Below are 57,671 nucleotides of genomic sequence, written 5' to 3' on the forward strand. Positions count from 1 at the left end.
GCTTACTGATAAGCCCGTAAGAAGCCGGCCATTATAACCTACTCACTTAACTTGTCAACGTCCTTGCTGGCTTTATTTCCTACCAAGCATCCTGCCCGCCCTTCCAAAGCTTCATACCCGGAAGAGCTGCGTATTATACAACTACAGCCAATATGGTCAAGAAGTTATTATACCTGTTAAACAGTGCGACTGATGTATCAACACTTTTCCGGGCGCGCAGCTAAAAGCGTGATGTATCAATTATGGCGTATAGCAAGCACTTAACACATCACATGCAGTGCTGAATTGTTGATGAAACCAATCACCTGAAAAATGGATTTCATAGAAAAAAATGCATTCGCCTGAATAATACGGGTCATGACTGTAAAAGCTTTCTCGAATATTTGTGGCCCGCCATAACTCCATTTCCATGTGCGCGCTCAACATCCAACTTGGCAAGACGAGCAGTTTTCTAGCCTTCCCAGCGTTGCCCTTCCGTTTTGTTTTTTTCCGGTTCGCCCATCTTTAAGGTCTATAAGGAAATAGACTATGTAACGATTTAATTGAGAGTGCTTTTCAATAGCCGTCTGAAATGATTCGGTAAATTGACATATTTTTTAGAATCGAAACAATCATGGAACTTTGCTTGCCAGCCGGTTTCAGTACAGTTTGCATTACGAAAAAATTAATCTCCATAAAAATGAGGTTCCCGCAATGTAAGCCGACAACACAATTCTTCAAAAGCAAAGTGTTAGCTATCATTGATGATGCACGTATTTTTAAAAAATCAGCAACATTCATTTCAAATTCACAACCAAGAGGTACAGCAGGCTAAAATGGACTAAATAAGAGAAACCGTAATTGCTTTCATCAAAACCAAAACTTACCTCGTTCATCCACAATTGCTCCGATCAGTATAGCCTACTTGGTTTGACTTCTTTTAAAATCTCATTTAATCACTATTATCCATTTACCCTTTAAAAATTAACATCCCAATAACTGAAGCATATAATAACCGCACCTGATTCATCGATGATGCTGTATCTATGACGCTACCCGATCAGACGCTTGCTATTGAAATCGACAACGGTGTTTTAAAACCGGTTCAGCGCGCCATACCCGTGCCGTCAGTCAACCAGGTATTAATTAAAGTCGCCGCCGCCGGTATCAACCGACCCGACGTAATGCAGCGCAAAGGCCTGTATCCGCCCCCGCCCGGCGCATCGGACATTCCGGGGCTCGAAGTTGCAGGAACAATTCAGGTATTGGGCGGCAACATTGGCCATCTAAATGTCGGCGATCGAGTCTGCGCACTGGTGGCCGGCGGCGGTTATGCCGAATATTGTCTAGCCTCGGCGGCGTTATGCCTGCCTGTCCCGGAAAATCTGTCTTTTACTCAGGCAGCCGCATTACCGGAAACTTTTTTCACGGTCTGGAGCAATGTCTTCGACCGCGCCCTGTTGCAGCCCGATGAAACACTGCTGGTGCATGGCGGCTCCAGCGGCATCGGCACGACGGCGATACAACTGGTCAAGGCATTTAACGCCAAGGTCATAGTCACCGCAGGCTCAGAAGCTAAATGCGAGTTCTGCCTGCACCTGGGCGCAGATGCCGCGATCAACTATAAGGAACAGAATTTTGTTGACGAGATCAAGCGGCTTACCAACGGCAAAGGCGTCGACGTTATCTTGGACATGATCGGCGGCGACTATTTCCCGCACAATCTAAAATGCATGAGCGATGATGCCCGACTGGTGCAAATCGCGATTCAAAGCGGCCCGAAAGCCGAAATAAACCTGTTGTCTGTCATGCTTAAACGGCTGACTATCACCGGTTCCACCTTAAGGACCAGGGACGATGACTTTAAAGCGGCCATTGCAAGCCAATTGCATGAAAAGGTCTGGCCTTTATTGGAATCCGGTAAAATCAAACCGGTTATACATTCAACTTTTGCGCTCACCGATGCCGCCTTAGCCCATCAACTCATGGAAAGCAGCCAACATATCGGCAAAATCATCTTAACGGTATAAAACTATGACCTACACCACCCTCATTTCCGCAGCCACACTCCACCAGCAACTTAACAACGCCAACTGGATTATCGTCGATTGCCGGTTTTCATTAGCGGATACCGAAGCGGGCGCCAAAGCCTACCGGCACGGACATATCCCGAACGCCCGCTACGCCCATCTGGACAAGGACTTGTCTTCAGCTATCACCGATTTTACCGGACGCCACCCTTTGCCGAACTTCGCCTTATTGGCAAAAAAACTGGGCGACTGGGGCATAAGCAACAACAGTCAGGTTGTGGCTTATGACGACGCGGGCGGCGCTTTTGCAGGCCGTTTATGGTGGCTGTTGCGTTGCATGGGCCATGACAAGGTTGCGGTATTGGACGGCGGCATCAAGCACTGGCAAAAACAGGGGCTGGCTGTCACCACAACCTTGCCCGCCGTTAAACCCGCCACATTCAGGCCGTACATGAACGATGGCGCATGGCTTAATGCGCTACAAGTGCAAAACAGCATGGCAAAAAAATCCATTTGCCTGATCGACGCCAGAACGCCCGAACGCTACCGCGGCGAACAAGAACCCATCGACCCGGTTGCAGGCCATATTCCCGGCGCGTTAAACCGAGCCTTTCAATTGAATCTCGACAGTAACGGCCTGTTTTTATCGGCAGAAAGATTACGCGAGCAATTTAAACGGCTTATCGGCGCTAGCGCCCCCGAACAAGTCGTTCATTATTGCGGCTCCGGCGTCACCGCCTGCCATAACTTACTGGCGATGGAACACGCCGGATTAACCGGTTCCAAGCTTTATGCCGGATCGTGGAGCGAGTGGATCAGGAATAAAAACCGGGCGGTTGCGAAAGGCTGATCGTTGATAGCGACGAAATCCCCACAATAACATTGCCAACCAAATCGCTGCCATCAGCATTTTGGTTGGCAATGATTGTTCCCGGTTTAAGCACCGGAAAAGCCTCTGAAATTTGCAAAGTTTTGTATGCCGGAAACTAACATACTGTGTTATGTTATTGGCCAATCGTACTATTCATGGAAAAATAATTTCCTTAACAGGATTATTGCTCCCTGTGTGTCCCATAAGGACACAATCGGCTAAACTCAGAATAAATGGGGGAATGATGAAAGTTACACAAAAACAAATCAACAATGATTCCAATCGCCGCTCAACCACCGAAGCCACTCAAAGTAGATGGCAGAACCAATTGGCCCAGATGGCCAATAACAGTACAGAAGCGGTAGCTCAGCGAGCTTTTATTGCCGGCATCAACAACAGTCCCCGCATGCTGGCGCAACGCCAACGCATTGAAAGCTATATTGATCCCGATCGACAACAAACGACAGCGCAGCGAGTGGAACAGAACGCCAACAACACCGGCCTGCCGGACCACCTTAAGTCCGGCATCGAGTCCTTGTCCGGCATGTCCATGGACAACGTCAAGGTCCATTACAACTCAGCCCAGCCCGCACAACTCAATGCCTTGGCTTATGCCCAGGGAACAGACATTCATATCGCACCGGGGCAGGAACGGCATTTGCCGCATGAGGCCTGGCATGTCGTGCAGCAAGCGCAGGGACGTGTGCTGCCGACGATGCAGATGAAGAATGGCGTCCCGGTCAACGACGATAAGGGGCTGGAGCAGGAGGCCGACGTCATGGGGATCAAAGCGGCCAACGCCGGACATTCGGAAGGCTTCGCCGATGCCAAGGCAGGGCTCTCGCATGAGACGGTACATGCGCTGGCATCATCGTCATCCATCGTGCAACGCGTAAACAAGAACGTCACCGCTCTGGCGGCGCGTCGGCTCAACAAAGCGCGGGACGCAATCAACTACACCAAGGCAACCATTCCGCGTGCCGGCAATCAGACGACCGCACTGACGGCCGGAAACATTAATCCCTACTTTCGCCTGAAAGTCATGCGCAACGAACAGCCGCCGGCAAGGTACGGCCATGTTTATCCCGCCCCGCCCTACTGGGACTTCACCAGCGATGCGGCCAGAACCTTGGCCAGAAACAATCCCGCCGACTACGTCAAGGCGAAAGCCCGTCTCGCCCACGGAGGCAATTGCGGCGAACACGCCGACGTTGCGTATAGCTATCTGCGGGTCAATGCCGTAGGCGAAAAAATCGCCAAATGTTCCATAGATGGGCTTGATCATGCGTTCGTCCTGATCGGCGATCTCCGTACCTGGATCGGCGATTCAGACAGCGAGATAGCCGTGGCAGATCCCTGGCCCACACAGGCGAAAGCGACGCTATGGGAAGATCATTTTGCATATACGTCTTGGCACATGGATATTAACCAGAACAGGTCAATGGTCGCGGACGGGCAGGACGTGGAGCCGCTGATCAGCGCCGGTCTTCAGCTCACCCCGGAAGGCCAACAGGTTATCGCGGAAACTTTGTCTCCGGTGGACACCGCCCATTTCGTCGGCAACGTAGGTCATCTCTGGACGCACCCGCGCGCTTCCGCGGCCGGCAAAGAGTACGATCACCTGGATCCTGCCGGTGCGGCTGCCGGCAATTGAAATAATGATGGCAATAAAAGGTAAGCCGCAATGCTAGGCTGGAAGCGAGCAACCGAACCCGTGAAAATGATCGAAGGTCCGTCGATCCAACCATCGGAGCCCCTGCTGGAGTGGTTAAACAGCAATGCACGCTCCGTTTCCGGGCAGCAGAGGCTCTTTCGGCTCCCCGTGGTGATTAGCTTCGAGGATGAATTTCGCCTTGAACTCGGAAATGCCTTCATTGGGGTTTCCGAAGAACGGCTGGCGGAGGACGCAATCGGGCTCTCTCTCGATACGGCGGCGATGGGAATATCCCTTTGGTCCCTGCTGAACGAGCGTTGCCCGAAAGCGTCGACTTCCTGCGCCGTCTGGCTCGACGGATATTGGGGCTCATCGATTGAGCTTGACCAGCCTCAAACGCGCAAAGCCGGGGAGAAGTGGCCCTTCGCCGTCGTGCGCCTTCATGGGCTGATCGATGCGCGCACCCAACGCTCGAAGACTGTTCAGGCGCTTCTCCTTGAGGCGGATCACTGAAAACGGCGCCATACGAAGTGAACATGTCCAGCGTTTTATTTAACCGGGATGAGAAAAGCCTCTCGATCCATCTTTCATCCCAGCTGTGGGGCAGTTTTCCGGTACTCGGCTTTCCGGTTAAGAATCTCCCCACCGAAATATGACAAGTTGAACTCAGACTGCAAGGGTGAACGATGAAAGCCGCACCAAAACAAGCCAACCCCGATTCAAGCCACTCAACAACCGAAGCCACTCAAGACAGCTGGCAGAAACAATTAGCGCAAACCGAGAACAACAGCAAGGAAGCAACGGCGCAACGCTCTTTTTTGGCCGGTATCTCTGACAGCCCGCGTATGACGGCGCAGCGTCAGCGTATTGAAAGCTACATGGGTACAAATCAGCAAACAGCTGTTCCCAGTCCTCAAACAAATCAACAGCAAAACATTCAGCGTTTAAAAAAACGTGATGCGACAGGAGACAAAGCAATACAGATGATGGATGGGGCGGACACACGGCCGGCCCCTGTTACAAAAATGACGGAATCCTTTTTACAAAAGAAATGCAGCCGATGCGAAGCCGAGGAAAACATACAAAAAAAGCCCTTTCCTGAATTGATCCAGGCAAAGGACGTTAAGGACGCGGTACCGAATCCAATCAATTTTGAAGCCCACGAAAACAGCAGCCATTCACATTCCACCGCTATTCAATTCAAGCTGAAAATAGGCGCACCGAATGACATCTATGAGCAAGAAGCCGATTCAGTAGCCGACAAGGTTGTTAAGCTTCACGAAAGCGACGTACAGTCTTCTGTCCCCGCCATTATCCAAACAAAATGCGCCGCTTGCGAAGCCGAAGACAAAGAAGCCATCCAACGCAAAGAATTGCCTTCCGATCCTTCGAAAATATCCGAAGGAATCAGGCAAAACACCCTGACTCAAAACCCTTTATCACCTTCAGAACCCATATCAACAATTACACCGGCTCCCAAAGCAAGCCTGTTGCGGTTGCCGAATGCTAATGACGAAGAGTTGCAACTTAAAGAAGAAAAAGAGGAGGAATTAAGCGAAATCAGCATGAAATCCTTCGGCGGCGATGCACCGCAAGCCCCCGAAGGCATTGAAAGCAGTCTCAGTCAATCTAAAGGGGCCGGAAGTTATCTCCCCAAAAACATACGTGCTTTTATGGAACAATCCATCGGAGCCGATTTTAGCGCGGTAAAAATCCATAACGACAGTAACGCCGTGCAAATGAGCAAAAATCTCAATGCACAGGCATTCACTCATGGCAGCGATATTTATTTTAACAGCGGCAAATACAATCCCGCTTCGTCCGAAGGCAAACACCTGTTGGCGCATGAACTCACCCACGTCGTTCAGCAGAATCAAGGGGTGCAGAAAAAAGTTATCCAGCGGGCGCCTGTTGACGAGCTCAAAAAGAATTCTGTAATCGATTACGACAAAGCCAAATCGGACAACCTCAAATCCTGGTATGAGCAGTATAAATTTTACAATCTGTTCAAGGAAATAGACGTATATCCCGGCAGTACGCCGATTGCTTACGCCAATCACGTCTACGAACTGCAAATAAAGCTGGAAGAAGCTTTTCCTGGCAAATGGACAGCGAAAGAAGCCGGTATATTGGAACCGGTCATCACCGCCGATAGCGTTTTATACAAGTTACTCGACACAGCCATTCATTATCACAGCGACCCCGCGGCCCATAATGGCTTTAACACTAAACTTTTGGAACGCCTTTATCAGTATTTTAATGAATTTGAAAGTTCGCCGCCCCCGCTCATATCGGAATATTTCGCCGGTGTTCGCCAATTGGAAATGGTCAACCGGAACAAGCGCTTTTATATTCAATTTGATGACCGCGGCGATTATGTAAGACAGTTGCAGGCGGCATTGTTGGCGATGAACTACGACATTGGCGCCGACCTGAAACAAGACAAGAAAACACAGGCAAAAGAGCCCAGCGGGGTATTTGGTAAAGGCACCAAACAGGCGGTCATAGAGTTCCAGAAAGATTCCGGCTTTGAAGGAAAGGATGTGGACGGCATTGTCGGGCAAATGACCTTGCGCCTGCTGGATAAACGTATTGGCGCGCCTGCGTTTAAATCGCCTTCGGTTTCGGCGGGTACCGCATTTGCATTCCATGTCCCCCTGTCGGCTTCGGATTTACTGATAGCTAAAGACGCCCTCAAAGCGGACTTATTAAAACGTACCCTCAAAGTAGCGTTCCCGGTCACCGAAGACCAGATAGACGTATTGGCGCGCTCCGGTTGGCACTGGACAATATACAAAGAACCGACACAAGCCGATGTCGACGTAGGATATATGCAAGTCACCATTAGAAAGTCTTCCTATCAAAGCGTGATGGGCAAGATAGACGAAACCGCAAGCGGCAAATCGGGCGAGCCTGTACAGGAAAAGCTCGAAAAGCAAACCCTCGACCTGCTTAAAACAGGAAACCTATACTCGCTCAACCAGAAAATTAAAAGCCTGGAGTCTGTGATCGCCTCGGAAAGAAAAGGCGACCCGGACATGCACGGACGGGATATAAACTGGGATGAAGTCAGAAAAGATGAAGCCCGCCTGGAAGCGTTGAAAGAACAGCGGCAGGAGGAATTAAACCGCCTGGGTATAACGCTGGACGATTATGAAAAGTTACAGACTGACTTTATCGGCAATTTCGAAAAATTCGCCGTGCTTATTGCATTCCGCATGTTGTCAGACAACGAGATGCAGGCCAATATTGAAGCCCAGCATTATGCCAAAGCGGAAGAAGTGGCCGCCATCAAAGCCGTGCTCGGCGATTTATCAAATAAATATAACGACTCGAAAAAGTTATGGTGGGAAGCCGTAAGCCTGGAAGATACGGCGGGGAAAGATAAGAGTTATTACAGTAGCGGCGCTGATTACAGCTCAAAAAATCAATCTTCACATGGCGATATCGATGTCGATACCTCCGACCCCACCCGCTACTACAATGATGAAAATGCAGCGGCCATGTATAAGGCTCAGGAACAAAAGCCTTCGCCCTATTTTGCACCGTGGCAGGAAAAAGAGAAAACAGTCGTCGCCTCCCTTCAGGACTCGGTTAAAAAATTCCCGATCCTTGCGCACCCCAAGCTTGAACTGCGCAGGAACGCCGGTAAAGACGCCGCAATGACCGACGATGCGGTACAAAAATTACTGCTCGCCATTATCAACGGAACAGACGACGAAAAAGGCATCAAACAAAACATTGAAGACACCCGTAAAGCGTTGGCGGAACATCGCGAAAAGATCTGGGAGCTTCCTGTGGTCATTCTCAAGGCCCAATATGCATTAGGTGTCATAGAGGGCGTCCCCGCCACCCTGATCAAAGCCAAGCAAGAGGCCGTGGCAAACAAAGCTTTCTGGGAAAGCGTCGGCCTTGCCGTGCTCGGCATTAGCCTTGGCTTGCTCGCTCTTGCGTCCGGCCCCGCCGGCTGGCTCGCACTCGCCGCCAGCATAGGCGTTGGCGCCTACGATGCCGCGCGCACCTACAGCGACATTACTTTCAAAAAAACAACGGCCAATACCGCCCTGGACCCGGTTTTGGCTTTGGGTACGGACGATCCGTCTTATTTCTGGTTTTGGGTCAGCCTGGTCAGCATAGGCCTGGATGTCGTCCAGGCTGCCAAATTGCTCAAATCCATCGCCAAAGGCATCGATTTGGCTGAAGGCGTCACCAAGGGCCTCAGCGAGGCAAAAGCCGCCAAGGAGCTGGAGCTGTTGAAAGCCGGCGGCAGCTCGACCAGCAAAGGCAAAGCAATACTCAAGGAGATAGAAGAAATAGACCAAGCGCTATCAAAAATAAGTTCCACTGAATTTGCCGAAAATATCAAACTGCTTGAACCGCTCAAATCCAATCCGATGGCCGTCGTGGTCATGGGCGAAGCGCTTAAGGACAAAAAAATCGTCAAGGCCGTTACGGCCCTAGGCAAGCTGGTCGAAAAAGAGATGTTCGAAAGCAGCCTCAAATTTTATGCGGGCGTGGGAAGAAACTCACTCGATGAGTTGCCGGAGCTGATGCGCTTGATAAAAGAAGGCGGTTTAGGTGCTAACAAGCGCTTGATGACCGAATTACTGTCGGACCCGCGCACTCAACGAGTGCTGCTCGACACGCAGGATCCTGCGTTTGTGCTCGGCCAATTCGAAGCATGGAACAAAGCCATCGGAGCGGGAAAATCGCAAAGTTTCGTCAACTTCCTGGAAGCCGAAAATCAAATCACCAAATTAGCCACCGATACCAAACTGGTGGATATGTTTGGCGAGTCGTTCGCCACGTTATCCAATGTGGTGAAGAACACTTATATCATGCGTACCGTAGAGCCCCGCCTGCTCCACGCATTCCACACCGGCGGCCTTTCGCCCGAACTGAAAAAGGCGCTGGAGGTATTGCTTAATTCCGACGTGCTGGCTCAATCAACCCGGCTGTCTTCGGCGCAGCAAAGAATGCTGCGCGAAATCAGGGTATTGGGCAGCGTGATCGAAACCCAAAGCGACTTCTCGAAAGTGGTGAGTCTGCTCGACAACCCCGCATCCCGGCGCGCTTTATGGGAAGGCGCATCCCAGCTGGCCGGAAAAGACAAATACGTCGAACTGATCCTTAAAGCAAACGCCGGAAAGCAACCGGCTGCGGATGTTCTCGATGACCTGATCCGCATCGGGCCGATGACCGATGAAGGAACTATCCAATCGCTGCTCGCCCCGGCCGGACAAAAGCTTCGTCAAGCGCTTGCGGCAAGCCCTGAGGCTGTAGCGGTGCTCAAAAAATGCGCATCGCCTTGCCTGCCGACCTTTGTCACCGCCGAGCAGGTTAATCAGGTCGCCCTGATTATGTCGGGCAAGTCGAAAGACGATTTGCTGCGTATCCGGGAATTCCTCTATGCCAATCGCGGCTCGGAAGACGGTTTCAAGTCGGCTCTTGGCAGCTTGGAGACCAATTTTGCCGACGCCCTCAAAGATGTAAAACTCCCGGTACTGACAAAACCGGTCGGCTTTGCAGCTTCCGACGAAGCCTTGCGCGCCATCCTTAATCTTGGCTTGCCGGTGTCGGAACTCAATAAAATCATGGCCAAAGCGGCCGCTGCCAAAGGGGGATCGGAAATCATCACCGACCTGCTGCGGGTACTTCAGTTTGAAAGAAATGTTTCTCTTAGCCATTTCGATAAACTCATTAAAGGCCTCGCGGAAGGCAGCGACATTGAGTTCAGAGCAGCCCGCCATCTATTGGATGAAGCGGAACGATTTGCCAACGCCTCCGCCGCAGGGCTAAAGAAATTCAAATACAGCGGCCTGGAAAAAGCCGATATATTGCTGGGCCGCTTCAGCTTAACCGAACTGAACACGCTGATGAATGCCCGCTGGTCGGAAAGTTTTGTCAATAGCCTTTACGAAGTAGCCGATAAAATGCCGACGCTTAAATTTGACGAAATCAAAGCCCTGGTCACCCAGGCAGGCGGCGGTAAAGCGCCAGGCGACCTGGGCCGATTGCGGGAAATTTTATCAACCGTCAAAGCGCCTTCTACTTCTTACGACGAAGCCGTTAAAATCATTCAAGCCGCCGATTCCTTTGCCGCCGACGTAGCCAAGGCGATGAAAGATCCCGCGACCGGTTACGATGCGATGGTGAAACTGATTTGGGGAGAAACGGTCGCCGTGGAAGGCGGCACGATTAAAGTCACGGAAGCATTAGGCAAGAGCGGCTCGGATGCATACCAAACCGTATTCCAGTTGGGCAAGGGAGAATCCTTAGCAAAAAACATGGTATCGGGAGGCGCACTCAGCAAAGACAAGTGGAAAGTATTCAGGAAAGTGATTGATGATTCCAATGTAGCGACTTCGATTAAAAACAACATCATCGGGGAAATGTGGACCCGGGTAAACGCCGAAGCATACCGGGAGCTTGGCTATAAAGTTTACCGCGAAGTCGGCATCAGCAACGGCACAACTCTCGCCAAAGCCGACATCATCCTGGAAAAAGGCAACGAAATTATTGTATTGGAATGCAAGAGCGGCGGCGCCACTTACTCTAAAGGCCAAGACATTATTTACCCCTTATTGCAGGACGGCAAATTCAAAAGCGTGATGCTCAGCGGCGATGAAGCGCTGGCAAAAAAATTCGCCGACCCTGCGTCAAAGATCAAATTTATAACGGCCAGGGAATCGGAAATTATTAAATGATAAAATCAAATCTCAATTGAGTATAAGGATAATCGCAATGAGCTGGAAATTTGCCGGGATTATATTTAAAAAGAACTATAAAACCGCCTACCCTGAGCTATTGAAACAGCTGGACGTTAAATACAGCCAATCTGCGGAAGGCTTTACCTTTGCCGACGCCATCAGCCGCGAAAACCAAGCGACCGCTTTGGGTCAGGTGAATGGCAACACCCTGTTGCTTCATCACTTTCTTCCTTACGACTGCTCCTATGAGCCCGGCGCTGAGGGACGGCTGGACGAGCTACTGATGCCGCTTTCTATCGGAAGCGATATCATGAACTATATTGTTGACGGCGTTTCGGGAACCTATTGCTTTTCCCTGTTCAGCGACGGAAAGCGCATTCGCCGTTGGGCTGCCGAACCCGGCAAGGTCTGGTGCAACGAGGGTAATCCGGTGGAACATGAAATATCTTCCGTTTTTAAAAATGATTCCTTCCCTGATATTTTTTCGATGACCGAAGACGAAGCCCGCCTGTTTGCGGTATGGGAGGCATTCGCTGGAATACCCTTCCAGAAACTTGTGCAAGATGACGCGCCTTTATTTCATTTTTTTCTCTAACGACAAGGACGGGCCCAAATTCAAGATTCGCCGGGAATTGAAAGGTAAACTCCATCAGTAAAAATGATGGAAGGCCCAATAATCTCCAATAATCTAACGGCGCAAATCACTCTTGCGTCAACACCTCAATTTCGCTATTCTCCTATCCGGGACACTCAGGCTGAATCATCCGTGCGTAGAAAGATCACGGCAACAGCGAAAGAGAGGATACGCAGCTTCATGGGGTTTATACGAAGTACTCTCGCCCATGGATAGGCGATGCCGGTTGTGGAATAGAGAGTGGAATAATGGACATTACACCGAAACAAGCCAACAAATCTTCCAGCCTCATCAAGGCAACTGATAATAGCCGGGAGACTCAAATTGCTTTTATAGGTGTATGACTGCTTTGATCTTGCCGGGTATGGGCGATCTCTCGATACGGAAACGATGGATATATCGCTTTGGCCGGTTGAACGTGCGTTCCTCGAAACGGATCGCTGAAACGCGAGAAAAAAACACCATCTGGAGATATTCCAATGCAAAAAAAAATCGTCCAAACCCAAGCTGGCCGTTCCAACGACACGGTTTCCCGCCAGACTAGCGATTCCGACCGTAACGGCGCTTCCGCAGCCCCGCCTGCCTACGGTATCGATTTTCTCGACCACCAAAAAGAACAATCAAACCCCACCGGCCTGCCCGACAAGCTTAAGGTCGGCATAGAAAATCTGTCCGGCTTGTCGATGAACGATGTGCGGGTTCATTACAACTCATCGAAACCCGTGCAGTTGCAGGCATTGGCCTATACCCAAGGAACCGATATTCACGTCGGGCCTGGGCAGGAACGACATGTGCCGCACGAGGCTTGGCACGTGGTGCAGCAAGCTCAAGGCCGGGTTCAGCCAACAATGCAGATGAAGGGTGAAGTTCCTGTCAACGACGACAGGAGCTTGGAGCATGAGGCAGATGTTATGGGAGAGAAGGCAGTGCAGATGACGGGAGTGATGCACAATGCAAAACCTGGCACCGTTGACCGTGGCGCTGCTCTCACACAATCTAAAAATGAAGGCTATCGCTCCCCTGCTTTGCAAATGCGCTCCAATCTTCCGAAAACCTTAGTGACAAAACCCGTTATTCAGCGATTACCGAAAACTTGGGGAGGTGAGTGGTTTGCTGATACCTATACAGAATACAGTAGCGGAACAGGAAGAGGCATAGATGATATGCATCTGAGATTCAAACCGGGACATGTGGTTGATGCCGAGTTAATCGGACTTACACAATCTGTCCGCACGATACATAATAAAGCCCCTTTCTACCCAAATAATGACCCATTCTATAAAGGGAGAGCCATAAAATCAGGGGACGCAATAACAGTAGACCCCGTTACAAAAGAAACAGACGAGGGCAATAGAATAGATCAATTAAAAACAGAAACAAATCCACTTTATGCTGTTAGTGGTTCAACAGCTAAGGACAAGACGCTTACAGATACACAAGATGATCCCTCTTATGGACAACATGGCTCTCATTATTATGATATTCACCATAGACTGGTTGAGAAGGACGCTAAGCTTAATGACGCTCCAAAAATAAGAAGTGTTGATGTGAGCAAAAGTTCCGGACAAATATTTGAAACAACAGCTTTGGCTATTAAAGGAAATCAAGCCGGTACCTACTACGGCTCCGTGCGTTGGGGATGGCGGACAGATGATGCAGGTAATTTTGCAAAACTGCCGCTTGTAGCAGTATCGCAAGGAGTACCCTCTTCTACCTTCATGAAATCCGCAGAAATGTGGAATGCCTCTAAAAGCTCCACCGGTGCCGATACCGTTGATTTACCGATAGTGAATGTAAAAATAACCACCGCCCCTATTACAGGACAATATCCACCGAACTTTATCGGCCCCCCTCTTCAAATTCCAGCAGGTACAAGGGTTCAAATAATACGAAACGCTACCCTTCCAAGTACAAATGGGCAAATAAAAGTGGTAGACGGTACTTTCACAGGAAGGGCACTGGAAGTCACTCCTGCTGACATGGCAAACTTAAGAGATGAAAGACCTTGACAGTGAGAGCTACCGTTTTCAACATCGCTTTTGTCATCTTTCTTATACTTTTTGTAATATCAGGCTGTTCACCAATAAACAGATCGAACATGAATAATAAAAACTCAATGGAAAACAAACTCGTAAATCAATTAAAAGAAGCAGGTTACAGTGGCCTGTTTCAATATGGTGAACGTAGTTTGGCTGATGCCGTTTGGCAAGAGGGGAAAAATGAAGATGCGTTACGGCAGATAGTCCTTCATTCTGAATATGAAGTTTATATTCGTTTGCTAGCCTCTGAAGTTTTGTACTCTAAAAACGCTGATTATCCTCCGGCTGATTGGAAAGATACCCTTGCTTATATTTATGCACAGGCCTTAGCGATTTCCGGGCATCAGGAAGGGATTTTAATAGCGGGAAACCAATGGGGATTCATGTATTTTTATGACAAGTCAGATATTGCCGACTATGGTAGCTTGGGCAGTCACCTTATCAATACCGGTAGGCCTGCAATCCCGTATTTAGTTGCATTGCTAAACAACGATAACAGTTTATTTTATGAAGGGAGCAAAGAAGCCACCCTCGGCAATAGCCTGAAATACCGCGTAAAGGACGCTGCCGCTTATTATATCGGCAAAATAACAGGCATCCCCGTTCAGTTTCACGAAAACCATGCTGATAGAGATACCGAAATAGAACGCCTCAAAGAACAGCTCAAATAAAGCCAATGGACACAACGACCACATCAAAAGAATTTATAGAATTAGAACGACAAACCGAGAAGGCCAGTCTTTTTACTCACACCGTACTGACCGAACAAATTACTCGTCAAAATCAAAGCGACGCTTTTTTATACGGACTGATTGATTACCTGACACAAAAAGGCATTGTTTTGCCCGATGAATTACAGGCAGTTGTCGCCTCGGTCAAAGAAGAAATAATTGAGAAAAAGGAATTTGCTTCCTTAGGCGTTGCCGTAAGAGTTGACGGAGAGAATGATGCGAGTGCTTTTGTTCCCGTCAATTGCAATGAGCGAATGCCTATATGCAAAGGGATGTGCTGCAAATTGTCTTTTGCATTAAGCGTTGAAGAAATTGAATCGGGGCTGCTTAAATGGGAACTTGGCAAACCCTACCATATTCGCCACCAATCAAATGGCTACTGTTGTCATATCAACAATGAACAGCATTGTTCGGTTTATGGGAGCCGCCCCTCGATATGCCGTAAGTATAGTTGCGCTAAGGATACCCGTATTTGGACCGATTTTGATAATATGATTTTGAATCAAGAATGGATAGATGCTCATTTGAGCATAGAAAAATTACAGTTGACCGAAGTCTATATGAAGCAATAAAACTCTGTCGCCGGCCGGGCAGGATAATTACGCCACGCATCAAACTTTATTAACCACTTTTGCCGGTTTTGGCATATTCCTTACGAATACCCAGCAACAATTCCTCCAAAACAATGGTATCGCTGTTACGGGCCAGCGCTTGCAGGGACGCGTAACGAACCGCATTTAAAATAGCGCCGCCGGCAAATTCATGGTCTTTGGCGATTTTATTCAGATCAATATCATCCGCCAATTTGGCCTTGCTGGAAAAACCCTGCCGCCATAAACGCAGCCGTTCTTCAGGGCGCGGCAACGGAAAATAAATCATCGATTCAAAACGTCTGGCGAACGCTTCGTCGAGATTATCTTTTAAATTGGATGCCAGTATGGCTATGCCGTCAAAACATTCCAGGCGTTGCAGCAAAAATGCGGTTTCCTGGTTCGCATAACGATCATGCGCGTCTTGTATTTCGCTGCGTTTGCCGAACAAGGCGTCGGCCTCATCAAAAAATAAAATCCAGTCGCGATGTTCAGCCTCGTCAAAGACTTTACCGAGATTTTTTTCGGTTTCACCGATGTATTTGGACACCACCAGCGATAAATCCACCTTGTACACATCGCGCCCCGTGACTTTGCCTAATATGCAGGCCGTCATGGTTTTACCGGTTCCGGGTGGGCCGTAAAACAGGCTGCGATAACCGGGACGCAGTTTGTGCTTCATGCCCCAATCCTGCATCAGGGTTGGGCCGTGCGCTATCCAGGTCTGAATTTCCTGGACCTGTTTGTGCGTACCGGGATGCAGCACCAAATCATCAAAGCCGAGTCCGGTTTCAATAAGCTGAGCCGGAAATTGGCTGCCGAAGCTGGGTCTATAGTGTTGCCCAGTCGTCAGCAAAGCCTGATATTCCTCGCTAAGCCTTAGCGGGCTGTGTAATAGCGGTTCGTTATCCAGTCTCTGAAGGTGCAGCATGTGTTGCCGAATAAAAGCATGATCCCGCTCAAACAGATCGTGTAGTGCCAAGCGCTGCGCAAGGCTGTTGTCGGCAAGAACAAATAGCAGGGTTTGCACGGTCGGTATAAAGCCGCTGCCGCTTCCGTTGTGCCCGCCAAATTCACTGAAGCGGCGATCGAACAGTTGGTTTTTGAGAAAAAACACATCCAGCAGTTCAGGATTAAGCACGGGAGCCAACGCCAGCGCTATGGTAATGCGTTCGGCAAAGCCGAATTTATTACGTTCAATGCATTGGGCGTAGCTGGAATTTTTTAACGTCGGCGGCTGAATTTCCTGCACGCTTTGATAGACGCATTCCTGGACAAAAAACAGTTTAAAACGGGTATCAATCACCTGGTTTAACCAGGCCATCTCGCTGTTTAAATCATCGGCATTGATTGTTAGCTGCATTACCATTCCACGCGAAAAGGATGTTCCATCCAGGGCAATTTGAACCATTGCCATGACCAGGGAAAACGCTCTAATACTACATCATAGGTTTTTCGTTCAACGCGCAGCAACCAGCTGCCTTCGCTGGCGCTGAGACTGCCTTCGCGCAATAAAAAGCTGCCGCGAAAACCGTTAACCGACATAGTGTTGAGTATCGGGGCGTTGTCGATCACCGCCGCCAGCAATTCGTCGCAGGCTTCGATGTGTGCAGTTGTTAAGGGACTATCAGAGTCGAATACTTCATCGATTTCCATCGCACACAACAGCTTATTGAACGGCAGCAAATATTCAGGCGGTTCCAAGTCCTCGGCGGCCAAGTAATGCAAAAGCCTGACTGCGTATTGCTTTGCCGCTTGATCATGAAACCGGCCATTCCGCACCAGCTCCAAGCGTTCGAAAAAGGGCGCAAGATACGGCCATAAGAGACAAAGCCCTGCATTATTAATATAAAGCGCATCGGTATCGCTAAAGGCCTGCCTACTGCCTATTGTCTCAATGTCCGCCTGTTCTTCGAGGCGAGCTGCTTTGTGTTCCGATTGTTTTATTGCAATATTCTCGGCAGCCGTCTCGTTTGCGGTTTTTTGTCCTTGTCGCGCGCCGTCGATCTTTTTTAGCAATGAGTGTCTGTTGCTGATTGCAGTAGATGCCAACCGGTGCCGATACACTACGCTATCCTCTGTCGTATCGGCGTTTACCTCGCCTTCAAGAACGCTGCCGTTTTTTGCTGACGGCGTTTTGGCTACCGGCGACTGAGCGAATTCATGTGCGAATGGCTTTGTTGTTAATGACGAGCGAACAGTCTTTTGCGCCTGTATTGCATAGTCGCCGCCCATTTTTTTAAGCAGAGGATACCTGTTGCCAATCGAGGTCAACCCACGTTGGTAATCCACGTTATCATAGGCCGTATCATTCTTTACCCACTCTTCTGAAAAGCCGCTTTTTTCTGTAACTTGTTGTGTTGCACTGCTTGCCAATGTCGGCTCATTGGTATTCTGTTGCGCATAGTTAGCATCGCCGCCGATTTTTTTTAACCGATGCCTGTAACCTAGTGGCTCTTTAACCTGAGTCTTAGAAGCGGCAATTAATGGGTCGCTCGGCGCGGGATGCAACATTAAAGAGCTGTTGCCGGTCGCCTCTTCGGCAATAAGAGACGCTACCTGCTCTATCGATGCCGATAGAGCAGCTGGACGCCATTCGTTATTCGTCACATTTTGGCTTGATGCCAGTTGCTGCACACAGTTGACTAATATCTGGTGAGACAAGCCTTGTAATCTGGCCCAACGCGCAATGACGGCTGTTAAAAATTCGGCATGCTGGGAAATAAGCGGATCGCCTGTTATAGCCACTTGCAGAAGACTTTGCCAGAGCGAGGCTCTTAAATACAGCCTAGAAACCCGGCTCGATTGCTGGAATTGTGCCTGCACGACCAGCAAGGTTTGCAGCAGCGAAGCAACCAACGTTTGGGGAACGGAACAGAGTAAAGCCGTCATGACGACTAAGTTGTTATCGTCAAAATAGCCGACTAAACGTTGCCGGCTACGCGGCTCCTGAATAAGTTTGGGCAATAAGCGTTTTAAAGCATGGGGGGCAGTCTCTATAAGAACTGCGAAACTTTTTTCGGGTAATTGGCGTTGACTGATTTCGGCCCACCACGGCAGATAACCTTCGCGGATAAAAAGATCAAGCAACTCCAAGTGCGCCGACACTGGATCGATTTGTTGCTTAGCGACTACCGGCACAGATTCTGACGGAGCTATCTGCTCACTGAGAGCTAGTCGCAAGGCCGCTTCAATTTTTTCCGATAATTCGGCTTCTAAACGATTGCCGTCAAGCTCCCCCAAATTCAGCTCCAGACGCTCGATCCGGTGCAGGCAATCGGAGCTGCTGGCCTCGGATAGGCAACGATCGAGCAGCGGCAACTGTTGCTGAAAAATGCGGCTCAACGTTTGTTGTATTTGCCATGCATTTTCTTGTTTTGCCAACGTTATTTCTACGGTCTGCCGTTTGATGACATGACGTTGTGCGTCCATAAGCGAGTTAATTAAGCCAGTAACTTGCTCACTGTGCGTTTAAAAATAACCTCAACGCGGGTTTGGGCCTTGATGGCGCGAATGGATAATTCCGCATCGCTTTTTATGCCGGCATCGGCGCTAAGTTCAGGCTGCTCGGGCGGTAAACCGGCCAAATTCGGATTAGCTTTTACTCTTTCCGGCAACAACGCAGGCGAGATAACCATATCGACACCGATTTGCAGCTGTCCTAAGCCTTTATTTTGCGTGTTATCGGCACGGTCTAATTGATGGAAGTAAACCGGCAATCCTTGAACTTTACCATCTCCGAGGGTCGTGAACTCATAAAATACGCCTGCCTGCCCTCCACTGACTTGAATCGGAGCCTGCAACAAGGAATCGGCGACACTTGCTTTAAACTGCAATGCCGGGTTGGCATCGGGGCGCACTAAAACAGCGGCCATTTGGGACACATTCACGGTTGAAGTTACCTGAGCGCCATTATTGTCCAGATGAGTTTTAGCGGCTTGAAGTGCGATAAAATTGTCTACCGTCAGATTGGGAGAAGTTAACACTAAATCTCCGCCCTTGCCTTGAACGGCGTCCGTTGCAACTGCAAAACCAGTCATTGAGGGTATAGGCAATACCACAGTTGGCTGCTTGGGTACGGCAATACTGAGTACAGGCCCGGCTACTGCGCCACGAATAAATTCATGATCGGCAATGCTGCGGGTTAGCACCTGATAACGGGTACTGGCCTGCGAGCTTTGAATTTTAATGCTTGCCGTGCCGGAATAATCGATGATGGGCTTAGCCACCAAAATGCCGACAGCCGGATTGGCTCTTACTTTGAGCGGTAATATCGTAGTAAGGAAATCGGTTTGAGTCGCTTTCTTTTCCGACTTCTCAAAAGTTTTCGTGGCGCGAATGCGAATATCGATGTCTTCAGTGACTACTGCCGTCGTTTCCAGCAATATGGTACCGCCGTTACCTCGCACACTGTCCGACAATTCGGCGTCATTCATGGTGCGCAGTTGGTAATCAACGCCTTCTTGCGCCTTTTCAACAGCGACTTGAATTTTTACCCCGTAATTAACAATCCTGGCCGCGTTTGCAGCTGGGGTATCGCTGGCTACCAGCAGCTCTCCATGTTGAATGCTCGCAACTAGGGTCACATCCAGCCCAACTTTAACGATTGGCGTTTGCAGCAAAAAGTTAAATAGGCCGCTGTTTAGTTTAGTTGCTTTAATGCTAAAACTGCGATCATTAATAATGGCAGGAGTAACCAGTTCCAAATCGCCGCCATTCCCATCAGCCAGCAACTTCATATCCGGCTGTTTAACATCTGAAGGTATGGGTTGTTGTTTGTCATCGCACAAACAATAGTTAACGCCTTGCTGACTATTGCTAATAACGATTCTAGCCCTCATGTTGTAGGCGACTGTGCTGACGTCGGCAATAGCCAAATCGCGTAAAGGATAGGTCGTAGCTATGCCCAACAGGTCGATCAGCCGATCCCGCGCATCACGCAAAGAAATGGCGGCTGACTGCGCTATCGAGCCGTTTAAAATGCCTTGATCGCTGAGTATTCGATAAGCCAAGTGTGTCTGTTGCCAATGTTTATAGGTCGCATCGAAATAGGCCGCATCCTTCAGATCCATGCGGATATAAACAATCAAATGGGCCGGCGTCTCATCCCGCACAATTTGCTCAACCAAGTGTTTAAAATCAGCGCTACGAAAATCGGCCGCAAAAAGAACCACGCTCAGTTGCAGCGAATAAGGATCGCTAGATCGGGCGTTGCTAAGGAGGGAGCTCTGTTGCGGGATGTCTCCGGTCATGGGGCGCAATAAGGCATGCTCGACGACGAACAATTTCTCATTACCGTCCTCTAAAATACCCAATTTAAGCCGCAAATTTTGCTCTAAGTTTGAACGATTATCCGCGCCGTAGGGCGCCAATACATTAAAACCGGTGCCCTTGCTGCTGATTTGATTATAACGGCGGAGTAGCGCTAGCTTATTAAGCTGTACTTGTGTCCTAAAACCCTCCTGTTCGTTAAGACGTTCTTCCGGGCTAAGCGGCTCTTGCTGGCCGGCGCCAGGAATAAAAAAACTGCTGTAATCGGTAAATTGTTCTGCAAAACGCGCCAACAAATGGTCGATAAAACGAGTTTTCCTCGGCCAATCGTCAGCTTGGGCTGCCGTATCGTCCACCAAATTAGCGGCGAAAATTTTTTGCAGGCTGTCTCCGCGAGATTTGTTATTTGGGTCTACCCACAAACCGCCTACATTGTCATCATCCAAACTGGCGACAAAATAACTGGCCGGTTGTTCAACCCGAAATGAAAATAAGTCTTTTACATGAGCTAATTGGCTAAAGCTATTAGCAAGCAGTTGCTCGAACAATAGCAAATAAGCCTTAAGCTGTTTGGCCTGCGCTCTGCGCTGCTCACTTGCGGTGCTTGGCAAACCTGCTGCACCAATTCCATAGACTTTAGGGAACTGGAGCAACAGCGAATAATAACGCTCGATGTGTCGATCACGCCCTTTGGGTCGCGGTAGGCTTGAACTGACAAGCTTACGCTGTAACGCGTTTTGTTGATTGCTAAAGTAGCGCTTAACCAGAGTTTCACTATTCAACTGAATCGGCAATTGCCTTTTTTTCAGAGTCACTTTGCTGTTATCAATATCCAGCTTTGGGGTTTTAGCGCTATCCAGCACAAAAGTTGCATCATTCAGCTTATCTCCGCTTTTAAAGACCACATATTCAACCATACGCACGCCAGTAACATCCATGATTTCCCGGATCAAATCCGAAGCATAGAGATTTTTTTTGCGTTTTAGACCGATAAGCTCCTGACTGTCGATAAAGCCGTGATCCAATAACGGGCCGTCAAAAATCTCCTCAATCGGCTTACCTTGAGCTAAACATTCTTCGAGGCTATAAAAGCATGGACTTGGCGACAGGTAAGCAGCAATTTTTCCTAGGATACCAAGGTAGACTTCTTCCGGGTCAGCCTGCGTATCAATTTCGATACTGGTTTGCAATTGAACATTCTGGTCGTCTAGGACTTGTATGGATTCAAAATCTATCGTCAAACTGCGTTGGGCGTGCAAACGTTCGGCAACATCGCGAACAATCGCGCCCCCGACCTTGTTGAGTGCTTCTGCTTCGGATTTTTCTATCAAAACCCGGTAAACTCCATGCAAAGCTAAAGGGCTGGCGCCCTCGTCAGGCTTTAAACCAATCACTTTCTCGCCGGCCTCAGAAGCTTGCTTTTCCCTGTAATACAAAGGCGGCGTGGGGTCGCAAACCGGTTCAATCCAGGCATTTTTAACGCCTTCCACATCAATGACCAGTTTACGCAAATCCAATAAAGTAACCGGCTTCGAAGTCAATATTTGCTGCGGGCTGTATAAACTGTCGTAAGTATCCTCGCCCTCCCGACTTAACAAATCCTCCATGTCATAGTTAATTCGATAAGAAAGGTCGGTGAGTGCGTAACAAACTTGCTCCAAAATAGTAATGCCAGGGTCATGGGCATTAAAATCAGTCCACTCGGGACCGGCAAGCTTTTCCAGCCAAGCAATCCCCTCCTTGCGCAAATTTTCGTAGTCAAGGGGCGGCACAGGTGTTGTATCAGTCGGTGAAAAGTTGGTTAACATAAGATTTACCACGGCTTGCGATACGATTAGTTCAGTTTAAAGGTACGTTGTGCGTATCTTACACGGCTGCAAGGTTAGCTTTTAACCGCCGCAAAAAGTTGCTGAATCTGATTTTGCTGTTCTTTGAGCGCTTCGATAAGAACGGCAACAAGGCCGGTATAATTGACGCCCATCATGCCATCGGGCCCTGTTTCCACTAATTCAGGGAATACAGTCTCAACCTCCTGAGCGATAAGGCCGATCTGCGTGCCCTCCACTTTCAAGTCCCTCCATTTAAAAGAGACTCCTTGCAACAATGAAAGCTTACTTAGCGAACTTTCCAATGGATTAATATCCTTTTTTAACCGCTTATCAGATCCACTAAGTGCACCAACAGCAGTCCACAGCCTACCCGCAGCAAAGCCGCCGTAATAACCGGAGTTATCCGCTTTCATCAAACGCAACCAGTCATCGTTGCCATCATGGTCGCCTACAGCTGAAAGCCGCCATTTATCCCCTAGTCGCAGAACACCGACTGTTAACATGCCTTTAATTTTGGTATTGCCAGTCCCGCCCTCGATACCCAATAAGGGAGTCCAGCCGGTTGAGAAAAATGTCCAATCGCGGCTTGAATGTAAATGAATACCAAAACCGGCACGTCCAAAAAACCCCCTATTAGAGGCGTGTTTAATAAGCCCTTCATCCCAATTATTAGGAGTATCCCGATACCAAGTGACTTTCGGCCACTCGTCTGCGTCGGCACCGGTAAAGCCGCCTAAGGCGACATTGCCGTCTAAAGTGATGTTGCCGGCGATATTAACGGGACTAACGCCCCAGCCCATATCCCGTCCGATAGTAATGCGGTTAGTTGCATCACCTTCAAAGTACATCAGGCTGGCCACCCGATTACCGGAATCATGCACGGCAATTTCGGTATTCGCCAGCGTTTCAAATAACAAGCCTGCGGTGCTGGCATTCCAACCCTTACCGCCGCCGTAATTGGCATTGGTGCCGCCTATAGTCAGCGAACCGCTGCTCATAAATTTGTTGTCGTTTGCATAGTCGTTACCGTTGGAAATATTGGCGGCGCCTAAAACGCGCATCACCCCCGTGCCCTTGGGTTTCAGTTGTAAATGCTGATCGGCGTTACTGCCTGAGGCATAGATTGTGTTATATCCAAAGCCGATGCCTTGGGTGGCATTGCTGTGGCGAAACTCAATGCCGTCCGCATCAGGCCCGAAATCTCCGGTAATATAGAGTCCTTTAACCGCCGCTGGATGTGCGCCGCTACGCGCAGCTTGAGCAATATCGAGTTTGGCAATGGGGGTGATTGTTAGGCCAATCCCGGCATTACCGGTGATGTTAGTGACATCCGCCACAAAGCTTAACTTGGGAACGCTCGCTGCGTTTTTACCGGTTAACAATAATTCAGCGGCGGAGCCCGCACCGTCTTTGCTGAAAGCTTCTAAATATATTCTATTGTCATCCTTGTTGTTGGCTAAAATTAATTGCCCGCCACCGTTGCCTTCCAAGCCCAATTTTATTCCTCTCGATGCTCTTACGTCTAAAGAATAACCGGGATTGTTGACTCCTATGCCAACATTGCCGGAAGGCATTAGGGCAATATGATCATCGGGATCGTTATTAATACCCAGCTCCAACGTCATGGACTCGCCGGCTCGGGCATAGTAACGCAACCAAGCCGCATCGCCACCGCCGCCACCTGGGTCTTTTGGAAACAGGATACCGTTAGTTTCGGTGGCTCCCGCGCTAGGCGTCATTACGCCCTTGACAATGAGGTTATTGGCGATAGTGACGGGCGTAACGCCCCAGCCCATATCGCGTCCAATCGTAATGCGGTTAGCCGCATCGCCTTCGTAATACATTAAACTGACGACACGCGTATTCGCGTCATTTACTGCGATTTCGGTATTGGCCAGTGTTTCCAGCAATAATGCGGCAGTATTAGCTGTCCAGTTACTCCCTCCGCCATAATTGGCAGTGATACCGCCTATTGTAAGTGAACCGCTCGCCATCTTGCCATTGGCATTGGCCCAACCATTACCATTGCTAATATTGGCTGTGCCGATGACCGTTAATCCTGCTGGGGGGGCGAGAGTACCTATACCCAGGTTGCCGGTTGCCTTATCAATAAACAAACGCGTCGCACCGCTGCCGTCGACCACACCAAGACCGGCTTTAGCTGTAGCCGCTACGTTAGGGTCGGTGCGTGGATTCAGTTGTAGCGACCAAGCCGGGTTGTTGTCTTGAAATTTTGCGTACAAATTGATGACTTTGAGCAATCCGGCCACATCACCGGCTGCTTCAATACTTAACGGGTCGCCCGGCAGTTTAACGATGCCGTCGTCTTTTTGGTTAAACCCCGCGTCAATAAGATCGGCAAAATTGCTTTCCGTCGGAACACTGTTTTTGACGAAATAGGATTTTAGATCGGAACGGTTTTTTTTGTTAATATCCATGATGATCTCTTATATTGAATGCAATGTTTTTTACAATTAGGTTAATCAGCTGACCACAAAATCAAGTTCCAGCTTCATATAATTAATACCTTTAAATGTTTGTCCGTCGACGTTAAGGTCTGTGATTAAATCAATATCATGTTCTCGGGCCGCAATCAGCACGGCATCTGGACGAGGGGCTTCGACAAAGTAACCCTCGCTACTGGATGTTAAAGGGGGTTTGATTATCAATTGATAATCAAGGCCGTTTTCAGCCCCCAAAAACATCTTAAAGTGCTCGACGTAATCGACATAAGCGCATCTTTCGATAAAATCGATGATGGCATTGGCGTATATTCTTCCGCCGATAACCACGTCTTTCCCTTGTTCATACGCCCAGGGTGATAAAAAATGATTCACGTCTTCGTTAAGCTTTTGTGTATAAAAACCAGCATCGACATCTGGCTGAAAACGCACCGCAAAGCGCAGCTTTACCGGGAGATAACAGGCGTTTTTAACTACAATATGCGCCCCCATAGGAGCGTGGGTGTTTAAAAAGTCGCCAATGTCATTGAGTAAACTGGCGGGAGCCTTAGGTGTAAAAGGGTTGAACGGTAGCCGATTGCGCACATCGGGAATCACCACCACGGTGACTTGCCCTAAATTTTCCAAAGATTGAGCCGGAATACATTTGGCTTTGTAAAGCTCGGGAAATTGTTCCAAAACCAATCGTTCATAGTCCCAAAGACCGACAGCACGCTGTTTGTGCCGTAAACGTTCGCTGACGCGAGTATTAAAATGGCTATCCAGCTCACTGGGTTTAGCTCCGAACGAGGTAAACGGCTGCTTAATTCCAGCAATGCCGGCAACGGGTTCTACCAATCCTTTGAGCGAATTGGCCGGCAGCGGCTGATTTAGATGATCCTCGCTATTATTTTGATCGATAAAACTTGCCGCCACCGCCTGAGAGTAAACGCCAATAGTGTCGCAAACGCTATCGCAACCCTCGCTAATCGCAACCCGAAGCCAAAACAAGTCGGGGGGCAACAAAGTACTCGGTTTCACTGCTTCCAACTGTAATGAAACGATGCCGGATTGCAATAAGCCATCACTGGCATCGGCCTGCAATTGTCCTTTGTCAAGACTATTCCAACGGTTATCGCTTAATACGCTCCATTGCACTTTGGCCACCGCTAGATCGGGGTTGGCAGTGCCTTCAGCCATTTGCAGCAACATCGATAAGGTTTGCGGGGCGTGCATACCACTTAAACCGATATATAACTCGCCTTCGTTGTGATAAGCGGGCAACAAGCTATAACCGCCGCTTTGGCTATCGATTTGTATTGGCGCATGACCAAAAGGATGCAGGTGGTAAAGCTGGTCGGCATCATCACTTTGCATCGCAGCCAGATTTATTTCTATTGCCGCGCTGTAATCAATGCTAAGACTTTTAAGTTTCGGCGTATAGGGTGGGTTGACTTTATAGTCATTGGCATTAACAGGAGTCTCTTTAGCATTAACAATAGCTGCCGCTAAGTCTACGGACTTGGCTGAGGCAATGCCAGGGTATGCGCTGTGTTGAAAATCACGTCCCGCCAATTCTAAGAACCAGTAACGCGGCCAATGGGTTACATCATCGTCATTAGCTTCGGCAAACAAGCGTTCATAACGGTAGCCCGCTCTATTTGCTTGAATGCGCACGGGAATATTGGCAATCGCCAAGCTAGTGGAGGCTTTGGCATCGTTTTTATTAAATAAGGGCAACAAAGCCGCCGAATCGTCTAACGGCAATTCAAGGCGTTGATCGACCATGCCGATTTTACATTTAAAGACGGTGTTGTCCGCTATAGTGGGGATAAAGCTAGTAACGTTCGTTTTAACACCCTGCGCGTCAGTCTTGCTTGTGACGCTTACCGTACCGTAATTTGCGTAGTACTCATCCATCTTAGCGGCAGGCACATTCATCCATTGCAGATTAAGATTAAGGCCAGTAAGCTTTTTTTGCATTAACTCGGAATAGCCGAAATTCAATCTGGCGCCAATGGCAGGGCTACTGCCGAATACTTCAAAGGGTTTGCTAGGCGTTAGCGTGTAGTCATCGTTTTGCAGTTTGAAATCCGCCAAACCTTCCACTGAGACATCAAGCAATGCTTTTTCCAGCGACAAATCTTGAAACAAAGGGTAGTCAGTCACATAGCGTTTACCTATATCATCCCAGCAAGGCTGCAACATTAACCTAAGTACCGGCCAGGAAGTTTTAATGTACGTGGCATCAGAGTCAGGTAAAGCGGTTATTGGTTCCGCGCTTTTTTCAAACGTTAGTGTCCAGCTAATACTTTTTAAAGCTTCGGCGGGTGGCTTGACTGGATAATCGCCCGCTTTCACATTCATACTATCTGCCGTTACCCAGCCCTTTGCCGAACTCAATTCGATAAGGAATGGATTTTTGCTTAACGCGGCGTTGATTTTTTCAGTATTAAATTGTTCCTGCTTAAATACTAAAGTCAGCGTCAAAACTCTTTTTCCCTGGGCCAAGCACAGCATCGGCGAACTGATGGCGAAACCGATGTTGCCGACTGGCGGCAGGCTTTGCTCGGTGTCGACAAGAGCCTGCCGCTGACCAAAAGTGTACCAGTAACTGGAATCGCTACTACTTGAAACTTTTGCTGTCGAGGTGTCCGCCCTGGCATTTAAGCTTAGCCAAGTGACTTTTTGCGCAACCGGTGTCGGGAGACGATTACGCCAAGCCTTTTCCAAGGTATTGACGACACTCTCCCAGTCACCGGCTGTTAGCTCGGCACCTGCCGCAGCAAAATCAAGTAACTTTACCTCCTTATCGGCTTGTTCCTGTTCAGGCAAGGATAAATTGGTTGCTAAGGGCAAATACGCCTTGACGCGATTCAATAAATCACTGTTGTCGGTAGCAGGAACGCCCAATACCAGTTGCATTACCGATTGGAAAGCTAATATCCGATCTTCTTCTGTTTGCCCAGATTCAGAAGCCGAACGTAAGTTATTTAATTGCCTCTTATGCGTGGCTGTGACTTTTTTCCGGTAAGCCTTGGCGCAATTGTCATACACAATGGCCCATAGGAAATTAGCTGCATTGGCGGCTGTTGCGGCATCCATCAGCAACAAAAAATCTTCCAACGGCATAAAGAAATATTCTTCTATAACACACAAGGCCTGATAAAAACTGTCCAGACTATCTATGCTCGGGAGGCCTTTAATCTTTGGATAGGCGGGAGCGCCAAGAGCCGCTGTAAAGTTGCTGTCGAAATTGGGTGGCTCGGTAGTCGGCAATTGGTATTCGGGCTGTTTTCTTTGTCTTTGTCCCGCTCTTTCCAGAAGCCTGTTTATTTCTCGCCAGTCATTATCAATCGGAACTTTAATCAGCATCATTTCGTTAAAAAGCTCAACGTCCAATTTATTATCGAACATGAACTTTTTAACATCATCATTGGTGCGCTGCTCATAAAGCTGAGTAAAGTTCTTTGCCAGCGTCAGTGTGGAAAAATAGTCTGTTGTTGAGCTAAAACCTAAAGCAGCTTTAATATTACTATCAAAATCCCTAAAATCATTCTTTGCAGGTAAGGTAAAACTCGAATCACCGGAGCGGATTTTACCCATTTCCGTCAAAAGCCGGTTAATGGTTTGCCAGTCGCCATCCGCCGCAGGACCTCGACTATATTTTCGTTGTATCAAGCTACGCAGCTCACCGATTTCCATAAACAAGCCACTGTCTATCCCGATAAATTTCACCAGTGTATACAGTTGCGTCAACAGGTCAAAAGTGGCTACGGCCTTAGGCGGGTAGATTGGCAATGCATCGCCTGGCAGGGGATCGCCTAGAACGACTTTTAACATTTCCATGACCGCATCATTTTTAGTACCGGTGTACTGCTCACGCGCTTCCCGAATACCGATAATTTGTTTATTCACGTAAACAGAACTGAGTCGGGCAATTTTGGCATGATTAACAACCAAGTCAGATTCGGTGCGATAAACCAGCTCTTTACCCTGACTATCTTTCCCAGCAGCCAGTAGGGTACCCATCGGCAATAATACCTTGCTCACCTGACTGGAAGGTTCAATCAGCACATTGACACGGTCGGCTTGCGGTGGTTTTTTTTTGAAGTTCAATACCGTGCGGTAATAAAAATCCAAATGCCTTGCAGTGAGTTGATTCAGCTGCCATTGGGTATTTTTCAGCAATTGTAAAAATGTCAGATATAAAACAAAATGAGGCCTGTGCAGATTGTAAAAACGCTCATCAGCATAGTTTTCAGGTTGTTTAACAAAGTTTTCTATTTGCTCTAACCAAGCGGCAAAATCACTACCGTCTTTAGCCTCTGGATTTAACAACGCCTGCCAGTTACCGGTCGCAACATTTTCATCATTGAAGTAGCGAAGCTCTTTGGCAAACTCATGAGCAAGCATTAACTGATCACGTAAACTGCGCTCGTCAATTCCTACAAAATCTGCTTGTAATGCAGGCAATAAACGTTGTATTTGGCTAGTGCCGTCGCGATTAGAAGCAAAAGGGGATACCGGCTCGGTCATGATAATTTACTCAGCTACCTTTAACGGTGAGATTGGTGGTCAGAAACATACCGCTACCTGAATACTGCGCGGTGCTATCGGGAATAGGCCCACCTGGCCCCGGCGGCGGCTGTTGCGCCGGGGTTTGAACGGAAAACTTGGCGGTAAAAGTTCCTCCTTTGAGTAACACCAGCTTACCGCCGGTTTTAGTTTTTCCGGCTTTCTGATCCCCGGCTAGCGCATCAATTTCCAACGTACCGACGCCGGGAATGCAATATTGCGGTGTCATATAAGCGCAGCCGGGGACAGAGACTTTTTTCTCATCGCCGTCTACACAGATTTTTTTACCCTTGACGGTTGCAGGTCCGGTGGCTTTTAAGTCGCCGGGTTGAACGACGACTATCGCGGCTCCGAAATTGGGCATAAAAATGGCTTTATCGCCTTCCAAGAGAATAGAATCAAGCATTGGCGTAACTCGCCTCGTTCAGATAAAACGGATAAACCAGATTAAAGCGGGAGTTAGTGCTCCTTACCGTGTAATCTATAGCAATCATCAACAAGCCTTGGGTCTGGGAGCTCTCATCAACATTGATAGCATTCAATACGATGCGCGTCTCATAATACAGTACCGCATCGGTAATCAATCGGGTCAGGGTATTGACCAGGCTTTGACTGATTTCTTCAAACATAAAGCGCTGTAAGTCGCAGCCAAAATCTTCGCGCATAATGCGCTCACCCTGAGCGGTGTTTAATAAAATTTGTAGGCTTTGCTGAATATCCTGATGCTCCGATACGCAATGCACATCCAGCCCATTTTGACTAAAGCTGGGCGGAAAGCTCCAGCCTTTACCCAAAAAAGAAGCCTGTGCGTCGCTGCTCATGATTATTCTTCCCCGCCTGCAACGGGGGACTCAGGCGCTTTATTAAGCTGTCCTGAAGCTTGCTCCTGAATTTTCCCAATCAGACCGTAGACTTTTACAAAAGGCATACTGCCTAGGCCCTCGAGTAACAGGTTAATTTCATCAGCGGAAAGTTGTAGATTAATAGCTTGCTTATCCATGTTGTACCTTGTTAGTTAAAATTTTTATCCTGCGTGCCTACCTCTTCCGCACGTTTATTTAATGTCCACCTTAGTGCCTTTAATTTCTACATCACCACTCGCCTCCAGCTTGAAATCTTTGGCACTTTTTAAAGTAATACCCTTGTCATCCATCGTTATACAGTTGCCATGCTGATCTTTTAGTTCAATTTTTTTTCCGTCATCATCAAGGGTAATGGTATTTTTGCCCGGTGTTTCGATATACACAATCGCTTTCTCATCATCAAAACCGATGACCATACCTTTTTTACTGACAATGCCCCGGCCATTGTTTTTATCATCCGGCTGACCAAAACGCGTTGGCGTACTGTTTTTTGATCCATACAAAGAACCTAAAATAATGGCTTGACGCGGGTCGCCGTTAACAAACCCCATGACCACTTCATCGCCAACTTCCGGCCGGAAAAAAAAACCGCGATCTTTGCCTGCATCCGGCGAGGCAAGACGTGCCCACAAGGTGTTGCCATCATCCGGTAACGTCGGCCATTTAATCTTTACTTTCAATTCCTTGTCGGGATCCTCGCTAAGATCTAACACCTGTCCGATATGCAGCCCTGAAATACCGGGCAGCAAACCCGAGGCAGGCAGACCATTAGCCTCATCGCTGTTTAACAGCCATTGATCGGCAAGACCGAGCTGTATATCGGTAATCCAGGACCCCGGAGTAACACGATGGCCGATACCGGTAACGATCGCTTTGCCATCAAAACGTTTGCCTAGGCCTTTAATTTCTATCGCATCCAATAACGCTACATCGGTTCTTCCGGGTAAAGACACACATCCGCGAATTAAACTCAACTGAGTTCTAGCCAGTTTGCCGGTGATCCAGGCGGTTAACTCTGCCTGGCTCAATGCTGCCGAAGTCGCTAACGCATAATCTTCACCGCCTAAACTTCCAGCCAGATCTCGACTGCTTAAATTGCCCGGCGTCAAGCTAAGATTATCTGACTTGTCGGTCTTTAGACTTTGCTGATTTTTGACATCCCAAGCTGAGGCGGAAACTTTTTTATACTGGCCTACGCCATTGGCCTCAATATCGATGTTATAAATCTCATTGATGCCCTGCTCCAAGGTTACCGCCGCTGCACTGGGAGCTTTTATCGATAATGCGGAAATCGACTCGTCCTGTATTGTAATGAGCAAACCGTTGCTTTCAGCCCTCGCCAAGACAAAGTCCCAATCGCTGCACGCATATTGCACAAGTTCCGCATGTTTAGGCTGAGTGCTGTCGATTGTTTTGGCTTTTAACTTATGCAGCCCGATTATTTTTTTTATAACTTCATCATCACTCATTTCGGCAAAAACACGGTGATTTTTACCTTGGGTCATGGCAACCGCGGCATCTTTAATGATCACGGTCAACGTTGAATTACCCGGTTCGGCATTAATCTCCTGTCTCGCCACCAAGCCTGTAAAGACGGTTTTTTCTGTAGACGGATCTTCTTCGTAGCGCAGCTTGATTGTAATTTTTTTGCCCGGTTCAAATATATCGGTATCGCTGAGCACAAATTCCCTACTTGCAGCATCACCGTCAACATAGACCAACTCGGCGTACGGAATCCGATTAACCTCCATATTTACGTGAACTGACAATAAGACGTAAATGGGGTCTATGTCTTTACTATCACTCTGTATGGTAACGGTAACAAAGTTCATAGCGGCAAGTTCTTACACTAAAGGCGGAAAAAACAAGCGTTGTCCAGGGTTTAGATTCCTAAAATCATCCAGTTGATTTTGTTGCGCTATCCACAAGTACTGGTTTGATGTGCCGTATATCTCTTTGCTTAATAAAGGCAGCGTATCGCCGTCCTTGACTATACGGCTATGGGTTAAGTCGGGGGAACTTAAGCCGGCAATCGACTGACTTTTTTTAGCGTTCTGGTCGAATAGCAAAGAAATGTTTAATTCTGCGCGTAACGGTGTGCCATCAGGGTTAAAAAGGGTATAGTTAATATCAACGCTTTGAAGTCGGCAGGGAAAAGTCAGCTTACCCCAGGTCACGTCCAAATAATTCGGCTGATGGAGTTTACCGTTTATGTCAGAGGCGATGGAAAGAAACTGCTTAATTCTGTCCGCCACGCTTAAGTTGTTACCCGTCAGCGCATTGGCCAAGGCTTCCACGCCCAACTCATTGCTACCGGTACCGTCAAGTAGCAGCTTTAACGATAACAGCGGCGGCGGCGTATAGCCGAAAGTCACTGTCTGCGAGGCAGGATTTAAGCTGGGCTTTTTAAGCAGTTTGGTAGAATACTTTTCACTAAAAGATTCCGGGTTGAACATGGCTTTAAAAGGATCACCCACCTTTTCGGTTCGTTTGTCATCCTTGTAGGCCGTTATGGTCAACTTTTCCAGCTTGAATGGATTGCTTAGTGGCATGTTATCGCTCTTGTTTTCTGTTCAGAATTTTTAACACTTGTTTAACGCAGGCTTCAATAATCGCGTCGCGACCCTGCATGTCATGTTCCCCTGTTTCAGTACCCGTTTCCTCAGATGAGTTTTGTTCATCTTTAATGACTGCCCTGATGACAAGTTCACGAATTTCAACCGCCATACCTTTATAACCTGATTGCTTGCATACGTTGATAGGCTAATTCCATGGTTTCAATGACAACTTGATTCGACTCGGCAGACAACTCGGAAACAGTCCATTTGACCGGATATGCCGTCATAAACAACCAACCACTAACAGGTATACCGGATTCATCGAATAAGGTCACCAGTACATTACAGGGATTAAATTTAAATAACGACATAGTGGCATTAAATTCCGCAACTAATATCGAACCGATTGCCATACCCCGCTCTAAAACCAGATTGTCATACTGTACGTGCGTCGGCAAATGATGCGTGAATAAATTCTGCCCGCCCTCATTGACGGCTTGCGTATCGATTCGAGAGTTAAGTCCCGAGACTTTGCTAAAACGAATGTCCAAAGGATTAGGAACAACGCCCCCTACAAGAAAAAACACGCCGAAGCGAAACGCCAATGGCGGCCCGCCGTGTACGGCTTGATAAAGATCACCGGGTATATCCATAATCGTCACATAAGTTAAGAGGGGTGGTAATCCGCTTCCAAATCGGTAGCGACTAATTCCATACTGATGATCGCAACTTCATTGCTGTTTGCGGTAAAAGTAGGCGCATCAAGTTTGGTTGGCAAAGCTTGTTTCACTTTCCAGCGAATCACCGGCAAGCCTTTTTCATCACAAAGATCAATAATAACATCGCGCCTGCTGGTTATTAACCAAGGGTCTAAGTAACAGCTATTGAGCCAGTTTTGCAAAAAATCGCCATTCAGGGTCAAGCCTTTTTTTAAAGTCAATTTAATCGGCTGACGCATCCCTGGAACGATCTGAATGCCCATCAGGAAACTGAATCCATGTTTGTAAGTCACCGGTTCATACGCAATCGACAAACCGGATACTTCCGAAAAGCCCAACACATTGGCCGCGCCATTATCTAATATCGTTACCCGATAGTTGTACGCGGGTAACGGATACGTCGACTTAATGTCCTCTTTGCTTAATGCCATCGGCGTTTAAGCTTCCTCAATCACAACGCCGTCAGCCATTAGCGACATGCTTTCAATCGCAGCATCGTTAGACTTGGCGTCAAAACTGGGAGCATCGAGTTTGGTCGGAAATGCATTGATGACTTTCCAGCTAATAACCGCTTTACCTTGTTCATCGCATAAGCGGACATAAATATCCTTCTTTTCCAGCTGATTGATAGTCGCAGTGCTGATCCATTTATACAGTGTGGCAACACTGGTCACGCGCACCATGCCTTTTTTTAAGGTAATATTTACAGGCTTAAGTTGCGCGGGCATATATAAAGTGCGGGTACCGGCAATGCCGCTTGCAGTTTGGCTTTCAATATAGGTGCTGGTATTGTATTCAATGGTTAAACCCGATACTTCTGTAAAGGCGATTGCCACACCGGCAATTTCAACCTTATAGTTGTAAACGGGCAAAGGATAGGATTTTTTTATTTCATCTTTGGTAAGTGCCATAACAGTGACTCCATGAAGTTAGTAGTAGGTCAAAAGACGTGAGCAGTTTTAAGCTTCCTGCAACTTATGCGAGAAACGCAAGATGATAAATTCAGCGGGTCTGACAGCTGCCACGCCAATAGTCACTATCAATTTTCCTTCGAGTATATCTTGGGCCGTCATGGTCTTGCCTAAGCCGACGCTGACGAAATAAGCAGACTCCGGTTTGGAACCGGCCAAAGCGCCTTGTTGCCACAAACCATAAAGATAGCTTTCGATCATCGCTTTAACTTTCAGCCAAGTCGTTGCGTCATTCGGTTCAAAAACGGCGAATGCCGAAGCTTTGCGTGTCGACTCTTCAATGGTAATAAACAAACGCCGTACCGAAACATAACGCCATTCGTTATCGTTACCGGCTAAGGTACGCCCTCCCCACACTAAAGTACCCTTACCGGTAAAGGTACGGATAGCGTTGATAGATTTACCGGCAGTCGGGTCGATATTGAGCGAATCCTGCTCTACATCGGAAATTTTGCTGACAGGGCCTATCACCGAATTTAAGCTGACATTGGCCGGCGCTTTCCAAACGCCACGATCTCGGTCAACACTGGCGTAAACACCGGCAATCGCGGCGCTGGGTGGCAGTTCTACGCGCTGACTGCTCAAGCTGGTTTTGATTTGATTATACAGTCCGGTATTGGCGCCTTTTAGATCAGATAATGTGGGTTCAGTCGTTGCAACTGCGTCAATATTTTTGAGGGTAATTGCGGCAACTGTGTCACCGCCGGTTCCGTTGATGGTCACATTGAACCCACCGGCAGCATTGGCATTTTTCCAGGCCGCCCATAGATCAGCCATTTCCGTACCCGTCGGTTGCAATACATCCGCTGCCGCAATAGGAATTTTTATTTCCAAGGTTTTGATATTATTGGCGCCTGAAGAAACAGTGAATTCGGCTTTGCCGGTAGTCACATCGGCATCGGTAGCTATTTTGATTTTTGGCACATCTGTAGCAGCGCCAGTGTAAATCACATTAACCCCGTTGGTGTTAGAGGTAATTTGAAAGCTCTTACCCACAGCCGTTTGCTTGACGTCGGTTTCTTTATACTGAAAATTCAGCGTGGTCGTTAAGTAAGGGTAATAAACGGCGGCGTAACTAAGGTTATTGCTGCCGATACCGGTTCTAAAGTCATCAATCTTTTCGCCTTTAGGGACATCGACAATTAAAAACCTATCACCCAGTTTTTTACACTGAGCCAATGCTGTCGTACACAAACTGTAATAATCAGCCGCTTTGAGTGGCGTAGCATCTATCAATACTATCAGCGTCGGCTCATCCTCCTTCTCAAGAGCCGCAATCGCCGGAATAAAATCAGCTTTAGCGGGCGTTGCCGAATAATTACCGACTGAGATAATGTAGCAACTGCCGCCGCCGTTTTGAAAATACAAGCTGAGGCCATAATACATCAAAAACTGGTCTTGCTTGGCATCGGTTCGGGTAATTGCCCCTATGCTTTGCGAATCAGTGCCGGGATTATTAACCGCCACGCTAAAAGCGCTCGGATTGGCACCGCCGAACAGATTCTCGTAATCAAGCATGGTGTCAATACGGGTAGGTTTTAAAAGCGGCCCTTTTTCCGTGTAGCCGATAAAAGCCGGTATTGCAGTCGCCACCGAAGCGACAGAGGGCGCTAAGGTAGAAATTTCTTCAACGTATACGCCTGGAGTACTGTAAGAAGTCGCCATGGATTTACCCCTTGATTAATATTGTGTTAGTAAAATATTTCACGATTTCATAAATCGCGTCTGTAGGTTTTGAACCTGTCTTGGCCTCGACATGAAAATAATTCCGATAACAAGGGCTGGGCAAATGTTCAAAAACGATGTGCTCACCTAGCTTAAGCTGCAAATGCTTAGTACAGGATTCACGGCAATCTAAAGTCTGTTCGCATACAAAACAAACAATGGGCATGGAAGGATACTGCTTGGCGAGTTGAGTATAGATGCTATCGTCAGATAACTGTTCACAGCGCTGCCAAGTCGTTTTTTGAATGTCTTGTCCGACATCGACAATCGCAAATTGATCACTATTGCTTTGATCTGTTACCACATAGTAAAACCATAAAACCGGCTTAGCAAAAAAACGAATTTCATCAGCTCCGAGTGTGGGCGCAATTTGATTAAAGTCGCGTTTAATAGCGATACTAAGCAGCGGCTCGTTATCATTAGGCCTAGTCAAAAAGCCTTGCTGAGGATTAGCTGTAAGCCCTTGCCAACCCAGTGAATTAGAAAGCTCAAGACGCTGATCGGAATACAAGGCAAAATCGTTGTTTTGCAGATTAAGATCGAAAGATAGCTGGCTGTTGTCAGCAAAACGAATCAGAGGTTGTTGGTTATCGAGCGGTACATAAACCGTCAAACCGTAAGGATCGGGTTTAACAACACAGCGATGATTGTTCAGTAAACTTGCGGTTTGAGCATCGGCAGTAATGGAAAAATCAGGGCATTCGCCACGGTCATAGAAAGAATGCATTAGCTTAATCATGACCAATGGCGAATAATTCATAACCGCTCCTGATTAAGGATAATTTCGCTAATATCGGCTGCCGGCATTCCTCCGTCGTCAACAAAAGTGAGGGCTTTTACCTTATAAACCAGCGAGGGCAAATAGCTGCTTCGTAAAATCCCCCATAACTCATTTTGTTGCGTGGTCGTGAGGGTATTAAGCTCTAACACCAGATGATCGATAGGATTGCCTAACTCGGGTGCATTTTGCCGATCCAAATAATGATTAGCTTGAAAATAGCTGAGAATCATAGAAAGGTAGTGCAGGCTTTGTTCATAGTCCTTAAATTTGGCTACGAACAGGATATGGAGGTTGATATTGATCTCAGGACTCACTTTACGCGTTGATCCATCATCAGCCACTCGTACATAATTATCGGCCTGCCGGTTAATGACGTCTCGTTCAATGTTAAACAACAGCAACGATACTGCGCCGAGCTTAAAACTCGTAGAATCCGGTTTTTGGTCGCCATCGACAAAAACCACTTTATCTTCTCCCGCATCGGCGAGGCCAGCTCCCGATAGCGAATGAAAATGCGCGTTAAGGCGATTTTTCAGAAAAACCAATACGTCTGCAATCATGTTAGTAAACTGCTATTCAATACTTAAAAAGAAAAACCAGCCAGCAATCACATCCAAAGAAAGAACAAATTGATATCTTTCAACATAGATAAAAACCAGGATACCTTGCTGACATTACAATTTCAGACATTCGAAAGGCCACGCAATGTGATGACGTAAGCACACCCCAAGACTAACCTATCTTATAAGCCGCTAAAACTATTCACCCCATCAATCTAAAAGCATGAACGCAGAGAGCTCATAAAATTTGAGCCCTAACATATAACATATGCGCATTAAATGCAACATTGCAACTCACTTATTCTGTTAACGTTAAAGCACCCAATAATTCCTCTGCCACCGGTACTCTTTAAGCGTTCTCAGCATTGTTGCTCGTGAATTCATAAAAAAATTCCAGTGACGGATTTCGATTTTCGTGACAGACTCATCAAAGTATATTTCGGCTTATCTGTTCTCCCGCTGCCGTAAAATTATCGGTTTATTGCGTAGATAGGATTCATTCATATAACCATAATTTAAAACTATGCCAGATACGTCAAGATTGTTTTTCGCCTTATGGCCTGACGATGAAACCCGGCAAACGCTGACGTGTTTAAAACGATCTCTCCCGTCCAAAGATTTCAAATGGGTACAGCCGCACAACCTGCATGTAACGTTAGTGTTTTTAGGCCATGTTGACCCAGCCACTGAATTATCGATTAAACAGTCCGTCAACGACATTAGCGCCCAACCTTTTGCACTGACTTTCGACAGCTTAAGTTATTGGAGTAAACCCAGAGTTTTATGTTTATCCTGCAAGCAAGTTGCGCCGGAAGCGGCAAAGTTGGCAGCCGAATTAGACATTCGTGTTCGCGCCAACGGTCTGCCCACCGATAGCCGGCCCTATATCCCTCACATCACTCTGGCGCGGCATGCCTGCCATTTACCGGACATCAAATTTGAACCTATAGCTTGGCGAGCCGAAGCTTTTTGCCTTGTTGAATCCTGTAGTGAAGCGGGTGGCGTCCGTTATAAAGTGATACAGCAATGGCCTTTTATAAACCCAACCGCTAATCTTGATTAATATTTTTAATTTGACTGGTGAACCGGCCTTGCGCAAGACGGGTTTCCACAATATCGCCCAGTTTAAGCTGCTCGGTAGAGCGGATGATTTCCCCGGAAGACGGCCGAATTGCCATGGCATAACCCCGGTTTAACGTTGCCAGCGGACTGACTGCATGCAAAGTCTGGCTGGAGTTTAATAAGCGCTGCTTAAGCTGCTCCAACTTATGTGTGGCAGCGAAAGCCAGGCGTTTACTCAAAAAATCCTGCCGTTGTTTATGGCTGTTGATGATTACCGCAGGATTATGTTGCCATAATTTGGCGGATTTTGCCTCAATACTGGCCGTCATATGGCGGATTTTGGTATGTATGCCTAGCGTAAGTCTAGCCTCCAGCTCCTCCATACGCTGCGCGTTTCTTGCCAGTTTCTGTCCGGGATGCTGCTGTTGTAAGCGCTGACTCAGCCAATCCAGCGTTTGCTGTTTTTGATTCAACTTGCGTTGCAGTTGCTGTTGCAGCCGCGATTCCAGATAAATGAATCGGGACAACCATTGCTGCTGATCAGGGCTGACATGCTCTGCGGCCGCCGAAGGCGTTGCTGCGCGCAAATCGGCGACAAAATCGGCAATGGTAAAATCGGTTTCGTGCCCGACGGCTGAAATGATCGGAATTTCGCTGTCATAAATAGCTCTGGCAACAAGCTCTTCATTGAATGCCCAGAGATCTTCCAGCGACCCGCCGCCCCGCCCAACAATGATAACGTCACATTGCTTAAGCCGGTTGGCCGTGGCTATCGCCCCGGCAATCTCAATTTTGGCGTTATCGCCCTGCACTGCAACCGGGTAAACAATCACAGGTATCGCCGCAAAACGCCGCCGCAACACGGTCAGTATGTCTCTGATGGCCGCACCTGACGGCGAGGTGATCACGCCAATGGCTCTAGGCAACGTGGGCAGAGGTTGTTTATGCGCGGCATCGAACAGACCTTGTTCCGACAGCTTTAGTTTCAACGCATCAAATGCCCTGCGTAAAGCCCCGTCACCGGCTTCCTCAATATGTTCAACAATAAGTTGGTAGTCGCCTCGGGGCTCGTACAGACTGACTTGCGCCCTGACCACAACCTGTTTGCCGTTTTCCGGCTTAAACGCCAACCGGCGCAGCTGGGTGCGGAACATGGCGCAACGGACCTGAGCATTAGCATCCTTCAGCGAAAAATAAAGATGACCTGAAGAAGGTTGCGTTGCGTTGGATATTTCACCCTCCACCAACACCGACAGGAAGTGCTCGGCAAGTAATTGGCTGGTTTCACGGTTCAGCTGAGTAACGGTGATTATGTCGCGCCGGATGGACGCTGATGCACGGGTTATAGCCATTTAAATGTATTTTGTATTGTAGGAAGCTTATGCCCGTTCGCTCTTTTTTTGTATGCTCTCTCGTTGAAGCTGATTGATATAGCGCTGAACGGTTGATTCAAATACCGGCGTTATCTTGGTAAAAACACAGCCTATTTTTTGAATTTTGAGTGAATCGATTTTCTCGGGGTTAATGATGAGCTTAGAGCAGACCTTAAATGAGATAGCATCCTCACCTGTTTCCGAAAGTACAAGCTTGCACTGTTCAAATTGTGTGCCGGGGAGCATCAAATCGGATATTTCAGCGGACGTATTAAGGAGGGAAAACCCCGTCAGACTGATATCGTACAATATTAAATTAACGGTTTTTTGCTCGTCCAATGCCAACTGGCAATAGCTGCCTTTTGAACGCGGCGACTTTATCCGAAAGAACTCTCTGCGCTGCATCCAAAAGATTGATTCAGGAATTGGCATAGCAAAAGCCGGGTCCCCCTTATAAAGGATAGGCTCCAGCTTGCTTCCTCTAAAAGAGCACTTAATGCCAGCAAAATCGGCTTCGAAAACAATTCGGGTAGCCTTGATAAGCTGTTGATTTAATTCTTCTTTAGGGCCATAATCAAAAATCAGGGCATTATTTGCTTCATCAATCTCGAGTATTGCGGTAAGAAAAAATGCTTGGCCTTCGCCAAAACGAACGCTCACCAAGCATTTGTTCTTAATCAATACAGATAAATTATGGATTATTTGCCTTGGATTGTAGATTGAAAAAGAGGAGGCTTCGCTCATTAGTAATGGCCATGTGGTTTTTGCCGGCTACAGGACGAAGTAACGTGTAGCCGTAAATATCTTGCATTGTGAAAAAAATTAATTTTCACTCTCGGTGAATGTTAGTACGGTTCTTATTGCTCATTACTCTTTCTGTAAGTCTTCCCGTTGAATCTGCTGCATATATCGCTGAATAACTTCTTCAACCGGTCGTGTTAACTTGACAAACCTACAACCTATTTTTTGAATCTTCTGTAATTTGTCAGGGTTGATTATGTATTTAGCGCAGACTTCAAAAGAAACCAGACCCTCACCCGCATCAGCAAGTACGAGCTTGCCTTGCGTAATTATTTCGCCAGGTATCATCAGTTCCGAAACTTCTTTGGAAACATTAAGCATTGCGAAACCAGTAAGACTGATATCGTACAATTTAAGGTTGACGGGTTTATTGCCTTCCATTAGCAACTGGCAATAACTGGATTTCGAAAGCGGCGATTTTACCCTAAAATACTCTCTACGCTGCATCCAAAAGAGCGATTTAGGGATAGGCATACTGAATGCGGGCTCCCCTTTATGGGTGATTTTTTTTAGCCCCGTACCCACGAAAGAAACTTTAATGCCGGTATAATCGGCATCAAACGAGATTTTACCGGCATTAAGTATGCGTTGATTTAAATCTTCCTTGGGACCGTAATCTAAAATCAGTGTGTTATTTTTTTCATCGATACCAAGCAATGCGGTGATATAGGATTCATTATTTGTCCCAAAACGAGCACTAAGCAGGCATTTATTTTTCACCATCAATGATAAATGGCTGATTATTTGCTTTGTATTTTGGATCGCAAAAGAAGATATGTCGTTCATTTATATGTGTTAATTAGTTAGTAATTATTTTGCATTAAGCGCAAATCATTACGCATACATAAAAACTCACCGTTTCTGTAAACCCCTTGTCAACCTTTCAGCCTATCAAGCTCAATGAATTATGCAAAGCCGGTGTATTCAGTTGAATCCTCAGCTTATCGTTTATTTTTTGAGGTTTATGTGGATTGGTTCATCCAAAATGTTTTTAAATACTGCTAAGTCCAATATATTGTAAAATATTTACTATTCAAGTACAAATAGGGGTGTCGTGTGGCGTGGTTGCTTTTGTTTTCCGCCGGAGTTTCGGAAATAGTATTCGCTTTAAGTCTAAAATACAATCAAGGCTTTACCAAGCTGTGGCCGAGCATCATAACGATGGTGTCCGGAGGTTGTAGTTTTTATTTACTAATGCTGGCAATTAAAACTTTACCGCTGGGAACCGCATATGCCGTTTGGACGGGCATGGGAGCAGTCGGAGTAGCTATCTTGGGTATTATCCTTTTTAAAGAATCCGCCGAGCTGTATCGACTATTATCAATTACGCTGGTAATTGCTGGGATTATCGGCCTCAAATTAACTGACAATTCTTAGTGCTGCACCTTATTTTTCAACCATCGATTGAAGCCGCCATTCTAAAACGCATTGATACAGGGGATGTTGCAGTGTTTCTTGACAACGCAGTCTTGCGGACCTTACAAAATAGCGACATCAGCAGCCTATTAACGCAACAGCTAGCCGGCAACCGTCTTTGTGTATTGTTAGATGATATTACCGTGCGCGGAATCATCCCTAATGAGCTAGTAAAAGGCATCGAGGTGATAGATTACGCCGGTCTGGTTGAGTTGACCGCCAATAATCCGGTTATTCAGTCATGGTCGTAACAAATCGGGATTTACCGCTGGAAACGACCGATCAGGGTTTTTTGATCAATCCGGCAGACTGGGATGAAAATATCGCGCAACAACTGGCCGAATTAAATAATATCGCCCTAACCGCTGAACACTGGGAAATTATTTTGTTTGTCCGGCATTATTATCAGCAGTTTAAGCATTTACCCAATGCGCGGGTCTTTACTAAAGCGATTGCCAAGGAACTGGGCGAAGCAAAGGGTAACAGTCGCTATTTACATAAATTATTTCCCGACGGTCCGTTAAAATACTCATGCAAGCTGGCCGGTTTGCCTAAACCGCCCACCTGTTTATAGCAGCTCCTCATGCGCATCAACTAGAGTACTTAATTCACCGCGAAGGCGCGAAGAAATAAAACTTCGGTTTCTTCACGGTAATTGCTTGAAAGCGGATTGTCATAATCCCTACCCTTGCTTAAACCGGTGAATCAAGCGCCTTTCTTTTTTGTTCGGTTTATGATCCTTGGCGCTAAAATCGAACAATTCCCGCTGCTCACGGTTTTGAATGATTTGTTGCTCCCGTTTGGCGAGGCTTTCAGGACTCTCCTCGTAAAGCAAAACCGCTTCTTTAGCCGAGCGCCGTTGGCCGTTAATGCCGGCAATCCTGATATCCCACCGATAATTGTCTTTGCTGATAGAGAGCGCAACGCCGGTTTTGACCTCTTTTCCGGGCTTCGCGCGCTGGTCGTTGACATGAACTTTCCCGCCCGAAATAGCCTCAGCGGCCAATTTCCGCGTTTTAAAAAAACGCGCCGTCCATAACCATTTATCCAGGCGGATCACTTCCGGTTCGGACATTTAAACTATTTCATTACCGCTTTCAGCCCAAGCTTTAAATCCGCCCGCCATGCTGACAGCATTATTGAAACCCATCTTGTTTAATACTTCCGCAGCCAATGCGGAACGGCCGCCGGTTTGGCAATAAACGATGATATGGGCGTCTTGTTTATCCTGAAAATCGGGATGCGCGCCGATTTTAAACTCCAATACGCCGCGAGGTATGTTAAACGCTCCCGGCAAGTGACCTGCGGTGTACTCTGCCGGTTCCCTGACATCCATGACGAGGCTTGCTCCCAGGGCTTTTTTGGCGTCATCAATATCAATCTCAACAATATGCTGTTTGGCTTGAGCAACAAGATCCATTGCGGTAAGTGTCATAATTATCTCTGGAAAAATAAAAAATAATGTTAGCCATAATGAAGGGCCGGTTTATTTGGGCCCGCCATTATCAGCGTAAGGTTAGTTGTACGGCGGCTATTTTAGATAAAAACGGTGATTTTTGTCTTTAATTTTCATCCAGACTTACGACTAAACAGGCATTGATACGCAAAAAAAGAAGAGCCGGGACGGACGACCGCCGAAGCAGCCGCCCATAACAGGTGAAATTAGTTGATGTGCTTTTTTAATTCTTTGGGTAAAGAAAACACCACTTTTTCCTCGATACCTTGAATCTCAATAGCCGATTGTCCACCCCACTGTTTTAACTGATCAATAACTTCCTGAACCAGTACTTCAGGCGCGGAAGCGCCGGCGGTGACACCCACCACTGCGATGCCGTCAAACCAGTTTTTCTGCATATCTTTTGCAGTATCAATCAGGTAAGCCCGTTTACCCAGCTGCTCGGCAATTTCGCGCAACCGGTTGGAGTTTGAACTGTTGGGCGAACCAACCACGAGGATAATATCAGCTGTTTTGGCTAATTCATGAACCGCGTCCTGACGGTTTTGCGTGGCGTAGCAGATGTCGTCTTTTTTCTGTTCCTGTATGGCCTTGAAGCGCGCCCTTAAAGCATCGACCATAATCTTGGTATCCGTCATCGACAAGGTGGTTTGCGTAACATAAGCCAAGTCATCGGGGTTTTTTACCTTCAGATTTTTAACGTCTTCCGGGGTTTCTACCAAGTATATGCCGCCATTGTCCGTACCTCTTTCATATTGCCCCATCGTACCTTCAACTTCAGGGTGTCCGGCATGACCGATCAGGATGACTTCACGATTCTCTTTGGCATGTTTGGCGACCTGCAAATGGACTTTGGTGACCAGCGGGCAGGTAGCGTCGAAAACCGTTAAATTACGCTCCTTGGCTTCCTGCTGTACTTGTTTGGAAACGCCGTGAGCGCTGAAGATCAGATAAGAACCGACCGGTACGTCGGTTAAATCTTCAATGAAGATTGCGCCTTTTTCTTTAAGGCCGTCAACAACCGTGCGATTGTGAACAACTTCGTGACGAACGTAAATGGGGGCGCCGAAAGCCTGGATGGCCTGGTCAACAATTTCAATAGCCCGGTCTACACCGGCACAGAATCCACGAGGGTTGGCGAGTACAATTTGCATATCTTGACTTCTTTACTAGGTTAATTTGGAGTTATTCTAACTCAACATGGTCTCTGATACGATAATTCCGTCGGCATCAGCATATAAAAAATGATTTTGTCTGAAATTGACGCCGGCAAATGTGACTAATAAATCACGGTCGCCGTGGCCTTTCTTATGGCTTTTCAACGGATGCGTATGCAGCGCGCGAATGCCAATCGGGAGTTGATTGATAATTGCAGAATCGCGGATGCACCCATGAATCACAATACCCTGCCAGCCATTGTCGATGGCAAGCTTTGCCATATCGTCGCCCAACAACGCGCATCGATGGGAGCCGCCGCCGTCAACAACCAACACCCTGTGCCGCACTTTCTCTTCCAGAATTTTTCGGACCAAAACGTTGTCTTCAAAAACTTTTACCGTAGTAATTTGGCCGCAAAAACTTGAGTGACCGCCATAAGATTTAAGTAGCGGTTCGGCAATTTGGAAGTAGCTTTCCCCTGAATGGGCATCGCAAAGATCGGCTGTAGTAAAAGTCATGATTCAAATCTCAAAAGGATAAAAGGCGGCGAAGAGCGAAAGGTTTTTTGCCTTTTGTCCTTCGCCTATCTCAAGTATATCGTGCCAACAAGCCGTTATCGCCGCAAATGCCCGGCAGCGGTATTTTCACTTCATAGCCGCCGCCCGACGCTTCTTCCATCTCTTGTCCATACATGCCTTCCATGCGCTCGACGATAATATCCTGGTTGCCTTCCGGCAGTATCAATTCCAGCTTGTCGCCGACCGAAAACTTGTTTTTGACATCAATGGTAGCAAGGCCGGTTACCGGGTCGTAACTCCTGATTTCTCCGCAAAACTGCTGTTGATGGCTTTTTGAATAGCCGGACATATAGTTTTGGTGCTCGTGGGTATGGTGGCGCTGATAAAAACCGTCGGTGTAACCCCGGTTGGCGAGATTTTCCAAAACGCCGATCAATTCCGGTTGGAATGGGCGCCCCGCCAACGCATCGTCAATAGCTTGGCGATAGGTTTGTGCGGTACGCGCCACATAATAATGCGACTTGGTGCGCCCCTCGATTTTAAGGCTGTCCACGCCGATTTCGACCAAGCGCTGCACATGCTCGATGGCTCTTAAGTCTTTCGAATTCATGATGTAGGTGCCGTTTTCATCCTCCATCACCGGCAGCAGTTCGCCTTTGCGGCCCTCTTCTTCCAGAAAATACACCTTGTCGGCCAACGAATGCCGCTCCGCGCCGCCGCAGCTGGCGTTGCTGATGTCGGACATCGACAATACTTCGCCGACTGGCAGATAATCGCCTTCGGCATTTTCTTCTGCGGGCAGCGTGTCGTATTTCCAGCGGCAGGAGTTGGTGCAGGTTCCCTGGTTAGGGTCGCGGTGATTGAAGTAGCCGGACAGCAAACAGCGCCCGGAATAGGCAATGCATAACGCGCCGTGGACAAACACTTCAAGTTCCATATCGGGGCAAAGCTGGCGGATTTCTTCAACCTCATCCAGCGACAGTTCGCGGGACAAAATGACCCGCTCGACGCCCATGCTTTTCCAGAAATTGACAGACGCATAATTGACGGTATTGGCCTGTACCGACAGATGGATCGGCATGTCCGGCCAAGCTTCGCGGGTCATCATAATCAAGCCCGGATCGGCCATAATCAAGGCGTCAGGCTTCATCTCGATAATCGGGGCAATATCCTTGATAAAGGTTTTAACCTTGGCGTTATGCGGAATCACATTGGTCGCCAGGAAAAACTTCTTGCTCAACTGGTGGGCTTCATCGATGCCTTTAGCCAAATTATCAGCAAGAAAATCGTTATTGCGGACCCTAAGACTGTAACGAGGCAATCCTGCATACACGGCGTCAGCGCCATATGCGAAAGCATAGCGCATATTTTTAAGGGTTCCGGCAGGTGAAAGTAATTCGACTTGTTTCACGCAGGGCTGTCCTGCCCTGCGCCCTTCGGATAAATGCAAATCCGCTCCCGGCGGATTGGTCACGTCAGGCTGTCCTGCCTGACGCCCTTCGGGTAAATGTAAATTTGTTCCAGACATATTTGTCATGTTGAAGTATATAAATGAACGGTATGGGGTATTCTACCGTAACCGGCTTAGGCAAGCCAAAAATGGGAGTAGATTGAATGTGGATAGTATTGTTTATAATCGCGGTGCTGTTTGTTTTGGGCGGCGCGTTAATGCTGTTGCGGTCGGCCAAGATGCCGAAAATTCCCGATAATGTGAAAGCACAGCCTTATGAGGACGATGATGAGTAGGTAAAATCGGCTCAAAGCATACACCACGAAGGCACGAATTTCACGAAGAAAAGACCAGAGTAAAAACTTCTTGCTCTTCGTGTCTCGGCAACTGCTCCATGCCTTGCTTACCTCCTGCATCCATTCAGTCGTTCGTGGTGATTAATCAATCTGTACGCGTTCGCAGTGTAAAAGTAACCGGCCCGTTATTGACCAGCGAAACCTGCATATCGGCACCAAACTGGCCGAATTCAACTTTTGCGTGGGTTTGTTTTGCCAAGTTTTGCAGATAGTCGAATAGCTCCTTGCCTTTTTCCGGCGGCGCGGCAGAAATAAAACTGGGCCGGTTGCCTTTTTGGGTGTCCGCCGCCAACGTGAATTGTGGCACCAGCAGCAAGCCGCCGTTAATATCCCTTAAACTCAGATTCATACGGTCATCGCTATCGGCAAAAATCCGATAGTTGAGGATACGTTCCAGCAGACGTTGCGCGTCTTTTTCGCTGTCCTCTTTTTCTACCGCAACCAGCGCCATAATACCGGTATCGATTTTGCCGATGTCCTGGTTGTTGACGGTGACTTTCGCGGTAGTTACGCGTTGGATAATGGTGATCATAGTGGTTGTTGAATAAGATTTGCCGATGGAATCAGTTCCAAGCCTGCGGTGGGATGATTGTAGACATAAACCCATGCGATAACGGAGTGCCCGTTTTTAAGTAATACAACCTGCTTCCGACGGATATATTCATTGGGTTCAGGGAATTCGGGACCGAATTCTTCATAGCGATCAAGAAGGGGAAGCGCAACATCGGCTCGATGAAGCTGATAGACTTCACCTTGCACCACGTCATTGGGATTGTCAGAAGGAACTGCGCCTGGATAGTAATCGATTTTATAAAGCCAGCCTTGATAAGTAGCATCATTCACAAATTCTGCATACTTCGCCAAAAGCTGAGACATTTCGCTGTTCGCATCGCGCCTGAGCGTTCCGTAAACAAAAATATATTCGAGGGACATTTACAGCGGCAACCTGCGACGTAGACTAAACTCCGTGCCACAGAATATCCACAAAACTACAACAGTTTGACAAGTGCGGCAATAATAGCAATTTGTCCAAATGCCAAGCCTATTCCCCATTTAATCAAACGATTCTCCATATCCATTAAGTCAGCCTTGGTTGCCAGTTGTGAATCCATCGCTTCAGCAAACTTTAACGTATCGAAAGTAATCGTTGCCATAGCACTGTCTCTATTAGGAATGACTGTAACGCCATAGTAGCACGGGAAAGTGCTTTGGTAACCAGCGTAGATTTTAATAGTGACGCTGGAGCCCTTCGACAGGGCTCAGGACAGGCGCCACTAACTGCGTTCCCACGCCGGAGCGTGGGAACGATACAATTTAAATTTTAGTGTCCAACCTCAACCTTGGCACCCTTGGCCTGGCCGATGGCAGCCAAAGTTTGATCAAACCAAGGGGCATCGATATTGAATGGTTTGCCGCCCTTGATGCGTGGAAACTCAATCGCACGCAAGACAAAGTTTTGATCGTCATCGTGGCCGATAACGCCCGACTCACGGCGGAACGCGCACTCAACAGCCAGATCGGCGCAAGATTTGATCAAGCGGATGTCTTCGACATTGGCTGCGGAAGCGCGGGCAAAATAGCCTGATTTTTGCACCAGGGTTTTTTCCGCGCCGATCATTTCTGCAAACTGGTCGCCAAACCATTTACCAGGGTTTACCGCATCCAATTTGACGTGGCCGAACGCGTCGCGCGGCACTTCCTGGCCTTTGGCTTGCATTTCAGCAACGATGGACTCAACGCCCGCGCCCTCTGAAACGAAAATATTAACGCAATCTACTTTGTCCATCACCGCTCGAAGACGTTTTGCTTCGGCAGCAATATCGACAGCCATTTCCGGGATAAATACGCCATGCACTTCATAAGTGGCGCGGTCCAGACCCAGTTCAGGCAACCATTCGGCGCGATCCAGCAGTTTACGGTATTCCAACGCGGTCGCAGCAGTCAGCCAGCCGCAGCTGCGCCCCATCACTTCATGGACAATCAGCATGCGCGGGTTGGAATTGTTTTCGGCGACCACGTTCCAGAAGTAACGCGCACCCTGCTCGGCAGCCGTCCAGGCACCCAGCGATTGCTTGATCGGGAACACGTCGTTATCGACTGTTTTCGGCAGGCCGATAACAGTCAGGCCGTAGTTGTTTTGCGCCAGGAACGCAGCCAAATCGGCCGCCGCGGTGTTGGTATCGTCACCGCCGATCGTGTGCAGAATATCCACGCCGTCTTTAACCAGTTGGTCGGCAGCCACTTTTTGCGGGTCCTGACCTTCCTGAACCAATCCGCGCTTAATGCAGTCTTTAACGTTGGTCAGCTTGACGCGGCTGTTACCGATCACCGAGCCGCCGAAACGATGTAACAGACCGGCCTTTTCGCGGATTGCCGGAGTGACCGTGTAATAATCACCCAGTAACAGACCTTTATAACCGCTACGGTAGCAAATGATTTCGATGCTAGGATCGATTTCAGTGTAACGTTCGATAAGGCTGCCGATGGCTGAGTTTAAGCAGGGGGCCAAGCCGCCTGCCGTGAGAATCGCGACTTTTTTAGGTTTGTTCATGGAAAAACTCAAATAGTGATATTAAAAAACAAAAATTTTATCATACAAAGGCGAGGCTTTTTTAGTCTTTCACCTTGATCCTGGCCTCTACAATCAACCTTCCTGGTGATAGCCGACAATGCGCTCAACCTCGTTTTTCGATCCCAATATAACCGGGACCCGCTGATGCAGGGCTTTGGGTTTGATGTCGAGGATGCGCTCGCGGCCGGTGGAGCAAGCGCCGCCTGCTTGTTCGATAATAAACGCCATCGGATTGGCCTCGTACATAATGCGCAGCTTTCCGGCTCTGGACGGATCGCGCAAATCATACGGATACATAAAAACCCCGCCGCGCGTCAGTATCCGGTAAACCTCCGCCACCATCGACGCGACCCAGCGCATATTAAAATCCTTTTCGCGCAAGCCGTCCTTGCCCTGTAAACACTCGTCGATATAACGTTTTACCGGTGGCTCCCAAAAACGCTGGTTCGACATATTGATCGCAAACTCACTGGTATCATTAGGAATCGTCATATTGGGATGAGTCAGGATAAATTCGCCTATATCCTGGTCCAGCGTAAAGCCGTTAACACCCTGCCCAGTCGTTAAAACCATCATCGTAGACGGGCCGTAAAGCACAAAACCGGCGCAAACCTGCTCAGCCCCCTTCTGTAAAAAATCCTCCAGCGCCGGATCCACACCCTCACGGCAACGCAATATCGAAAATATGGTGCCTACCGCCAGATTGACATCAATATTTGAAGAACCGTCCAACGGATCGAACAGCGCCAGATACTTGCCTTTTGGATACTGCGGGGGAATAAGGATAATGTCATCGATTTCTTCCGACGCCATGCCTGCCAAATGACCGGTCCAGTTCAGCGCATCGACCATAATGTCGTTGGTAATGATGTCCAGCTTCTTTTGCACTTCGCCTTGCACATTCTCGGAATCGGCGCTGCCCAGCACACCAATCAGATTGCCTTGATTAACCAGGTGCGAAATTTTCTTACAGGCTGTCACTACATCGTTCAGCAATGAAGTAAACGCTCCCGATACGCCCGGCAACTCGCGCTGCTGTTCAATAATAAACTGGGTCAAAGTAACATGCTTGGTCATTCTTTATCGCTCCGATGGTGTGTAGTCTTGTTTAAAAAATACTTTCAATAATTACATACAGCGTCTGTGCATGCGAGGTTCTGTGCAATAGCTCTTTGCTAAACAAAGAAACTACCTGTTTATATAGCTTACAAGCCAATCGCATATTGTAAATCATAAAAGGCGGCATTGATGCGGCTAATATGGATGTTATCACCCTATAGCCGGATCACAACTCCCCGCCATAACGTATACTCAATACATGCAAAATCACTTGATTAACCATAGAGCTTGATACCCATGTTGCAAATATCCAATCAAGTCAGCATCCCGGACAGCGAGATTGAAGTTCATTCGATTCGCGCACAGGGAACCGGCGGGCAGAATGTCAATAAAGTTTCAACAGCCATTCATTTACGATTTGACATCGGCGCGTCCTCATTACCCGCGTTTTATAAAGAAAAACTGCTGGTTTTAAATGACCAACGCATTTCAAAAGAGGGCGTAATTATCATCAAGGCGCAACAGTACCGCACCCAGGAAAAGAACAAAGAAGACGCCTTAAATCGGCTACAGACGCTCATTCAAAGCGCGGCTGTCACGCACAAAAAGCGCAAAGCCACCAAGCCAACCAACGGATCGAAGCTAAGGCGCCTGGATAGCAAAACCAAACAAGGCCGGCTTAAGTCATTAAGAGGAGCTATTAAATTAACACCTTTTTAGGAAGCCGCCCCGACTTGTAACATAACTTTCATTTGTTTCTGTTAACATCAAAACGCCGTCGAATTTAATTGGTAACTTTAATTCTCTACGGGCAGATATTGCTCCCTAACCAACGCCGCCTTTCGGAATAAGTCACCCATGATCATGGTTATGCGAAAAACAATTCAATTTCTTTGGCGAGCCGCCTGAACAATAATTACCGGTTAAACGGTCATCGACAAAGCGCCTGTGCTTGTAACACACTGCTAAAAGATTGATTATGGATAATAACACCTATCGAACCATCTGGATCTCCGATCTGCACCTGGGTTCCACCCAATGCCAAGCCGATGTTTTACTCGATTTTCTAAAGTACAACGAGAGTGAAAAACTTTACTTGGTGGGCGACATTATCGATTTTTGGTCGCTTTCCAAGAAAATGTATTGGCCCAGAGATCACAATACAGTGATTCAAAAAGTCCTGCGCAAGGCAAGACACGGCACTCAGGTCATCTATATACCCGGCAACCACGACGAAAATATCAGGCAATACGACGATTATGTCTTTGGCGACATCGCCGTCAAAAATTCAGATGTGCATTCCACATCCACGGGAAAGCAATTCCTGATTGTCCACGGCGACGAATATGACACCATTGCCAAATGCCACAAGTGGCTTGCCAAACTAGGCAGCGACGGATACGACTTTCTCATTGAGGTCAATCGCCTGCTGCGAATGGTCAGGCTTTGGTTTGGCATACACTCAAACTTCTCCCTTGCCGCCTTCGTTAAATTCAAAGTCAAGAATGTGGTTCAGTTTATTTCCGATTATGAAGAAAGCATCGTCAATACGCTTAAAGACCAGGGCCTGGACGGTGTTATTTGCGGGCATATACACCACGCTGAAATGAAGGATATAGACGGATTCTTATATATCAACACCGGGGATTTCGTGGAAAGCTGCACCGCGATAGTGGAGCACGCCAATGGAACGTTGGAACTCATAAAATGGCACAAGACCGAGTCGGCCATTGCCCATCATGAGCCTCTGGAAGCCGACATTCACAGATAGATGAACCACAAACGACATATAAATCCAATAAATTCATATTAACCATTTAAGAGTGCAATGATTCTGCTTTCCGCAAAGTCGCACAGGGGTACACATTCGATGAATCGCGGTTTTAACACCATTCTTGCGGCCCAGTTCTTTTCATCACTGGGGGATAACTCACTGCTATTCGCTGCCATTGCGCTACTCAAAAGCCTGGATGCCCCTTCCTGGCAAACCCCTGTATTGCAGCAATTTTTCGTCTTCGCCTTTATCGTTCTCGCTCCGTTTGTCGGCGCATTCTCCGATGCCTTGCCGAAAGGCCAGGTCATGTTCATTAGCAACAGCATCAAGATAATCGGTTGCGCCGCCATGTTGTTGGGTTTGCATCCATTGCTCGCCTATGGCTTTGTCGGCGTTGGCGCGGCTTTATACTCGCCGGCTAAGTACGGCATTCTGACCGAATATCTGCCAACCGATAAATTGGTATGGGCAAACGGCTGGATGGAAGGCCTGACCGTTGCGGCTATCATTCTGGGCGCCATAGTTGGAGGATTATTGATTGGTCATCGTGTTGAAGATCAAATTATCCAGCGACTGGGCGGGCTTGAGTTCAATGCAGGCATTGATACCGCCCCCGAGTTCGCTATTTTGGTCATCCTGGGTTTTTATCTCGCGGCCGCGATACTCAATTGCTATATTCCCAAGCTGCCCATTGAACACACCTTGCCGAATCGAACGCCGGGATTCCTGTTGGCGGATTTCTGGCGATCTTTCCTGCTGCTGTGGAAAGACCCGTTGGGCCAGGTATCCCTCGCGGTAACCTCACTATTTTGGGGCGCGGGAACCAGCTTGCGTTTCATTATTCTCGCCTGGGCCGCGGTATCGCTAAAGCTCGACCTGGAACAAGCCACTCAATTGACTGCCTTGGTTGCGGTGGGCCTTGCCATCGGTTCCGTGGTGGCGGCCAAGGCCGTGCCGTTGGAACATGCCGTAAACGTATTACCCTTGGGAATAGCCATGGGCTTCGTTGTATTAGGCATGGCATTAGTCACCGATTGGCGGCCCGCAGCGCTGATGCTGATCCTGATTGGCGTCCTGGCCGGCAGTTTTTTGATACCGATGAACGCATTGTTGCAGTACAGGGGACATCAATTGATGGGCTCGGGACACTCTATCGCCGTACAAAACTTCAACGAAAATCTCAGCATTTTATTGATGCTCGGCGCTTATGCGTTGATGATTGACGCCGGATTTTCGGTGCATACCATTGTGGTCGTGTTTGGGCTATTTGTATCGATGACAATGGGTTGGTTAGCCAAAATACATGGCCATGATCAGGATGAATAGAAGGGAATGTTGATTTTGGTTTTTGATCTGCCTCGATTGTCTTTTTTAGGAGGATGCCATGCCTAATCTCATTCACCCTTTGCTCGCCGCCGACGTCATTATTGGGCTGACCGAGCCGCCGGCATTCCATCACGCCCAAACGCTTGTCGGCAAGAAATATCGGGAAACCGGGCAAATGGCACAATTACATGACTATCCCGCCCAAATTGCAGGCACATCAAACAAGTTCGTCATGCACTGATGAAAAAACGGGTTTTAATTATGTCGGCGGGGGCGGGGACCGGCCACATCAAAGCGGCTGAAGCGTTGGAGCTTTCCTTTGCCGCTGACGGCCGGGTTGCCGAAGTCATCAATAATGATGCGTTGCAATACACCAACAAGCTGTTCCGGGATTTCTATTCCAGCTTTTATACCTCGCTGGTGCGGTCTGCGCCGAATTTCCTCGGTTGGTGGTATAAAACCAGCGATGAACCCTGGCACACGGACAGAATGCGGCACATGATAGACCGGCTGAACACCAAGCCGCTGGTGCGATTTATCCGGGAATTCGACCCGGATATTACGGTCTGCACCCACTACATGCCTGCCGGCATCATCTCCCACCTGATTGCAACCCGGCAGTTGCAAGCGCGCCTGTCGATTGTGGTAACGGATTTCGATTTTCATGCGATGTGGTTGTCGCGTTCATTCCATCGCTATTTTGTCGCTATCGATGAAACCAGGGCTCATCTTGAAATGCTCGGGATTCCCAGCGAAAGAATCACGGTGTCCGGCATTCCCATCGCCCCCGTTTTTCAACAACCCGTCAATCGCGAACAAGAACGGCTTCGACTCGGATTGAACCCGGAAAAACCGGTTCTGCTGCTGTCGGCGGGAGCCTTTGGCGTGGGTCCTACCGAGTTCATGGTGGAGCGGATGCTCAACCTGAATAGCGACGCGCAAACGGTGGTTATTTGCGGACGCAACGATGAACTGAGACAGCGCGTCCTGCAATTAGTCGATAGCCGAAGCTCCCGGTTTAAAGTCCTGGGTTACACCGACGACATGCACAAACTGATGAAAATGGCCGATATTTTCATTGGCAAGCCCGGCGGCATGACGACCTCCGAGGCTATCGCCTGCGGGCTCCCCATGTGCGTGGTGTCCCCCATCCCAGGGCAAGAGGAAAGAAACAGCGATCATCTTTTGGAAGAGGGTATCGCCGTCAAATGCAACGACTTAACCACCCTCCCGTTTAAACTGGAGCGGTTACTGGAAGATCCTGACCGGTTGGCTCGCATGAAACTCAATGCCTTGCGTTTTGCCCAACCCAATGCCTCGGCGACCATCGTCGATACCCTGCTCGAAGACCGCCTTCCGCCCTTATCATTTACCAAAAATCAACGGGCGGCGATTGCATTGGCAGCGGGGCCGGTCTCAGCGAGCGGGTAGCCCTTATCAATTACAACGCAACGCGGTAAGCCCCCTAAGGTGCAGCACCGTCTATTTTAACCGCGTCCCCTATCCGCATTTACCGCTTCAGTTTCTATTCAGCAAACAAAGCGCATCCTGCAAAACATCACAAAAATCATCGCTTCCGATGACAAAAAACAGATCTGTATTACACTTAATTTTGTACATCAGTCCGAAAAACAAGAAGGTAAAAAATGGCTACCCAAAATTCCGATACCTATAACGATATTGCCGCTCCGATGAATCAGGCTTTCGATAATGGCAGTTTTTACGGCCTGGAATATATCCTTGACGAATTGATCATTGAAAAGCCGACTCCGGCAAACCCAAACCCGGTAGATTGGTTTGGCGCTACCGATTATTTTGCTTAACCCTTACATCGTCCCGACCGCCCAGACGTCGCGTTTGGCGACCTGCGTAACATCAGTTCTTTGTCTGTATCTCTGTGTAACGCAGTTTTCATAAGATAATGCTATCTTAAGCGTTCCAAATCCTGGGACAAACCGCTCATGTATAAGACCCGCATTGCCGATCAGGTCTACGACTTTAAAACGCTGCGCAACCTGATGGCTAAGGCCACACCGGCGCGTTCAGGCGATTATCTTGCCGGCGTGGGCGCCGCCACTAACCTTGAGCGGGTCGCCGCACAATGGGTGCTTGCCGATGTGCCGCTGAAACAGTTTCTTAATGAAGTATTGGTGCCTTATGAGCAGGATGAAGTCACCCGCTTGATTATCGACGAACATGATAGCGCGGCTTTTGCGGCCATCAGTCACCTGACGGTCGGCGATTTTCGTAACTGGCTGCTGTCCGAGCGGGCGACAACGGAAATGCTGACCGCTATAACCCCAGGCGTCACGCCGGAAATGGCGGCCGCCGTCTCCAAAATCATGCGCATCCAGGATTTGATTCTGGTCGCTAAAAAATGCCGCGTGATTACCCGCTTTCGCAATACTATCGGCCTGGAAAACCGCTTGTCCACACGCTTGCAACCGAATCATCCGACCGATGATCCGGCCGGTGTCGCCGCCAGTCTATTGGACGGTTTGCTGTACGGTTGCGGCGATGCCGTTATCGGCATTAACCCGGCTTCGGACAATCTTGAGGCGACCTCGCGCTTGCTGCACATGCTGCACGATGTGATCGAACGCTATCGAATACCGACGCAATCCTGCGTGCTGGCGCATGTGACCACGACCTTGAAAGCCATCGAACAAGGCGCGCCGGTCGATTTGGTGTTTCAATCCATTGCCGGCACGCAAAAAGCCAACGACAGCTTCGGCATTACTCTGGAGCTATTAAACGAAGCCCGGCTGGCCGCGCTGGAACTGGGCCGCGGCGCGCTGGGCGATAACTGCATGTATTTTGAAACCGGTCAAGGCAGCGCGCTGTCCGCCAACGCCCATCAAGGACTAGACCAGCAAACCTGTGAGGCCAGGGCTTATGCGGTTGCGCGCAAATTCAAACCGCTGCTGGTCAATACCGTGGTCGGTTTTATCGGCCCGGAATATCTTTACGACGGCAAACAGATCATCCGCGCCGGCCTGGAAGATCATTTCTGCGGAAAACTGCTGGGCCTGCCGATGGGTTGCGATGTCTGCTACACCAACCACGCCGAAGCCGACCAGGACGATATGGATATGCTGCTGACGCAATTCGCCGTTGCCGGAGGAACGTTTATTATGGGTGTTCCCGGTGCCGATGACGTGATGCTCAATTATCAATCCACGTCTTTCCATGATGCGCTTTATCTGCGCCAGGTGCTGGGACTCAGACCCGCCCCCGAGTTTGAGCAATGGCTGCAACAACACGGGATTTTTAATGCCGTAAATCAGCTGCAACAACAGCCCGATGTACCGGCCCTATTTAAACCGGCTTTACAAAAACTGATTGGGTACGGCGATGAGCAACAATAATGAACCGACGATTGCCCAAGATCCCTGGCTCAGCCTGAAACAATTCACCCCGGCGCGTATCGCTTTAGGGCGGGTGGGAATGAGCCTGCCGACCCGCGCCTGCCTGGATTTTCAGCTGGCGCATGCGTTGGCCCGCGATGCGGTCAACATCCCGCTGGATTTTGCAGGACTCGAACAGCGCTTAAAGAAAGAGGGCTATCAAACGCTGACCTTGCAAACTCAGGCGGAAAACCAGACTATATATTTGCAGCGCCCCGATCTCGGCCGCTTGTTAAGCGCATCGGCGGCGGCCTGTTTGCGGCACAACGCACACCTCCCGGTTGATGCGGTTGTCGTTGTTGCGGACGGCTTATCGTCTACAGCCATCGAGCATCACGCCGAACCGTTCCTGCGTTTATTACTGCCCGAACTACAACAAAGGGATTACAGACTGCCGCCGGTGTGCCTG

The 57,671-nt window shown here is 48.2% G+C and carries 52 protein-coding genes (1 of these 52 running past the window's edge); 22 read left to right on the forward strand and 30 right to left on the reverse strand.

The window, feature by feature from the left end; all coding sequences use genetic code 11:
• Positions 1–1,025: 1,025 nt before the first annotated feature.
• The 9 genes from B0F88_RS16700 (at position 1,026) to B0F88_RS16740 (ending at position 15,220) form a co-directional block, all read left to right on the forward strand.
• Entirely contained in the window at positions 1,026–2,009 is a 984-nt protein-coding gene (locus B0F88_RS16700; RefSeq protein ID WP_104425080.1) for an NAD(P)H-quinone oxidoreductase, read from the forward strand.
• 4 nt (positions 2,010–2,013) lie between these two features.
• Positions 2,014–2,859 carry a sulfurtransferase gene (locus tag B0F88_RS16705; RefSeq protein WP_104425081.1) on the forward strand — a complete coding sequence of 282 codons (846 nt, stop codon included), beginning with the start codon at positions 2,014–2,016 and terminating at the stop codon, positions 2,857–2,859.
• A 262-nt stretch (positions 2,860–3,121) separates the two neighbouring features.
• A complete protein-coding gene (locus tag B0F88_RS16710; protein ID WP_219820902.1) occupies positions 3,122–4,534 on the forward strand; it encodes an eCIS core domain-containing protein in 1,413 nt (470 codons plus the stop codon).
• Between the two features lie 60 nt (positions 4,535–4,594).
• Positions 4,595–5,047 carry a hypothetical protein gene (locus B0F88_RS16715; protein ID WP_146083366.1) on the forward strand — a complete coding sequence of 151 codons (453 nt, stop codon included), beginning with the start codon at positions 4,595–4,597 and terminating at the stop codon, positions 5,045–5,047.
• Positions 5,048–5,220: 173 nt separating this feature from the next.
• Positions 5,221–11,241: an eCIS core domain-containing protein gene (locus tag B0F88_RS16720; RefSeq protein WP_104425083.1), complete on the forward strand. Its 6,021-nt coding sequence runs from the start codon at positions 5,221–5,223 to the stop codon at positions 11,239–11,241.
• 37 nt (positions 11,242–11,278) lie between these two features.
• Positions 11,279–11,839 (forward strand): hypothetical protein, encoded by a 561-nt coding sequence (locus B0F88_RS16725; protein WP_104425084.1) that lies wholly within the window; start codon positions 11,279–11,281, stop codon positions 11,837–11,839.
• A 518-nt stretch (positions 11,840–12,357) separates the two neighbouring features.
• Positions 12,358–13,887, forward strand: a complete 1,530-nt coding sequence (locus tag B0F88_RS16730) for an eCIS core domain-containing protein (RefSeq protein ID WP_104425085.1) — start codon at positions 12,358–12,360, stop codon at positions 13,885–13,887.
• Positions 13,888–13,976: 89 nt separating this feature from the next.
• Entirely contained in the window at positions 13,977–14,588 is a 612-nt protein-coding gene (locus B0F88_RS16735; RefSeq protein WP_104425086.1) for a hypothetical protein, read from the forward strand.
• Between the two features lie 5 nt (positions 14,589–14,593).
• Positions 14,594–15,220: a YkgJ family cysteine cluster protein gene (locus tag B0F88_RS16740; protein ID WP_104425087.1), complete on the forward strand. Its 627-nt coding sequence runs from the start codon at positions 14,594–14,596 to the stop codon at positions 15,218–15,220.
• A 49-nt stretch (positions 15,221–15,269) separates the two neighbouring features.
• Here B0F88_RS16740 and B0F88_RS16745 read toward each other — a convergent pair whose 3' ends face one another.
• From B0F88_RS16745 to B0F88_RS16815, 17 genes are all read right to left on the reverse strand, one after another.
• Complete coding sequence (locus B0F88_RS16745; RefSeq protein WP_219820904.1) at positions 15,270–16,601, reverse strand: ATP-binding protein; 1,332 nt, start codon at positions 16,599–16,601, stop codon at positions 15,270–15,272.
• Positions 16,601–18,670, reverse strand: a complete 2,070-nt coding sequence (locus B0F88_RS16750; protein ID WP_104425089.1) for a contractile injection system tape measure protein — start codon at positions 18,668–18,670, stop codon at positions 16,601–16,603. Before B0F88_RS16750 ends, B0F88_RS16745 begins: the two co-directional genes overlap by 1 nt.
• A gap of 11 nt (positions 18,671–18,681) precedes the next feature.
• Positions 18,682–22,317: a hypothetical protein gene (locus B0F88_RS16755; protein WP_104425090.1), complete on the reverse strand. Its 3,636-nt coding sequence runs from the start codon at positions 22,315–22,317 to the stop codon at positions 18,682–18,684.
• Between the two features lie 74 nt (positions 22,318–22,391).
• Positions 22,392–24,776 carry a tail fiber domain-containing protein gene (locus B0F88_RS16760; RefSeq protein WP_104425091.1) on the reverse strand — a complete coding sequence of 795 codons (2,385 nt, stop codon included), beginning with the start codon at positions 24,774–24,776 and terminating at the stop codon, positions 22,392–22,394.
• 45 nt (positions 24,777–24,821) lie between these two features.
• Positions 24,822–29,318 carry a baseplate J/gp47 family protein gene (locus tag B0F88_RS16765; protein WP_104425092.1) on the reverse strand — a complete coding sequence of 1,499 codons (4,497 nt, stop codon included), beginning with the start codon at positions 29,316–29,318 and terminating at the stop codon, positions 24,822–24,824.
• A 10-nt stretch (positions 29,319–29,328) separates the two neighbouring features.
• On the reverse strand, positions 29,329–29,763 hold the full coding sequence (locus B0F88_RS16770; protein ID WP_104425093.1) for a hypothetical protein: 435 nt from the start codon (positions 29,761–29,763) through the stop codon (positions 29,329–29,331).
• The gene (locus B0F88_RS16775; protein ID WP_104425094.1) at positions 29,756–30,178 is read right to left on the reverse strand and encodes a GPW/gp25 family protein; all 423 of its coding nucleotides are present in this window, start codon (positions 30,176–30,178) and stop codon (positions 29,756–29,758) included. The genes B0F88_RS16770 and B0F88_RS16775 overlap by 8 nt, the downstream gene beginning before the upstream one ends.
• 2 nt (positions 30,179–30,180) lie before the next feature.
• Positions 30,181–30,357: a hypothetical protein gene (locus tag B0F88_RS19445; RefSeq protein ID WP_181049939.1), complete on the reverse strand. Its 177-nt coding sequence runs from the start codon at positions 30,355–30,357 to the stop codon at positions 30,181–30,183.
• A 54-nt stretch (positions 30,358–30,411) separates the two neighbouring features.
• Complete coding sequence (gene vgrG, locus B0F88_RS16780) at positions 30,412–32,052, reverse strand: type VI secretion system tip protein VgrG (protein ID WP_104425095.1); 1,641 nt, start codon at positions 32,050–32,052, stop codon at positions 30,412–30,414.
• A 12-nt stretch (positions 32,053–32,064) separates the two neighbouring features.
• Complete coding sequence (locus tag B0F88_RS16785; protein WP_104425096.1) at positions 32,065–32,772, reverse strand: CIS tube protein; 708 nt, start codon at positions 32,770–32,772, stop codon at positions 32,065–32,067.
• A gap of 1 nt (position 32,773) precedes the next feature.
• On the reverse strand, positions 32,774–32,947 hold the full coding sequence (locus B0F88_RS19450; RefSeq protein WP_181049940.1) for a DUF5908 family protein: 174 nt from the start codon (positions 32,945–32,947) through the stop codon (positions 32,774–32,776).
• A gap of 4 nt (positions 32,948–32,951) precedes the next feature.
• Positions 32,952–33,431, reverse strand: coding sequence for a phage tail protein (locus tag B0F88_RS16790; RefSeq protein ID WP_104425097.1), 480 nt, complete (start codon positions 33,429–33,431; stop codon positions 32,952–32,954).
• Positions 33,432–33,445: 14 nt separating this feature from the next.
• Positions 33,446–33,928: a phage tail protein gene (locus B0F88_RS16795; RefSeq protein ID WP_104425098.1), complete on the reverse strand. Its 483-nt coding sequence runs from the start codon at positions 33,926–33,928 to the stop codon at positions 33,446–33,448.
• Positions 33,929–33,934: 6 nt separating this feature from the next.
• Complete coding sequence (locus tag B0F88_RS16800) at positions 33,935–34,408, reverse strand: phage tail protein (protein WP_104425099.1); 474 nt, start codon at positions 34,406–34,408, stop codon at positions 33,935–33,937.
• Positions 34,409–34,456: 48 nt separating this feature from the next.
• Entirely contained in the window at positions 34,457–36,133 is a 1,677-nt protein-coding gene (locus B0F88_RS16805; RefSeq protein ID WP_104425100.1) for a phage tail sheath family protein, read from the reverse strand.
• A 4-nt stretch (positions 36,134–36,137) separates the two neighbouring features.
• The gene (locus B0F88_RS16810) at positions 36,138–36,953 is read right to left on the reverse strand and encodes a hypothetical protein (protein ID WP_104425101.1); all 816 of its coding nucleotides are present in this window, start codon (positions 36,951–36,953) and stop codon (positions 36,138–36,140) included.
• A complete protein-coding gene (locus B0F88_RS16815) occupies positions 36,950–37,534 on the reverse strand; it encodes a DUF4255 domain-containing protein (protein ID WP_104425102.1) in 585 nt (194 codons plus the stop codon). The genes B0F88_RS16810 and B0F88_RS16815 overlap by 4 nt, the downstream gene beginning before the upstream one ends.
• A 523-nt stretch (positions 37,535–38,057) precedes the next feature.
• On the opposite strand from B0F88_RS16815, the gene thpR reads away from it, so the two are divergent.
• Complete coding sequence (gene thpR, locus B0F88_RS16820) at positions 38,058–38,597, forward strand: RNA 2',3'-cyclic phosphodiesterase (RefSeq protein ID WP_104425103.1); 540 nt, start codon at positions 38,058–38,060, stop codon at positions 38,595–38,597.
• Here the strand turns inward: thpR and xseA are convergent.
• The 3 genes from xseA to B0F88_RS16835 all read right to left on the reverse strand — a co-directional run bounded on the left by xseA (position 38,584) and on the right by B0F88_RS16835 (position 41,556).
• Positions 38,584–39,948 (reverse strand): exodeoxyribonuclease VII large subunit, encoded by a 1,365-nt coding sequence (gene xseA, locus B0F88_RS16825; protein ID WP_104425104.1) that lies wholly within the window; start codon positions 39,946–39,948, stop codon positions 38,584–38,586. The genes thpR and xseA overlap by 14 nt on opposite strands.
• A gap of 27 nt (positions 39,949–39,975) precedes the next feature.
• On the reverse strand, positions 39,976–40,713 hold the full coding sequence (locus B0F88_RS16830; protein WP_104425105.1) for a flagellar brake protein: 738 nt from the start codon (positions 40,711–40,713) through the stop codon (positions 39,976–39,978).
• Positions 40,714–40,836: 123 nt separating this feature from the next.
• Positions 40,837–41,556 carry a flagellar brake protein gene (locus B0F88_RS16835; RefSeq protein WP_104425106.1) on the reverse strand — a complete coding sequence of 240 codons (720 nt, stop codon included), beginning with the start codon at positions 41,554–41,556 and terminating at the stop codon, positions 40,837–40,839.
• 270 nt (positions 41,557–41,826) lie between these two features.
• On the opposite strand from B0F88_RS16835, the gene sugE reads away from it, so the two are divergent.
• The 3 genes from sugE to B0F88_RS16850 are packed head-to-tail and all read left to right on the forward strand — an operon-like array spanning position 41,827 to position 42,760.
• Positions 41,827–42,147, forward strand: a complete 321-nt coding sequence (gene sugE / locus B0F88_RS16840; protein ID WP_104425107.1) for a quaternary ammonium compound efflux SMR transporter SugE — start codon at positions 41,827–41,829, stop codon at positions 42,145–42,147.
• Positions 42,147–42,437 (forward strand): sulfurtransferase complex subunit TusB, encoded by a 291-nt coding sequence (gene tusB / locus B0F88_RS16845; protein ID WP_104425108.1) that lies wholly within the window; start codon positions 42,147–42,149, stop codon positions 42,435–42,437. Before sugE ends, tusB begins: the two co-directional genes overlap by 1 nt.
• A complete protein-coding gene (locus B0F88_RS16850) occupies positions 42,428–42,760 on the forward strand; it encodes a TusE/DsrC/DsvC family sulfur relay protein (protein ID WP_104425109.1) in 333 nt (110 codons plus the stop codon). The genes tusB and B0F88_RS16850 overlap by 10 nt, the downstream gene beginning before the upstream one ends.
• Before the next feature lie 108 nt (positions 42,761–42,868).
• Here the strand turns inward: B0F88_RS16850 and B0F88_RS16855 are convergent, their stop codons facing one another.
• The 5 genes from B0F88_RS16855 to trhP all read right to left on the reverse strand — a co-directional run bounded on the left by B0F88_RS16855 (position 42,869) and on the right by trhP (position 46,729).
• A complete protein-coding gene (locus B0F88_RS16855; RefSeq protein ID WP_104425110.1) occupies positions 42,869–43,261 on the reverse strand; it encodes an RNA-binding S4 domain-containing protein in 393 nt (130 codons plus the stop codon).
• On the reverse strand, positions 43,262–43,621 hold the full coding sequence (locus B0F88_RS16860; RefSeq protein WP_104425111.1) for a rhodanese-like domain-containing protein: 360 nt from the start codon (positions 43,619–43,621) through the stop codon (positions 43,262–43,264). It lies immediately after the preceding gene.
• Positions 43,622–43,848: 227 nt separating this feature from the next.
• Positions 43,849–44,796 carry a 4-hydroxy-3-methylbut-2-enyl diphosphate reductase gene (gene ispH / locus B0F88_RS16865; protein WP_104425112.1) on the reverse strand — a complete coding sequence of 316 codons (948 nt, stop codon included), beginning with the start codon at positions 44,794–44,796 and terminating at the stop codon, positions 43,849–43,851.
• A gap of 36 nt (positions 44,797–44,832) precedes the next feature.
• Positions 44,833–45,318 carry a ribonuclease E activity regulator RraA gene (gene rraA / locus B0F88_RS16870; RefSeq protein WP_104425113.1) on the reverse strand — a complete coding sequence of 162 codons (486 nt, stop codon included), beginning with the start codon at positions 45,316–45,318 and terminating at the stop codon, positions 44,833–44,835.
• Positions 45,319–45,388: 70 nt separating this feature from the next.
• Positions 45,389–46,729 (reverse strand): prephenate-dependent tRNA uridine(34) hydroxylase TrhP, encoded by a 1,341-nt coding sequence (gene trhP, locus B0F88_RS16875; protein ID WP_104425139.1) that lies wholly within the window; start codon positions 46,727–46,729, stop codon positions 45,389–45,391.
• A 203-nt stretch (positions 46,730–46,932) separates the two neighbouring features.
• On the opposite strand from trhP, the gene B0F88_RS19805 reads away from it, so the two are divergent.
• The gene (locus B0F88_RS19805) at positions 46,933–47,064 is read left to right on the forward strand and encodes a hypothetical protein (protein ID WP_258076708.1); all 132 of its coding nucleotides are present in this window, start codon (positions 46,933–46,935) and stop codon (positions 47,062–47,064) included.
• A 145-nt stretch (positions 47,065–47,209) separates the two neighbouring features.
• Here B0F88_RS19805 and dtd read toward each other — a convergent pair whose 3' ends face one another.
• The 5 genes from dtd to B0F88_RS16895 form a co-directional block, all read right to left on the reverse strand.
• On the reverse strand, positions 47,210–47,656 hold the full coding sequence (gene dtd, locus B0F88_RS16880; protein ID WP_104425114.1) for a D-aminoacyl-tRNA deacylase: 447 nt from the start codon (positions 47,654–47,656) through the stop codon (positions 47,210–47,212).
• Positions 47,653–48,057, reverse strand: coding sequence for a gamma-glutamylcyclotransferase family protein (locus B0F88_RS16885; RefSeq protein ID WP_104425115.1), 405 nt, complete (start codon positions 48,055–48,057; stop codon positions 47,653–47,655). The genes dtd and B0F88_RS16885 overlap by 4 nt, the downstream gene beginning before the upstream one ends.
• Positions 48,058–48,113: 56 nt before the next feature.
• Positions 48,114–48,278, reverse strand: coding sequence for a hypothetical protein (locus B0F88_RS19455; protein WP_181049941.1), 165 nt, complete (start codon positions 48,276–48,278; stop codon positions 48,114–48,116).
• A gap of 167 nt (positions 48,279–48,445) precedes the next feature.
• Complete coding sequence (locus B0F88_RS16890) at positions 48,446–49,675, reverse strand: pyrophosphate--fructose-6-phosphate 1-phosphotransferase (protein ID WP_104425116.1); 1,230 nt, start codon at positions 49,673–49,675, stop codon at positions 48,446–48,448.
• 93 nt (positions 49,676–49,768) lie between these two features.
• On the reverse strand, positions 49,769–50,773 hold the full coding sequence (locus B0F88_RS16895) for a class 1 fructose-bisphosphatase (protein ID WP_104425117.1): 1,005 nt from the start codon (positions 50,771–50,773) through the stop codon (positions 49,769–49,771).
• Positions 50,774–51,052: 279 nt separating this feature from the next.
• Between B0F88_RS16895 and arfB the strand changes: the two genes are divergently transcribed.
• From arfB to eutC, 8 genes are all read left to right on the forward strand, one after another.
• Positions 51,053–51,475, forward strand: a complete 423-nt coding sequence (gene arfB, locus B0F88_RS16900) for an alternative ribosome rescue aminoacyl-tRNA hydrolase ArfB (RefSeq protein ID WP_104425118.1) — start codon at positions 51,053–51,055, stop codon at positions 51,473–51,475.
• 259 nt (positions 51,476–51,734) lie between these two features.
• Positions 51,735–52,526 (forward strand): UDP-2,3-diacylglucosamine diphosphatase, encoded by a 792-nt coding sequence (locus tag B0F88_RS16905; RefSeq protein ID WP_104425119.1) that lies wholly within the window; start codon positions 51,735–51,737, stop codon positions 52,524–52,526.
• Between the two features lie 99 nt (positions 52,527–52,625).
• Positions 52,626–53,855 carry a lysophospholipid transporter LplT gene (gene lplT, locus B0F88_RS16910; protein WP_104425120.1) on the forward strand — a complete coding sequence of 410 codons (1,230 nt, stop codon included), beginning with the start codon at positions 52,626–52,628 and terminating at the stop codon, positions 53,853–53,855.
• 58 nt (positions 53,856–53,913) lie between these two features.
• Positions 53,914–54,096, forward strand: coding sequence for a hypothetical protein (locus tag B0F88_RS16915; protein WP_104425121.1), 183 nt, complete (start codon positions 53,914–53,916; stop codon positions 54,094–54,096).
• Positions 54,096–55,286 carry an MGDG synthase family glycosyltransferase gene (locus B0F88_RS16920; RefSeq protein ID WP_104425122.1) on the forward strand — a complete coding sequence of 397 codons (1,191 nt, stop codon included), beginning with the start codon at positions 54,096–54,098 and terminating at the stop codon, positions 55,284–55,286. Before B0F88_RS16915 ends, B0F88_RS16920 begins: the two co-directional genes overlap by 1 nt.
• A gap of 215 nt (positions 55,287–55,501) precedes the next feature.
• On the forward strand, positions 55,502–55,678 hold the full coding sequence (locus B0F88_RS19460) for a hypothetical protein (RefSeq protein WP_181049942.1): 177 nt from the start codon (positions 55,502–55,504) through the stop codon (positions 55,676–55,678).
• A 138-nt stretch (positions 55,679–55,816) separates the two neighbouring features.
• Positions 55,817–57,223: an ethanolamine ammonia-lyase subunit EutB gene (locus tag B0F88_RS16925; protein WP_104425123.1), complete on the forward strand. Its 1,407-nt coding sequence runs from the start codon at positions 55,817–55,819 to the stop codon at positions 57,221–57,223.
• Positions 57,210–57,671 carry the 5' portion of an ethanolamine ammonia-lyase subunit EutC gene (gene eutC / locus B0F88_RS16930; protein WP_104425124.1) on the forward strand. The gene runs 342 nt beyond the window's last position, so 462 of the gene's 804 nt are visible here — the first part of the coding sequence; it begins with the start codon at positions 57,210–57,212; its stop codon lies beyond the right edge, outside the window. The genes B0F88_RS16925 and eutC overlap by 14 nt, the downstream gene beginning before the upstream one ends.

The sequence above is a fragment of the Methylobacter tundripaludum genome, assembly GCF_002934365.1.
GTDB lineage: Bacteria > Pseudomonadota > Gammaproteobacteria > Methylococcales > Methylomonadaceae > Methylobacter_A > Methylobacter_A tundripaludum_A.

What these genes read in the sequence shown, in the direction of transcription:
- B0F88_RS16700 (WP_104425080.1), top strand. Translation starts at nt 1,026, where the DNA reads ATGACGCTACCCGATCAGACGCTTGCTATTGAAATCGACAACGGTGTT.
- B0F88_RS16705 (WP_104425081.1), top strand. Translation starts at nt 2,014, where the DNA reads ATGACCTACACCACCCTCATTTCCGCAGCCACACTCCACCAGCAACTT.
- B0F88_RS16710 (WP_219820902.1), top strand. Translation starts at nt 3,122, where the DNA reads ATGATGAAAGTTACACAAAAACAAATCAACAATGATTCCAATCGCCGC.
- B0F88_RS16720 (WP_104425083.1), top strand. Translation starts at nt 5,221, where the DNA reads ATGAAAGCCGCACCAAAACAAGCCAACCCCGATTCAAGCCACTCAACA.
- B0F88_RS16725 (WP_104425084.1), top strand. Translation starts at nt 11,279, where the DNA reads ATGAGCTGGAAATTTGCCGGGATTATATTTAAAAAGAACTATAAAACC.
- B0F88_RS16730 (WP_104425085.1), top strand. Translation starts at nt 12,358, where the DNA reads ATGCAAAAAAAAATCGTCCAAACCCAAGCTGGCCGTTCCAACGACACG.
- B0F88_RS16735 (WP_104425086.1), top strand. Translation starts at nt 13,977, where the DNA reads ATGAATAATAAAAACTCAATGGAAAACAAACTCGTAAATCAATTAAAA.
- B0F88_RS16740 (WP_104425087.1), top strand. Translation starts at nt 14,594, where the DNA reads ATGGACACAACGACCACATCAAAAGAATTTATAGAATTAGAACGACAA.
- B0F88_RS16745 (WP_219820904.1), bottom strand. Translation starts at nt 16,601, where the DNA reads ATGCAGCTAACAATCAATGCCGATGATTTAAACAGCGAGATGGCCTGG.
- B0F88_RS16750 (WP_104425089.1), bottom strand. Translation starts at nt 18,670, where the DNA reads ATGGACGCACAACGTCATGTCATCAAACGGCAGACCGTAGAAATAACG.
- B0F88_RS16755 (WP_104425090.1), bottom strand. Translation starts at nt 22,317, where the DNA reads ATGTTAACCAACTTTTCACCGACTGATACAACACCTGTGCCGCCCCTT.
- B0F88_RS16760 (WP_104425091.1), bottom strand. Translation starts at nt 24,776, where the DNA reads ATGGATATTAACAAAAAAAACCGTTCCGATCTAAAATCCTATTTCGTC.
- B0F88_RS16765 (WP_104425092.1), bottom strand. Translation starts at nt 29,318, where the DNA reads ATGACCGAGCCGGTATCCCCTTTTGCTTCTAATCGCGACGGCACTAGC.
- B0F88_RS16770 (WP_104425093.1), bottom strand. Translation starts at nt 29,763, where the DNA reads ATGCTTGATTCTATTCTCTTGGAAGGCGATAAAGCCATTTTTATGCCC.
- B0F88_RS16775 (WP_104425094.1), bottom strand. Translation starts at nt 30,178, where the DNA reads ATGAGCAGCGACGCACAGGCTTCTTTTTTGGGTAAAGGCTGGAGCTTT.
- B0F88_RS19445 (WP_181049939.1), bottom strand. Translation starts at nt 30,357, where the DNA reads ATGGATAAGCAAGCTATTAATCTACAACTTTCCGCTGATGAAATTAAC.
- vgrG (WP_104425095.1), bottom strand. Translation starts at nt 32,052, where the DNA reads ATGAACTTTGTTACCGTTACCATACAGAGTGATAGTAAAGACATAGAC.
- B0F88_RS16785 (WP_104425096.1), bottom strand. Translation starts at nt 32,772, where the DNA reads ATGCCACTAAGCAATCCATTCAAGCTGGAAAAGTTGACCATAACGGCC.
- B0F88_RS19450 (WP_181049940.1), bottom strand. Translation starts at nt 32,947, where the DNA reads ATGGCGGTTGAAATTCGTGAACTTGTCATCAGGGCAGTCATTAAAGAT.
- B0F88_RS16790 (WP_104425097.1), bottom strand. Translation starts at nt 33,431, where the DNA reads ATGGATATACCCGGTGATCTTTATCAAGCCGTACACGGCGGGCCGCCA.
- B0F88_RS16795 (WP_104425098.1), bottom strand. Translation starts at nt 33,928, where the DNA reads ATGGCATTAAGCAAAGAGGACATTAAGTCGACGTATCCGTTACCCGCG.
- B0F88_RS16800 (WP_104425099.1), bottom strand. Translation starts at nt 34,408, where the DNA reads ATGGCACTTACCAAAGATGAAATAAAAAAATCCTATCCTTTGCCCGTT.
- B0F88_RS16805 (WP_104425100.1), bottom strand. Translation starts at nt 36,133, where the DNA reads ATGGCGACTTCTTACAGTACTCCAGGCGTATACGTTGAAGAAATTTCT.
- B0F88_RS16810 (WP_104425101.1), bottom strand. Translation starts at nt 36,953, where the DNA reads ATGAATTATTCGCCATTGGTCATGATTAAGCTAATGCATTCTTTCTAT.
- B0F88_RS16815 (WP_104425102.1), bottom strand. Translation starts at nt 37,534, where the DNA reads ATGATTGCAGACGTATTGGTTTTTCTGAAAAATCGCCTTAACGCGCAT.
- thpR (WP_104425103.1), top strand. Translation starts at nt 38,058, where the DNA reads ATGCCAGATACGTCAAGATTGTTTTTCGCCTTATGGCCTGACGATGAA.
- xseA (WP_104425104.1), bottom strand. Translation starts at nt 39,948, where the DNA reads ATGGCTATAACCCGTGCATCAGCGTCCATCCGGCGCGACATAATCACC.
- B0F88_RS16830 (WP_104425105.1), bottom strand. Translation starts at nt 40,713, where the DNA reads ATGAGCGAAGCCTCCTCTTTTTCAATCTACAATCCAAGGCAAATAATC.
- B0F88_RS16835 (WP_104425106.1), bottom strand. Translation starts at nt 41,556, where the DNA reads ATGAACGACATATCTTCTTTTGCGATCCAAAATACAAAGCAAATAATC.
- B0F88_RS16850 (WP_104425109.1), top strand. Translation starts at nt 42,428, where the DNA reads ATGGTCGTAACAAATCGGGATTTACCGCTGGAAACGACCGATCAGGGT.
- B0F88_RS16855 (WP_104425110.1), bottom strand. Translation starts at nt 43,261, where the DNA reads ATGTCCGAACCGGAAGTGATCCGCCTGGATAAATGGTTATGGACGGCG.
- B0F88_RS16860 (WP_104425111.1), bottom strand. Translation starts at nt 43,621, where the DNA reads ATGACACTTACCGCAATGGATCTTGTTGCTCAAGCCAAACAGCATATT.
- ispH (WP_104425112.1), bottom strand. Translation starts at nt 44,796, where the DNA reads ATGCAAATTGTACTCGCCAACCCTCGTGGATTCTGTGCCGGTGTAGAC.
- rraA (WP_104425113.1), bottom strand. Translation starts at nt 45,318, where the DNA reads ATGACTTTTACTACAGCCGATCTTTGCGATGCCCATTCAGGGGAAAGC.
- B0F88_RS19805 (WP_258076708.1), top strand. Translation starts at nt 46,933, where the DNA reads ATGTGGATAGTATTGTTTATAATCGCGGTGCTGTTTGTTTTGGGCGGC.
- dtd (WP_104425114.1), bottom strand. Translation starts at nt 47,656, where the DNA reads ATGATCACCATTATCCAACGCGTAACTACCGCGAAAGTCACCGTCAAC.
- B0F88_RS16885 (WP_104425115.1), bottom strand. Translation starts at nt 48,057, where the DNA reads ATGTCCCTCGAATATATTTTTGTTTACGGAACGCTCAGGCGCGATGCG.
- B0F88_RS19455 (WP_181049941.1), bottom strand. Translation starts at nt 48,278, where the DNA reads ATGGCAACGATTACTTTCGATACGTTAAAGTTTGCTGAAGCGATGGAT.
- B0F88_RS16890 (WP_104425116.1), bottom strand. Translation starts at nt 49,675, where the DNA reads ATGAACAAACCTAAAAAAGTCGCGATTCTCACGGCAGGCGGCTTGGCC.
- B0F88_RS16895 (WP_104425117.1), bottom strand. Translation starts at nt 50,773, where the DNA reads ATGACCAAGCATGTTACTTTGACCCAGTTTATTATTGAACAGCAGCGC.
- arfB (WP_104425118.1), top strand. Translation starts at nt 51,053, where the DNA reads ATGTTGCAAATATCCAATCAAGTCAGCATCCCGGACAGCGAGATTGAA.
- B0F88_RS16905 (WP_104425119.1), top strand. Translation starts at nt 51,735, where the DNA reads ATGGATAATAACACCTATCGAACCATCTGGATCTCCGATCTGCACCTG.
- lplT (WP_104425120.1), top strand. Translation starts at nt 52,626, where the DNA reads ATGAATCGCGGTTTTAACACCATTCTTGCGGCCCAGTTCTTTTCATCA.
- B0F88_RS16915 (WP_104425121.1), top strand. Translation starts at nt 53,914, where the DNA reads ATGCCTAATCTCATTCACCCTTTGCTCGCCGCCGACGTCATTATTGGG.
- B0F88_RS16920 (WP_104425122.1), top strand. Translation starts at nt 54,096, where the DNA reads ATGAAAAAACGGGTTTTAATTATGTCGGCGGGGGCGGGGACCGGCCAC.
- B0F88_RS19460 (WP_181049942.1), top strand. Translation starts at nt 55,502, where the DNA reads ATGGCTACCCAAAATTCCGATACCTATAACGATATTGCCGCTCCGATG.
- B0F88_RS16925 (WP_104425123.1), top strand. Translation starts at nt 55,817, where the DNA reads ATGTATAAGACCCGCATTGCCGATCAGGTCTACGACTTTAAAACGCTG.